The organism is Microbacterium sp. MYb54 (assembly GCF_002979515.1).
In the GTDB taxonomy this organism is placed as follows: domain Bacteria; phylum Actinomycetota; class Actinomycetes; order Actinomycetales; family Microbacteriaceae; genus Microbacterium.
Window position 1 is genome coordinate 57,062 of record NZ_PCPA01000004.1, and the last position, 57,011, is coordinate 114,072.

At 66.3% G+C, this 57,011-nt stretch carries 57 protein-coding genes (2 of these 57 running past the window's edge); 44 read left to right on the forward strand and 13 right to left on the reverse strand.

Annotation, left to right across the window (positions count from 1 at the left end; all coding sequences use genetic code 11):
• From CQ040_RS05835 to CQ040_RS05870, 8 genes are all read left to right on the forward strand, one after another.
• Positions 1-122, forward strand: partial view of a GNAT family N-acetyltransferase gene (locus CQ040_RS05835; RefSeq protein WP_105525724.1) — the end only. The gene continues 478 nt to the left of window position 1, outside the view; only the last 122 of its 600 coding nucleotides appear in the window; its start codon lies off the left edge, out of view; it ends in the stop codon at positions 120-122.
• A 100-nt stretch (positions 123-222) separates the two neighbouring features.
• The gene (locus CQ040_RS05840) at positions 223-828 is read left to right on the forward strand and encodes an RNA polymerase sigma factor (protein ID WP_105525725.1); all 606 of its coding nucleotides are present in this window, start codon (positions 223-225) and stop codon (positions 826-828) included.
• Positions 803-1,903 carry a hypothetical protein gene (locus tag CQ040_RS05845; RefSeq protein WP_105525726.1) on the forward strand — a complete coding sequence of 367 codons (1,101 nt, stop codon included), beginning with the start codon at positions 803-805 and terminating at the stop codon, positions 1,901-1,903. The genes CQ040_RS05840 and CQ040_RS05845 overlap by 26 nt, the downstream gene beginning before the upstream one ends.
• Positions 1,904-1,975: 72 nt before the next feature.
• Positions 1,976-5,494: a DNA polymerase III subunit alpha gene (dnaE, locus tag CQ040_RS05850; protein ID WP_028501528.1), complete on the forward strand. Its 3,519-nt coding sequence runs from the start codon at positions 1,976-1,978 to the stop codon at positions 5,492-5,494.
• Between the two features lie 71 nt (positions 5,495-5,565).
• Positions 5,566-6,780 carry a hypothetical protein gene (locus tag CQ040_RS05855; protein WP_105525727.1) on the forward strand — a complete coding sequence of 405 codons (1,215 nt, stop codon included), beginning with the start codon at positions 5,566-5,568 and terminating at the stop codon, positions 6,778-6,780.
• Position 6,781: 1 nt separating this feature from the next.
• A complete protein-coding gene (gene hisD, locus CQ040_RS05860; RefSeq protein WP_105525728.1) occupies positions 6,782-8,086 on the forward strand; it encodes a histidinol dehydrogenase in 1,305 nt (434 codons plus the stop codon).
• 10 nt (positions 8,087-8,096) lie between these two features.
• Positions 8,097-8,567, forward strand: a complete 471-nt coding sequence (gene nrdR / locus CQ040_RS05865) for a transcriptional regulator NrdR (protein WP_028501531.1) — start codon at positions 8,097-8,099, stop codon at positions 8,565-8,567.
• Between the two features lie 10 nt (positions 8,568-8,577).
• The gene (locus tag CQ040_RS05870) at positions 8,578-9,615 is read left to right on the forward strand and encodes a quinone-dependent dihydroorotate dehydrogenase (protein WP_105525729.1); all 1,038 of its coding nucleotides are present in this window, start codon (positions 8,578-8,580) and stop codon (positions 9,613-9,615) included.
• Here the strand turns inward: CQ040_RS05870 and CQ040_RS05875 are convergent.
• On the reverse strand, positions 9,590-10,162 hold the full coding sequence (locus CQ040_RS05875; protein WP_105525730.1) for a DUF3043 domain-containing protein: 573 nt from the start codon (positions 10,160-10,162) through the stop codon (positions 9,590-9,592). The two genes, CQ040_RS05870 and CQ040_RS05875, sit on opposite strands and share 26 nt — an antisense overlap.
• A 46-nt stretch (positions 10,163-10,208) precedes the next feature.
• Between CQ040_RS05875 and CQ040_RS05880 the strand changes: the two genes are divergently transcribed.
• The 5 genes from CQ040_RS05880 (at position 10,209) to CQ040_RS05900 (ending at position 15,264) form a co-directional block, all read left to right on the forward strand.
• Positions 10,209-11,612: a dipeptidase gene (locus CQ040_RS05880; RefSeq protein WP_105525731.1), complete on the forward strand. Its 1,404-nt coding sequence runs from the start codon at positions 10,209-10,211 to the stop codon at positions 11,610-11,612.
• Positions 11,613-11,682: 70 nt separating this feature from the next.
• Positions 11,683-12,045: an iron-sulfur cluster insertion protein ErpA gene (erpA, locus tag CQ040_RS05885; RefSeq protein WP_028501535.1), complete on the forward strand. Its 363-nt coding sequence runs from the start codon at positions 11,683-11,685 to the stop codon at positions 12,043-12,045.
• 141 nt (positions 12,046-12,186) lie between these two features.
• Positions 12,187-13,089 carry a cytochrome c oxidase subunit II gene (coxB, locus tag CQ040_RS05890; protein WP_105525732.1) on the forward strand — a complete coding sequence of 301 codons (903 nt, stop codon included), beginning with the start codon at positions 12,187-12,189 and terminating at the stop codon, positions 13,087-13,089.
• 3 nt (positions 13,090-13,092) lie between these two features.
• Positions 13,093-14,826 (forward strand): cytochrome c oxidase subunit I, encoded by a 1,734-nt coding sequence (ctaD, locus tag CQ040_RS05895; protein WP_181156717.1) that lies wholly within the window; start codon positions 13,093-13,095, stop codon positions 14,824-14,826.
• 3 nt (positions 14,827-14,829) lie between these two features.
• Positions 14,830-15,264: a cytochrome c oxidase subunit 4 gene (locus tag CQ040_RS05900; protein WP_028501538.1), complete on the forward strand. Its 435-nt coding sequence runs from the start codon at positions 14,830-14,832 to the stop codon at positions 15,262-15,264.
• A 69-nt stretch (positions 15,265-15,333) separates the two neighbouring features.
• Here the strand turns inward: CQ040_RS05900 and CQ040_RS05905 are convergent, their stop codons facing one another.
• From CQ040_RS05905 to CQ040_RS05935, 7 genes are all read right to left on the reverse strand, one after another.
• Positions 15,334-15,753, reverse strand: a complete 420-nt coding sequence (locus CQ040_RS05905; RefSeq protein WP_105525733.1) for a rhodanese-like domain-containing protein — start codon at positions 15,751-15,753, stop codon at positions 15,334-15,336.
• A 102-nt stretch (positions 15,754-15,855) separates the two neighbouring features.
• Complete coding sequence (locus CQ040_RS05910; protein ID WP_105525734.1) at positions 15,856-16,371, reverse strand: GNAT family N-acetyltransferase; 516 nt, start codon at positions 16,369-16,371, stop codon at positions 15,856-15,858.
• Positions 16,372-16,373: 2 nt separating this feature from the next.
• A complete protein-coding gene (locus tag CQ040_RS05915; protein WP_105525735.1) occupies positions 16,374-16,781 on the reverse strand; it encodes a RidA family protein in 408 nt (135 codons plus the stop codon).
• Between the two features lie 82 nt (positions 16,782-16,863).
• Positions 16,864-18,678, reverse strand: a complete 1,815-nt coding sequence (locus CQ040_RS05920; protein WP_028501542.1) for a cytochrome bc complex cytochrome b subunit — start codon at positions 18,676-18,678, stop codon at positions 16,864-16,866.
• The gene (locus tag CQ040_RS05925) at positions 18,675-19,751 is read right to left on the reverse strand and encodes a ubiquinol-cytochrome c reductase iron-sulfur subunit (RefSeq protein ID WP_105525736.1); all 1,077 of its coding nucleotides are present in this window, start codon (positions 19,749-19,751) and stop codon (positions 18,675-18,677) included. The genes CQ040_RS05920 and CQ040_RS05925 overlap by 4 nt, the downstream gene beginning before the upstream one ends.
• Before the next feature lie 36 nt (positions 19,752-19,787).
• Positions 19,788-20,588 carry a c-type cytochrome gene (locus CQ040_RS05930; RefSeq protein ID WP_028501544.1) on the reverse strand — a complete coding sequence of 267 codons (801 nt, stop codon included), beginning with the start codon at positions 20,586-20,588 and terminating at the stop codon, positions 19,788-19,790.
• A gap of 20 nt (positions 20,589-20,608) precedes the next feature.
• Positions 20,609-21,166 carry a heme-copper oxidase subunit III gene (locus CQ040_RS05935; protein ID WP_258131215.1) on the reverse strand — a complete coding sequence of 186 codons (558 nt, stop codon included), beginning with the start codon at positions 21,164-21,166 and terminating at the stop codon, positions 20,609-20,611.
• A 288-nt stretch (positions 21,167-21,454) separates the two neighbouring features.
• On the opposite strand from CQ040_RS05935, the gene trpD reads away from it, so the two are divergent.
• Complete coding sequence (gene trpD, locus CQ040_RS05940) at positions 21,455-22,525, forward strand: anthranilate phosphoribosyltransferase (RefSeq protein ID WP_105525737.1); 1,071 nt, start codon at positions 21,455-21,457, stop codon at positions 22,523-22,525.
• A gap of 2 nt (positions 22,526-22,527) precedes the next feature.
• Complete coding sequence (locus CQ040_RS05945) at positions 22,528-23,514, forward strand: PHP domain-containing protein (RefSeq protein ID WP_181156715.1); 987 nt, start codon at positions 22,528-22,530, stop codon at positions 23,512-23,514.
• 20 nt (positions 23,515-23,534) lie between these two features.
• Here the strand turns inward: CQ040_RS05945 and CQ040_RS05950 are convergent, their stop codons facing one another.
• A complete protein-coding gene (locus CQ040_RS05950) occupies positions 23,535-24,473 on the reverse strand; it encodes a 5'-3' exonuclease (RefSeq protein ID WP_105525917.1) in 939 nt (312 codons plus the stop codon).
• A gap of 86 nt (positions 24,474-24,559) precedes the next feature.
• Between CQ040_RS05950 and CQ040_RS05955 the strand changes: the two genes are divergently transcribed.
• Complete coding sequence (locus CQ040_RS05955; protein ID WP_146113843.1) at positions 24,560-25,285, forward strand: hypothetical protein; 726 nt, start codon at positions 24,560-24,562, stop codon at positions 25,283-25,285.
• Between the two features lie 17 nt (positions 25,286-25,302).
• Here CQ040_RS05955 and CQ040_RS05960 read toward each other — a convergent pair whose 3' ends face one another.
• Positions 25,303-25,782, reverse strand: a complete 480-nt coding sequence (locus tag CQ040_RS05960; protein WP_181156714.1) for a hypothetical protein — start codon at positions 25,780-25,782, stop codon at positions 25,303-25,305.
• Between the two features lie 335 nt (positions 25,783-26,117).
• Positions 26,118-26,690 carry a hypothetical protein gene (locus tag CQ040_RS20425; RefSeq protein ID WP_146113844.1) on the reverse strand — a complete coding sequence of 191 codons (573 nt, stop codon included), beginning with the start codon at positions 26,688-26,690 and terminating at the stop codon, positions 26,118-26,120.
• Positions 26,691-26,926: 236 nt separating this feature from the next.
• On the opposite strand from CQ040_RS20425, the gene rpsA reads away from it, so the two are divergent.
• From rpsA to CQ040_RS06025, 12 genes are all read left to right on the forward strand, one after another.
• Positions 26,927-28,384, forward strand: a complete 1,458-nt coding sequence (rpsA, locus tag CQ040_RS05970; RefSeq protein WP_028501551.1) for a 30S ribosomal protein S1 — start codon at positions 26,927-26,929, stop codon at positions 28,382-28,384.
• Positions 28,385-28,526: 142 nt separating this feature from the next.
• Positions 28,527-29,369 (forward strand): ABC transporter ATP-binding protein, encoded by an 843-nt coding sequence (locus CQ040_RS05975; protein WP_105525741.1) that lies wholly within the window; start codon positions 28,527-28,529, stop codon positions 29,367-29,369.
• Positions 29,366-30,406 carry an aliphatic sulfonate ABC transporter substrate-binding protein gene (locus tag CQ040_RS05980; protein WP_105525742.1) on the forward strand — a complete coding sequence of 347 codons (1,041 nt, stop codon included), beginning with the start codon at positions 29,366-29,368 and terminating at the stop codon, positions 30,404-30,406. The genes CQ040_RS05975 and CQ040_RS05980 overlap by 4 nt, the downstream gene beginning before the upstream one ends.
• The gene (locus tag CQ040_RS05985; protein ID WP_105525743.1) at positions 30,403-31,263 is read left to right on the forward strand and encodes an ABC transporter permease; all 861 of its coding nucleotides are present in this window, start codon (positions 30,403-30,405) and stop codon (positions 31,261-31,263) included. Before CQ040_RS05980 ends, CQ040_RS05985 begins: the two co-directional genes overlap by 4 nt.
• Positions 31,254-33,263, forward strand: coding sequence for an acetate--CoA ligase (acs, locus tag CQ040_RS05990; RefSeq protein WP_105525744.1), 2,010 nt, complete (start codon positions 31,254-31,256; stop codon positions 33,261-33,263). The genes CQ040_RS05985 and acs overlap by 10 nt, the downstream gene beginning before the upstream one ends.
• Positions 33,260-34,564 carry an O-acetylhomoserine aminocarboxypropyltransferase/cysteine synthase family protein gene (locus CQ040_RS05995; protein ID WP_105525745.1) on the forward strand — a complete coding sequence of 435 codons (1,305 nt, stop codon included), beginning with the start codon at positions 33,260-33,262 and terminating at the stop codon, positions 34,562-34,564. Before acs ends, CQ040_RS05995 begins: the two co-directional genes overlap by 4 nt.
• Positions 34,561-35,106 (forward strand): CoA-binding protein, encoded by a 546-nt coding sequence (locus CQ040_RS06000; RefSeq protein ID WP_105525746.1) that lies wholly within the window; start codon positions 34,561-34,563, stop codon positions 35,104-35,106. Before CQ040_RS05995 ends, CQ040_RS06000 begins: the two co-directional genes overlap by 4 nt.
• 32 nt (positions 35,107-35,138) lie before the next feature.
• Positions 35,139-35,738: a dephospho-CoA kinase gene (gene coaE, locus CQ040_RS06005; protein ID WP_105525747.1), complete on the forward strand. Its 600-nt coding sequence runs from the start codon at positions 35,139-35,141 to the stop codon at positions 35,736-35,738.
• Positions 35,735-36,952, forward strand: coding sequence for an MFS transporter (locus CQ040_RS06010; protein ID WP_105525748.1), 1,218 nt, complete (start codon positions 35,735-35,737; stop codon positions 36,950-36,952). Before coaE ends, CQ040_RS06010 begins: the two co-directional genes overlap by 4 nt.
• Positions 36,953-36,964: 12 nt before the next feature.
• Positions 36,965-37,756, forward strand: a complete 792-nt coding sequence (locus tag CQ040_RS06015; protein WP_105525749.1) for a GNAT family N-acetyltransferase — start codon at positions 36,965-36,967, stop codon at positions 37,754-37,756.
• Between the two features lie 55 nt (positions 37,757-37,811).
• Positions 37,812-39,884 carry an excinuclease ABC subunit UvrB gene (uvrB, locus tag CQ040_RS06020; protein WP_105525750.1) on the forward strand — a complete coding sequence of 691 codons (2,073 nt, stop codon included), beginning with the start codon at positions 37,812-37,814 and terminating at the stop codon, positions 39,882-39,884.
• A 15-nt stretch (positions 39,885-39,899) separates the two neighbouring features.
• Positions 39,900-40,250 carry a TfoX/Sxy family protein gene (locus CQ040_RS06025; RefSeq protein WP_036273909.1) on the forward strand — a complete coding sequence of 117 codons (351 nt, stop codon included), beginning with the start codon at positions 39,900-39,902 and terminating at the stop codon, positions 40,248-40,250.
• Between the two features lie 2 nt (positions 40,251-40,252).
• Here CQ040_RS06025 and CQ040_RS06030 read toward each other — a convergent pair whose 3' ends face one another.
• Positions 40,253-40,495 (reverse strand): hypothetical protein, encoded by a 243-nt coding sequence (locus tag CQ040_RS06030; protein WP_028501561.1) that lies wholly within the window; start codon positions 40,493-40,495, stop codon positions 40,253-40,255.
• A gap of 45 nt (positions 40,496-40,540) precedes the next feature.
• Here CQ040_RS06030 and CQ040_RS06035 point away from each other — a divergent pair, with 45 nt between their 5' ends.
• The 16 genes from CQ040_RS06035 (at position 40,541) to CQ040_RS06110 (ending at position 56,533) form a co-directional block, all read left to right on the forward strand.
• On the forward strand, positions 40,541-40,984 hold the full coding sequence (locus tag CQ040_RS06035) for a MarR family winged helix-turn-helix transcriptional regulator (RefSeq protein ID WP_105525751.1): 444 nt from the start codon (positions 40,541-40,543) through the stop codon (positions 40,982-40,984).
• Positions 40,985-41,055: 71 nt separating this feature from the next.
• On the forward strand, positions 41,056-41,814 hold the full coding sequence (locus CQ040_RS06040; protein WP_105525752.1) for a DUF4129 domain-containing protein: 759 nt from the start codon (positions 41,056-41,058) through the stop codon (positions 41,812-41,814).
• Positions 41,811-42,284 (forward strand): hypothetical protein, encoded by a 474-nt coding sequence (locus CQ040_RS06045; RefSeq protein ID WP_258131168.1) that lies wholly within the window; start codon positions 41,811-41,813, stop codon positions 42,282-42,284. The genes CQ040_RS06040 and CQ040_RS06045 overlap by 4 nt, the downstream gene beginning before the upstream one ends.
• Positions 42,281-43,252, forward strand: coding sequence for a MoxR family ATPase (locus CQ040_RS06050; RefSeq protein WP_105525754.1), 972 nt, complete (start codon positions 42,281-42,283; stop codon positions 43,250-43,252). Before CQ040_RS06045 ends, CQ040_RS06050 begins: the two co-directional genes overlap by 4 nt.
• A complete protein-coding gene (locus tag CQ040_RS06055) occupies positions 43,249-44,562 on the forward strand; it encodes a DUF58 domain-containing protein (protein WP_258131169.1) in 1,314 nt (437 codons plus the stop codon). Before CQ040_RS06050 ends, CQ040_RS06055 begins: the two co-directional genes overlap by 4 nt.
• Complete coding sequence (locus tag CQ040_RS06060) at positions 44,559-45,152, forward strand: hypothetical protein (RefSeq protein WP_105525756.1); 594 nt, start codon at positions 44,559-44,561, stop codon at positions 45,150-45,152. The genes CQ040_RS06055 and CQ040_RS06060 overlap by 4 nt, the downstream gene beginning before the upstream one ends.
• Positions 45,153-45,161: 9 nt before the next feature.
• Entirely contained in the window at positions 45,162-48,050 is a 2,889-nt protein-coding gene (gene uvrA, locus CQ040_RS06065; protein WP_105525757.1) for an excinuclease ABC subunit UvrA, read from the forward strand.
• On the forward strand, positions 48,050-49,954 hold the full coding sequence (gene uvrC / locus CQ040_RS06070; RefSeq protein ID WP_105525758.1) for an excinuclease ABC subunit UvrC: 1,905 nt from the start codon (positions 48,050-48,052) through the stop codon (positions 49,952-49,954). Before uvrA ends, uvrC begins: the two co-directional genes overlap by 1 nt.
• A 34-nt stretch (positions 49,955-49,988) precedes the next feature.
• Positions 49,989-50,861 carry an RNase adapter RapZ gene (gene rapZ / locus CQ040_RS06075; RefSeq protein ID WP_105525759.1) on the forward strand — a complete coding sequence of 291 codons (873 nt, stop codon included), beginning with the start codon at positions 49,989-49,991 and terminating at the stop codon, positions 50,859-50,861.
• Positions 50,862-50,928: 67 nt separating this feature from the next.
• Positions 50,929-51,906 (forward strand): DNA-binding protein WhiA, encoded by a 978-nt coding sequence (gene whiA / locus CQ040_RS06080; RefSeq protein WP_105525760.1) that lies wholly within the window; start codon positions 50,929-50,931, stop codon positions 51,904-51,906.
• A 184-nt stretch (positions 51,907-52,090) separates the two neighbouring features.
• Positions 52,091-52,717 carry a superoxide dismutase gene (locus tag CQ040_RS06085; protein WP_105525761.1) on the forward strand — a complete coding sequence of 209 codons (627 nt, stop codon included), beginning with the start codon at positions 52,091-52,093 and terminating at the stop codon, positions 52,715-52,717.
• Positions 52,718-52,832: 115 nt separating this feature from the next.
• Entirely contained in the window at positions 52,833-53,843 is a 1,011-nt protein-coding gene (gap, locus tag CQ040_RS06090; RefSeq protein WP_105525762.1) for a type I glyceraldehyde-3-phosphate dehydrogenase, read from the forward strand.
• Between the two features lie 10 nt (positions 53,844-53,853).
• Positions 53,854-55,068: a phosphoglycerate kinase gene (locus tag CQ040_RS06095; RefSeq protein WP_105525763.1), complete on the forward strand. Its 1,215-nt coding sequence runs from the start codon at positions 53,854-53,856 to the stop codon at positions 55,066-55,068.
• Complete coding sequence (gene tpiA, locus CQ040_RS06100; RefSeq protein WP_105525764.1) at positions 55,059-55,850, forward strand: triose-phosphate isomerase; 792 nt, start codon at positions 55,059-55,061, stop codon at positions 55,848-55,850. Before CQ040_RS06095 ends, tpiA begins: the two co-directional genes overlap by 10 nt.
• 81 nt (positions 55,851-55,931) lie before the next feature.
• Positions 55,932-56,180, forward strand: coding sequence for a preprotein translocase subunit SecG (gene secG, locus CQ040_RS06105; RefSeq protein WP_017202783.1), 249 nt, complete (start codon positions 55,932-55,934; stop codon positions 56,178-56,180).
• Positions 56,180-56,533, forward strand: coding sequence for an RNA polymerase-binding protein RbpA (locus CQ040_RS06110; protein ID WP_028501571.1), 354 nt, complete (start codon positions 56,180-56,182; stop codon positions 56,531-56,533). Before secG ends, CQ040_RS06110 begins: the two co-directional genes overlap by 1 nt.
• A 67-nt stretch (positions 56,534-56,600) precedes the next feature.
• Here CQ040_RS06110 and CQ040_RS06115 read toward each other — a convergent pair whose 3' ends face one another.
• Positions 56,601-57,011: the end of a hypothetical protein gene (locus CQ040_RS06115; protein WP_146113845.1), read on the reverse strand. Its footprint extends 825 nt past the window's final position; only the last 411 of its 1,236 coding nucleotides appear in the window; its start codon lies beyond the right edge, outside the window — the gene reads right to left on this strand; it ends in the stop codon at positions 56,601-56,603.

Genomic DNA, 57,011 nt, shown 5'->3' on the forward strand with positions numbered 1-57,011 from the left:
CGTTGTTCGAGAGCGCGGGCTTCGTGAAGGCGGCAGACACCGGGTCTGTCCTGGATGGGTTCCCTCGGGTGTTGATGCGGCTCGATCTGGGGGCATCGCAGAAGTCGACGAAGAAGGCGTGAACCGTTCGACGGCGCACGGCCAATACATAGCAATGAGTGTCGTAGATTCGCTGCCGTGACGAGTTTCGAACCGTCCTCGCGTTCTGGGGCAATACATAGTGTGAGCACAGACAGCGAGATCATTCAGCGCTCGCTCGGGCAACCCCGAGCCTTCGCCGAACTGTTCGATCGGCATGCCAGGACTCTGGGCGGCTACGCCGCCCGCCGTCTCGGTGCCGATGCGGGCGAGGACATCCTCAGTGAGACGTTCCTGGTCGCGTTCGCACGGCGGAAGTCGTTCGACACGGCCTGGGACTCGGCGCTTCCGTGGTTGTACGGGATCGCGTCCCGGTTGATCAAGAAACATCGGGCTCGAGAGGCCAAGCATCTGCGATCGAGCGCGGCGTCAGCCGCCAGAGAAGAGCACATCTCACATGGTGACCTCGACGTGACGGTCGCCCGACTCGATGCCGAGATCTCCACTCGGGAGCTGGCTCCGATGATCGCGTCGCTCTCTGCGAAGGATCGCGAGACCCTGCTGCTCTACGCCTGGGGAGATCTCACCTATGAGGAGATCGCCATTGCCCTCGGCGTCCCTGTGGGGACCGTCCGATCGCGCATCAACCGCGTGCGGACCCGGTTGAACCCGGGCCGTGCGAACAGCCGGAATCGAGTCTTGAACGAGAAGGAAGGAGAGGTCGATGGACGTTTTCGAGCGCGTGCGTGAGGTCAACCGGGGGGCTGGCCTGCCAGAGGAGCGGATCACCGCGGCGAGAGCGCGGCTTCTCACCGGGATCGACGAGGGGCGGAGTGCGGAGCGGAAGCGGATCGCCCGGCGTCCGATGTTCATGATCGCCGGGGCAGTGGCCGGAGTGGCCGCGGTGACGGCCGGTGTCGTGGTGATCAGTCAGCCGACGGCGCCGGCCCCGAGCGTCGAGGCGATCCCGCGGGAGAGCGTCCGACCGACGCCGCAGACGTCGCCGACACCGCAGCCCACTCCCACCTCGGGGACCACGGTCACAGAACCGTTCCCGGGCACGACCCCGCAGGCGGGGCAGTATCTCCGAATCGTGAACACGACGGAGTCTCTCACCTACCGGGACGACCGGTCTATCTACACGGCCTGGGGCGAGTCCGGGTTGAGCGGGGTGCAGCCGGTCTCGGCGCTAACGGTTCGCGAGGTGAGCGAGGTGTATGCGCCCGCTGATCGGACGACCGAGTGGTCCGGTCGGTACGGTTCCCAGGAACGCGTCGCCTACTTCCCGGAGAATCCGGGTCCGGATGGCGTGGCTGTATGGGATAGCCTCCTGCCGCCCACGTCGGGAGCGCACGAGTGGCGCAGCTTCGGAGGGATCGAAGTCGGCGTCTCTCCGCTGCTCGGCTCGGTGGAGTGGGCCGCCGCGTTCCCGCGGGACCCGCAGGCGCTTCTCGATTTCGCGCGCACGTACATGCGTGGCTACGAGCAGACCCCTGAGCAATCGAATGAGGCTGCAGTCGACACCCTCATCAACGTGCTGCGATCGAATCTCGCGCCCGCGGATCTCCGCCAGTCCGTACTGAAGGCACTCGACCTCGCCGGGGTCGGGACCTCGAAGGCCGACGGGGTGGTCACGTACCGGATGGTGTATGAGCACATGGACCACCGGACCGACACGATCTCCATCGACACCGCGACGGGGTGGGCCACCGAGTACTCGTTGCGTTCGGATCGCGTCGATGCGGGACCACGGGAGATGGTCCCTCAGACCGTGCCTGACATCCGGATGACGTTCTCCGTCTCCATCGTCGACTCCGCTCCGTAGCGCCATCACCTCCCGGCGACAGGGCCCCGACGCCGACCTCCGGTGTCGGGGCTCCGCCGTAGACTCGAAGGCATGGCATCCGACTCCTTCGTCCACCTGCATGTGCACAGCGAGTACTCGATGCTCGACGGTGCTGCGAAGATCAGCGCGATGACACAGGCGGCTGCCGACTACGGCATGCCTGCCATCGCTGTGACCGATCATGGCAACACTTTCGCTGCCTTCGAGTTCTACAAAGCCGCCAATGCTGCGGGCGTCAAGCCGATCATCGGCCTCGAGGCGTACATGACGCCCGGCACACACCGCAGCGACAAGACGCGTGTGCAGTGGGGTTCGCCCGATCAGAAGAGCGACGACGTCTCCGGTTCCGGTGCGTACACGCACATGACCATGTGGAGCCAGAGCACCGAAGGCATGCACAACCTCTTCCGGATCAGTTCCCGGTCGAGCCTTGAAGGCTACTACTTCAAGCCCCGAATGGACCGCGAGCTGCTCCAGACCTACGGCAAGGGGATCATCGCCACGACGGGGTGCCCGTCGGGCGAAGTGCAGACACGGCTCCGGCTGGGTCAGTACGACGCCGCGCGAGCGGCCGCAGCGGAGTTCCAGGACATCTTCGGCAAGGAGAACTACTTCGCCGAGATCATGGACCACGGTCTCTCGATCGAGCGACGGGTGATGACAGACCTCCTCCGCCTCGCGAAGGATCTGAACATCCCGCTCGTCGCCACCAACGACTCGCACTACACCCACCAGCACGAGGCCGATGCCCACGAGGCCCTGCTGTGCGTGCAGTCCGGGTCGACGATGGACGACCCCAACCGGTTCAAGTTCGACGGCGACGGCTACTACATCAAGACGGCCGCCGAGATGCGGCAGCTGTTCCGCGACCACCCCGAGGCATGTGACAACACGCTGCTGATCGCAGAGCGTTGCGAAGTCGAGTTCAACACTGCGGCGAACTACATGCCGCGGTTCCCCGTGCCCGACGGCGAGACCGAAGACAGCTGGCTCATCAAAGAGGTCGAGACGGGCCTCCACTACCGGTATCCCGGCGGCATCCCCGACAAGGTGCGCAAGCAGGCCGAGTACGAGACCGGGATCATCCTGCAGATGGGCTTCCCCGGCTACTTCCTCGTCGTCGCGGACTTCATCAACTGGGCCAAGGACAACGGCATCCGCGTCGGTCCTGGCCGTGGCTCCGGTGCCGGTTCCATGGTCGCGTATGCGATGAAGATCACCGATCTCGACCCGCTCGAGCACGGCCTGATCTTCGAGCGGTTCCTCAACCCCGATCGTGTCTCGATGCCCGACTTCGACGTCGACTTCGATGATCGTCGCCGCGGCGAGGTCATCGACTACGTCACGGAGAAGTACGGCTCGGAGCGCGTCGCCCAGATCGTCACCTACGGCACCATCAAGTCCAAGCAGGCGCTGAAGGACGCCGGCCGTGTGCTCGGGTTCCCGTTCAGCATGGGGGAGCGGCTCACCAAGGCGATGCCGCCGCCCGTGATGGGCAAGGACATGCCCCTCGACGGCATGTTCGACTCGGCCCATCCTCGCTACAAAGAGGCGAGCGAGTTCCGTGCCCTGATCGACACCGATCCCGAGGCGAAGACGGTCTTCGACCGCGCTCTCGGTCTCGAGGGACTGAAGCGCCAATGGGGTGTGCACGCCGCCGGTGTGATCATGTCTTCCGATCCGCTGCTCGACATCATCCCGATCATGAAGCGCGAGCAGGACGGCCAGATCGTCACGCAGTTCGACTACCCGTCGTGCGAGTCGCTCGGTCTGATCAAGATGGACTTCCTGGGGCTCCGAAACCTCACGATCATCTCCGACGCGCTCGACAACATCCGGATGAACCGGGGTGAAGAACTCGACCTCGAGCACCTCGAACTCGACGACCGCGGCGCCTACGATCTCCTCGGCCGTGGTGAGTCGCTCGGGGTGTTCCAGCTCGATGGCGGGCCGATGCGCTCCCTCATGCGCCTCATGAAGCCCGACAACTTCGGTGACATCTCGGCCCTCATCGCGCTGTACCGTCCTGGCCCCATGGGCGCGAACTCGCACACGAACTACGCGCTCCGAAAGAACGGCCTGCAGCCGATCACCCCGATCCACCCCGAGTTCACAGAGTCGCTCGCCGACATCCTCGAGGAGTCGTACGGTCTGATCATCTATCAGGAGCAGGTCATGGCCATCGCCCAGCGCGTTGCCGGGTTCTCGCTCGGACAAGCCGACATCCTTCGTCGAGCGATGGGTAAGAAGAAGAAGTCCGAGCTGGACAAGCAGTTCGCGGGTTTCCAGAGCGGCATGCACGCGAACGGATACTCCGACGGCGCTGTCAACGCGCTCTGGGAGATCCTGCTGCCGTTCTCCGACTATGCCTTCAACAAGGCGCACTCGGCCGCGTACGGGGTGGTCTCGTATTGGACGGCCTACCTCAAAGCGCATTACCCCGCCGAGTACATGGCGGCGCTGCTCACCAGCGTGGGCGACTCCAAAGACAAGATGGCGCTGTATCTGAACGAGTGCCGCCGCATGGGCATCAAGGTGCTGCCGCCCGACGTGTCCGAATCGATCAACTTCTTCGCCGCAGTCGGCGACGACATCCGCTTCGGTCTCGGGGCCGTGCGCAACGTCGGCAGCAACGTGGTCGAGGGGATCGTCCAGTCCCGCAAGGACGAGCGCTTCACCTCGTTCCATCACTTCCTCGACAAGGTGCCGCTGCACGTGTCGAACAAGCGCACCGTCGAGTCGCTGATCAAAGCCGGAGCTTTCGACTCGATGGGAGATTCGCGTCGGGCGCTCATGGAGGTGCATGAAGACGCGGTCGAGGCGGCCGTCGATCGCAAGCGCAACGAGGCCCAAGGCGCCATCGGGTTCGACTTCGACAGCCTCTACGAGGGCATGGAAGAAGCGGCACCCGCCAAGGTTCCCGCCCGTCCTGAGTGGATCAAGAAGGACAAGCTCGCGTTCGAGCGAGAGATGCTCGGCCTCTACGTGTCGGACCACCCGCTCGCGGGGCTCGAGGTCCCGCTCGCGAAGCATGCATCGATCTCGATCCATGACTTGAACAACTCCGAAGACATGCAAGATGGCGACCAGGTGACGGTGGCCGGTCTCGTGACCAGCGTGCAGCACCGCGTCGCCAAGGCCAGCGGCAATCCCTACGGCATGATCACTGTCGAGGACTTCAACGGTGAGGTCACCGTGATGTTCATGGGCAAGACCTATACCGAGTTCCAACACACCCTGCAGCAGGATGCGATCCTCGCAGTACGTGGCCGCGTGTCCCGACGTGATGACGGGCTCAACCTTCATGCCCAGTCGGCGTTCTCTCCCGACGTCGGATCCTTCGACGCCGCCGGTCCGCTGGCGCTGGTGCTCGCGGAGCAGCGTGCGACCGAGCGGGTGATGATGGAGCTCGCCGAGGTACTGCGCCGACACAACGGCGACACCGAGGTGCTGCTTCGCGTGCACCGCGGCGGAACAGCGAAGGTCTTCGAGGTGCCGATGCCGGTCAAGGTCTCCGCCGACTTGTTCGGTGACCTCAAGTCACTGCTCGGACCCACCTGTCTGGGGTGAGCGGGTAGGATCGTGAGCCGTCGGCAGAACGACGATCCCGCGTCGAGCACTGTGACGAAAGGACCTACCCCATGAGCACGGATCTTCCCGAAGCGGAGCCGGAAGACACGGTTTTCAGCGACGAGGACGGCGTCCTCTACGACGAAGAGGTAACCCCTGAGTTCGGCATCCTCGGATTCACGCTGCGTGAGCTGCTCATCGTCGGCGTCTGGGTGCTGTCGTTCGTCTTCTCCTTCTTCCCGCTGATCGGCGACCTCTCGCTGTGGGGCGTGGGCATCCAGTGGGTCCTTCCGGTGGCGTTGCCGACTGTCGCGGTGTTCCTCCTGATCCTGCGCCGTTTCTCGCCCGATGGCATCAGGAGAGTCGGCTCACTGGGCATCGACCAGTTCGCCTCGGTCGCGTTCTCCGTGTCCGCCGTCGTCTGGGCCGGGAGCCTGTGGCTCGCGATCTCAGCCTTGATCTCCACCGGACACTGGAGCCTCCCGTGGAACGGGGTCGCGATGGTCGTCACGTCGCTGGCCCTCGTCGCTCTCACGGTGTTCGCCCCGATCATTCCCGGGCTGAAGGATGACTTCCACGGTCGTCTCGTGACTCTCGCCCACCGCAACGCCAATCCCGTGCGCCCCGTCATCGCCCGGCCGCGTCCGGAGCCCGCGGTTGCACCCGTCGTCGAAGATCCCGCATCGAGCGTCGAAGAACCCGCATTGAGCGTCGAAGAACCGACGGACGTCACCGTGGACACTTCCGTGCTTCCTCCGGTCGCACACCTCGACATCGATGACTCGAACCGACAGGCGACCGACGAGATCGCACGTTTCGACCTGGCCGAGCAGGTGCCGCTCACAGCGCACGCCTCGGGCGGAGGGATCGGCACTGAGCAAGGCGTATCCGACGAGGAGTACGTGCCCACGTACTCCCGACGCTCCCGTGGACAGGAGCCGGAGATCGTCTCGGATACCGGAAGCATCGAGTCGCTGCTGGAGACCGCGGCGACCTATGAGACCGCCGGTGTCGCAGATGATGCCGACCCCCTCCTCGAGGAGCGACTCGCGGACGCTGACCTCGACGCGACGAACCCACGGGAGGCAGCTCCGGTTGCCCAGCCGTTCTGGATTCTCGCGCCGTCAGAGCGCGACGTCCATGACGAGCGCGGCGAACCGCTGTTCCGCATCGGCCCGAATGCCTGGGCGCTCGTGATCGAAGACCGAGGGGGTGCGTTCGTCGTCCGACATGATGACGGACGGATCGGTTACCTCCACGACATCTCCGACATCACGAAGGGCTGAAATGCGCACGATCGATCTGCGAGGGCGAGAGCTCTCGCCCGCAGACATGCTCGCTGCCGTGCCGCGGGCCACGCAGGCCCGCGCCGAGGCGCTCGACACCGCGGCACGTATCGTCGAGGACGTGCGAGAGCGCGGCGAAGCCGCCCTGCGCGAGCAGGCGGAACGCTTCGACGCGGTCTCGGACCACGCCGTGCGGATTCCCGCCGAGCACATCACCGAGGCGCTGACCGAACTCGCTCCTGAGGTTCGGAGCGCGCTCGAGGAGGCGATCCGCCGTGTGAGGCTCGCCTCTGCCGCACAGGTACCCGCCACGCAGGTGACCCGGATCGGCGACGGCGCCGTCATCACGCAGCGCTGGCAGCCGGTGCACCGTGTCGGGGTCTACATCCCCGGAGGCAAGGCGGTCTATCCGTCCAGCGTGATCATGAACGTCGTCCCTGCGCAGGTCGCCGGTGTGGAGCAGATCGCGCTGGCCTCACCCCCGCAAGCCGATCAGGGCGGACGGATCCACCCGACGATCCTCGCGGCGGCTGGACTGCTGGGCGTCACCGAGGTGTACGCGATGGGCGGAGCCGGAGCGATCGGCGCGTTCGCGCACGGTGTCCCGTCGCTCGGCCTCGACCCGGTCGATGTCGTGTCCGGTCCTGGAAACAACTACGTCGCCTCGGCCAAGCGTGCAGTGGCCGGAGTCGTCGGAACGGACTCAGAAGCGGGGGCGACGGAGATCCTGGTCGTGGCCGACGCCGCAGCTGATCCTCGTCTCATCGCGGCCGACCTCGTCAGCCAGGCCGAGCACGACGAACAGGCATCTGCAGTTCTGGTCACCGATGCGGTGCAGGTCGCCGAACTGGTCGCCGTCGAGGTGGAACGGCTCGCCGCCGTCACCAGGCACAGCGAGCGCGTGGCCGCCGCCTTGTCCGGACCGCAGTCGGCGATCGTGCTCGTCGATGACCGCATCATGGCGACCGCGTTCAGCAACGCCTACGCGCCGGAGCACCTCGAACTGCACCTCGTCGATGCCGAAGAAGCGGCATCGGCCTTCACGAGTGCCGGGGCCGTGTTCGTCGGCGATCAGACCCCGGTCAGCCTCGGCGACTACATGGCCGGCAGCAACCACGTGCTGCCCACCGGGGGACAGGCCCGCTACGCTCCCGGTCTCGGTTCGTACACATTCCTCCGCCCGCAGCAGGTGATCTCCTACGACAGGGCTGCGCTTGCAGCCGTGCGCGCCGGCGTGGTCGCCCTCGCGAACACCGAGGTGCTCCCTGCGCACGGCGAGGCGATCGAGGCCCGTTTCACCGCGTAGGATCGGTCAGATGCACTGCCCCTTCTGTCGTCACTCCGACTCTCGCGTCATCGATTCGCGCACCAGCGACGACGGGCTCTCGATCAGACGGCGCCGTCAGTGCCCGGAGTGTGGGGGTCGTTTCACGACCACCGAGACTGCCAGCCTCAACGTCATCAAACGTTCTGGTGTGATGGAGCCGTTCAGCCGGGAGAAAGTCATCACCGGTGTGCGGAAGGCCTGTCAGGGTCGCCCGGTGACCGAGGGTGACCTCGCCGTGCTCGCGCAGCGCGTCGAGGAGGCTGTTCGGCAGACCGGTGTCTCGCAGCTCGACACGAACGAGATCGGCCTTGCGATCCTCGGTCCGCTGCGAGAGCTCGATGAGGTCGCGTTCCTACGATTCGCCAGCGTCTACCAGGCGTTCGACTCGCTCGAGGATTTCGAGGCCGCGATCACCGATCTGCGGGCCGACCACACGAAGCGGGAGTCCGAGGACCGGTAATCTTGCAGTGATGTATCCGCTGCTCTTCCGCGCTGTCCTCTCGCGCTTCGACCCCGAGTTCGCCCACCATGCAGGTATGGCGGTGATCCGCGTGCTCGGCACGCCCCCGTTCTCCTGGGCGACGCGGGCGGTCACTCGCCCCGACCCTTCGCTCCGGGTGGAGACGCTCGGGCTCACGTTCCCCTCGCCGTTCGGCGTGGCCGCGGGTTTCGACAAGAACGCGGTCGGTGTGCGCGGTCTCGCCGCCCTCGGCTTCGGGCATGTGGAGGTCGGCACGGTGACGGCGGTCCCTCAGGAGGGAAACCCGAAGCCGCGTCTTTTCCGTCTGATCGCGGATCGTGCAGTCATCAACCGGATGGGCTTCAACAATGCCGGCGCAGATGCAGCGGCTCGTCGTCTCGCCCGGCTTCGTCGGGGCGCTCCTGACACGGTGATCGGTGTCAACATCGGGAAGAGCCGGGTGGTCGAGGTCGAGAACGCGACCGCAGACTATGTGGCCTCAGCGACCCGACTCGCCCCTCTTGCCGACTATCTGGCAGTGAACGTGTCATCCCCGAACACCCCGGGCCTGCGTGGCCTGCAGGCCGTGGAGACGCTAGCGCCGCTGCTTCGCGCCGTTCGCGAAGCCTCAGGGACCACCCCGCTGCTGGTCAAGATCGCGCCCGATCTTCCCGACGAGGAGATCTCGGCGATCGCGAAGATGGCTGTGGCCGAGGGGCTCGCGGGCATCATCGCGCACAACACCACGATCAGCCGAGACGGCCTGCTCACCGATGCTGCGACGGTCGAGGCAGCAGGAGCAGGCGGGCTTTCCGGCGCGCCGTTGAAGGAGCGCTCGCTCGAAGTCCTCCGAGTCGTGCGCGAAGCGGTGCCGGCAGACTTCTGCGTGATCGCGGTCGGCGGGGTCGAGACTCCGGCCGACGTTCAGGAACGCCTCGATGCCGGTGCGACCCTGGTTCAGGGCTACACCGCTTTCCTGTACCGCGGCCCGTTCTGGGGTCGCGAGATCAACAGGGGACTGGTCAGTCGGGGTACTGTCCGCGCTTGACCTGCGGCTTCGGAAGGCGCATGAAACGCATCTGCAGGGCGCGCATCGCGGCATACCAGCCGAGGCCGCGCTCGAGGCGATCCTTGCCGAACTTCGCCGCGACCTTGCGCTTGACCCGCATGCCGAGCAGGACCATGCCTCCGATGGCGATCACCAAGTACCCCATCATCACGATGTAGGCGTAGAACGAGATGACAGAGCTTGCCGGCACGAGCGAGGCGAGGATGACGAGCACCATGACGCCCATCACGAACTCGGCCGGGTGCCAGCCCGCGTCGACGTAGTCGCGCACCCAACGGCGCTGCGGACCCTTGTCGCGGACCGGGAGGTACTTCTCCTCGCCGGCAGCCATGCCGGCCTGTGCTTTGGCGCGGCGCTCGTTGAGGTCGGCTTTGGCGGCGGCCTTCGCTTCCTTCGTGTTGGCGACGAGGGGGCGGCGGCGGGCTGCTTCCTGCTCAGCACGAGTCGGCGTCGCGCGCCCCTTGCCGCTTGCCGACGTCTCGGAGGCGTCGTCGTTCGTCGATGGGGAGGCAGGGGTAATGGCCACGGAGTTCCTCGGTTCGCTGACGGGAGATCACCTTAAGATTACTCGCATGACCTCTCCTGTTCTTCCCAGTGACTCCGACGACGCCGTCCTCGAGGCCGTAGCCACCGGTATCCCGTCAGCGCTGTCCGATCTCGGCCACCTCGTGCGCATCCCCGGGATGGCCTGGCCGGCGTTCGATCAGACCCAACTGGAGCGCAGCGCCGAAGCCGTCGCGGAGTTGGCAGCGGGCACCGGAGTATTCGACGAGGTCCGAGTGCTTCGTTCCGGGATCCCCGGCACCGACGAGCAGGGACAGCCGGCCGTTCTCGCAACGCGCAAGGCCCGCAACGGCAAGCCGACGATCCTCCTCTACGCGCACCACGACGTGCAGCCTCCGGGGGAGGACGGGCTGTGGGAGACACCGCCGTTCGAACCGACGGTGCGAGATGGCCGCCTCTACGGGCGCGGCGCGGCGGATGACAAGGCCGGGATCATGGCGCACATCGCGTCGATCCGTGCGGTGAGCGAGGTTCTCGGCGACGACCTCGACCTCGGCATCGCGATGTTCATCGAAGGCGAGGAGGAGTACGGGTCCCGTTCGTTCGCCCAGTTCCTCTCCGACAACAAGGAAGCGCTGCGGGCCGATGCCATCGTCGTGGCGGACTCCGGCAACTGGGATTCCGCCACGCCGGGCCTCACCGTCTCCCTTCGAGGCAACGCGCGATTCACGATGCGCGTGCGCACGCTCGATCACGCCTCCCACTCCGGAATGTTCGGAGGCGCGGTGCCCGACGCGATGATGGCGACGGTCACGCTGCTGTCCACCCTGTGGAACGCCGACGGCTCGGTCGCCGTCGAGGGAATGACCGAGCGCGATGCCCCCACCCCCGACTACACCGAGGCGACGCTTCGCGACGAGGCGGGATTGCTGCCCGCCACCACACCGATCGGCGACGGGACGATTCTCAGCCGGATCTGGAACAAGCCGTCGGTGACCGTGATCGGTATCGATGCCACGAGCGTCGCCGCGGCCTCGAACACGCTGCTTCCTGAAGCCACGGTCGTGATCAGCGCTCGCGTCGCCCCGGGGCAGACCGGGAAGGATGCGTACGAGGCGCTCGAGAGCCACCTTCGCGCGCACGTGCCGTTCGGAGCAGAGCTCACCTTCTCGGACGTCGACCTCGGCGACGGCTTCCTGGTCGATACCAGCGGATGGGCGGTGGCGTTGACCCGCGACGCGATGCGCGACGGCTACGGAGTCCCGCCCATCGACCTGGGAGTGGGCGGTTCGATCCCGTTCATCGCCGATCTCGTGCGGGAGTTCCCGACCGCGCAGATCCTGGTCACCGGGGTGGAAGACCCTCATTCGCGGGCTCACAGTCCCAACGAGTCGCTCCACCTCGACACCTTCCGCCATGCGGTCGCGACCGAGGCGTTGCTGCTCACTCGAATGAATGCCACAGAACTCTGAGCCTCACAGGATCCGCGGCGGTAGAATCGTCCGAGAAGCCGTGCACCTGCGGCCCGTCACAAGGAGCGACATGAGCGACACCACACTCTCCCCGGAGACCACCCGCGCACACGGCGTCACCCTGACCGATGCTGCCGCCACGAAGGTGAAGAACCTTCTCGAGCAGGAGGGGCGCGAAGATCTTCGTCTGCGCGTCGCCGTGCAGCCCGGCGGGTGCTCTGGCCTGATCTACCAGCTGTACTTCGACGAGCGCTACCTCGAGGGCGACGAGACGGTCGACTTCGACGGCGTCGAGGTGATCATCGACAACATGAGTGTTCCGTACCTCGACGGCGCGGCGATCGACTTCAAGGACACGATCTCCGAGCAGGGGTTCACGATCGACAACCCCAATGCGGCGGGCAGCTGCGCCTGCGGCGACAGCTTCCACTGACCCTCGCTTCTGCGGTCACGGCCGCCGTCACCACTGGTGACGGCGGCCGTTCCGCTTCCAGAACCTGCGTGGTTGGCATGAATCAGGTGTGAGGTTGCCCTAGACTTGGGTGTGCTCTGTTCGCGATCTGAAAGGTGCATCGTGCCCTCGAAACGCAGCCTTCGTTGGGCCGCCCTCCCCGTGGGAGTTGCGGCAGCCTTGGCCCTGGCGGGATGTTCTCCCACCGAGCTGAACGGCTTTCTTCCGGGCTTCGTGGAGGGTGGCCCCGCAGCCACCAATCAGACCGAGCGCGTCTCGTCGCTCTGGGTGAACTCCTGGATCGTGCTGCTGGCCGTCGGCATCATCACCTGGGGCCTGATGGCCTGGGCCGCGATCGCCTACCGCCGTCGCAAGGGTCAGACCGGCCTGCCGGTGCAGATGCGCTACAACATGCCGATCGAGATCTTCTACACGATCGTGCCGCTCATCCTCGTGCTGGGGATGTTCTTCTTCACCGCTCGCGATCAGACGGAGATCGAGGCCAAGTGGGACGAGCCCGACGTCGAGATCACCGCGATCGCCAAGCAGTGGGCGTGGGACTTCCAGTACGACGGAGATCAGAAGGACAACTCCGACGCCGTCTGGACGATGGGTATCCAGGCTCAGCCCGACAAGGACGGCAACATCGACCAGGCTGCGCTGCCCACGCTGGTGCTCCCGGTCGATCAGAAGGTCACGATCAACCTGAAGTCGCGTGACGTCATCCACTCCTTCTGGATCATCGACTTCCTTTACAAGAAGGACATGTTCATCGGGAAGGATAACTCCTGGTCGTTCATCCCGACGCGTGAGGGAGAGTACGCCGGCAAGTGCGCCGAGCTCTGCGGTGAGTATCACTCGATGATGCTGTTCAACGTGAAGGTCGTCTCGCAGGCTGAGTACGACGCCTACCTCGCCTCGCTCGAGGAGAAGGGCAACACCGGCGACATCACCGGAGCCTACGACCGTCTCTCGAACTTCCCTGGGACAACCCCGAAGACCGACACCGAGGAAGGAGGGGAGTAAGTCATGTCGACCACAGAAGCTCCCCGTACCGACGAGACCCCCGGGTCGCGCCCCAACGCTCTGCCCGCCCGCCAGGCCGCTCTCATGAGCTCCTCGCGTGTCGAGCAGAAGGGGAACATCGTCGTCAAGTGGATCACCTCCACTGACCACAAGACCATCGGGTACATGTATCTGATCGCGTCGGTGATGTTCTTCCTGCTCGGCGGTGTGATGGCACTCGTCATCCGCGCCGAGCTGTTCGCGCCGGGAATGCAGATCATCCCGACGAAGGAGCAGTACAACCAGCTGTTCACGATGCACGGCACGATCATGCTGCTGATGTTCGCGACACCGCTGTTCGCGGGCTTCGCCAATGCGATCCTGCCGTTGCAGATCGGTGCTCCTGACGTCGCCTTCCCGCGTCTGAACGCCTTCGCCTTCTGGCTCTTCCTCTTCGGCTCCACGATCGCGGTCGCCGGCTTCCTCACCCCGCAGGGTGCGGCTTCCTTCGGTTGGTTCGCCTATCAACCTCTGGCAGGAGCATCGTTCTCCCCGGGAGCGGGTGGCAACCTCTGGATGGTCGGCCTCGGCATCTCGGGTTTCGGAACGATCCTCGGTGCCGTCAACTTCATCACCACGATCATCACCATGCGAGCTCCCGGCATGACGATGTGGCGCATGCCGATCTTCACGTGGAACACGCTCATCACGAGCCTCCTCATCCTGATGGCGTTCCCGGTGCTGGCAGCGGCCATCTTCGCGGCTGCTGCAGACCGCATCCTGGGTGCTCACATCTACGACCCGGCCAACGGCGGCGTCCTGCTCTGGCAGCACCTCTTCTGGTTCTTCGGGCACCCTGAGGTGTACATCATCGCGCTGCCGTTCTTCGGCATCGTCTCGGAGATCTTCCCGGTCTTCAGCCGCAAGCCGATCTTCGGTTATAAGACCTTGGTCTATGCGACGATCGCCATCGCGGCGCTCTCCGTCGCGGTGTGGGCTCACCACATGTACGTCACCGGTTCGGTGCTGTTGCCGTTCTTCGCGCTCATGACGATGCTCATCGCTGTGCCGACAGGCGTGAAGATCTTCAACTGGATCGGCACGCTCTGGCGAGGGTCAGTGACGTTCGAGACACCGATGGTCTTCGCTCTCGGCTTCCTCGTGTCGTTCGTGTTCGGTGGTCTGACCGGTGTGATCCTCGCGGCCCCGCCGCTGGACTTCGCGCTCTCCGACTCGTACTTCGTGGTCGCCCACTTCCACTACGTGGTGTTCGGCACCGTGGTGTTCGCCATGTTCGCCGGCTTCTACTTCTGGTGGCCGAAGTGGACAGGGCGCATGCTGAACGAGCGTCTCGGCTACGTGCACTTCTGGTTGCTGTTCATCGGTTTCCACATGACGTTCCTCATTCAGCACTGGCTGGGTGTCGACGGCATGGTGCGTCGCTACGCGGACTACTCGGAAGCTGACGGCTGGACCTGGCAGAACCAGGTCTCCACGATCGGTGCGATCATCCTCGGTGCCTCGATGCTGCCGTTCTTCCTGAACGTGTGGATCACGGCCCGCAAGGCTCCGAAGGTCACGGTCAACGACCCGTGGGGCTATGGTGCATCGCTCGAGTGGGCCACATCGTGCCCGCCGCCGCGACACAACTTCACGTCGATCCCGCGCATCCGCAGCGAGCGTCCCGCGTTCGATCTGAATCATCCCGAGGCTGCCGAGTTCGCGACCACGGCTCCCGGCGAGCGAGAGGCCCACTAAGTCATGCGCGACAACGTCATTCTCTGGTGGGTCCTGACGGCCTTCTTCGCCCTCGTCGGCGTCGTCTACACGGGCTGGCACATCCTTGCCACGCCGTCGGACAACTTCGCAATGCGGATCGAGTGGGTCGGCACGGTCGCGCTGTTCTTCGCAGCCTTCATGGCAGCGATGATCGCGTTCTACCTCGATCGCACGCACAAGGCGCAGCAGGGTGAGCTGCCCGAAGACATCCTGACCGCCGACATCGATGACGGTGACCCGGAGCTCGGCGAGTTCAGCCCGTGGTCCTGGTGGCCCATGGTCCTCGCTGCCTCGGCCGGAGTCTTCGTGGTCGGACTCGCGGTGGGGCACTTCCTCCTCCCGATCGGTATCGCGATCTTCGTCGTCGCGATCGTCGGCTGGGTGTACGAGTACTACCGCGGCAACTTCGCCCGCTGACGCAGCTGTATTGAAGAAGGCCCTCGGATTCGTCCGAGGGCCTTCTTCGTATGCAGGGGAGGGCCGTGGTCAGGCGCGAGTGCGGATACGGGCGATCCCGGTCAGCGGATCCACGGGACGGTGGTGGGTGCCGTCGGCGTCTTCGACCGCATAACCCTCGCGGACCCAGTACTCGAACCCGCCGATCATCTCTCGCACCTTGTATCCCAGACGCGCGAACTCGAGCGCACCCTTCGCGCCCGCGTTGCATCCAGGACTCCAGCAGTAGACGACGACTTCCGCGTCCGCTGGCACTTCGATCGGCGCGCGTGAGGCGATCTCGCTGTAGTGCATGTGCACGGCTCCGGCGACCCTTCCTTGAGCCCACGCCTCATCCGACCGGACGTCGATGACGAAGATGTTCTCGCCGGCCTTCTGCGCGGCATGAACATCGCTGGGGTCGGTCTCATAGGTCAGCTTGGCCGTGTAGAAGTCGGTGCGATCGATCATGGCTTCAGCCTAAACAGCAGGCGTTCGTCCTACCCAGCGGATTTCCGTCGCTCTGCATGCGAATGCCGTCATTGCGTCGCGCCGACTGTCAGCGCTTGAGCGTCACAGCTCGGCGGTCATCTGTACTCGTGGACCGAACTCGAAGAGCCCGAGAGCCTCTTCTACCCGCACGAGGCCGATGAGCAATGGCGTCTGAGGCTCGGTCGTGATGAAGCCGCAGGTCTCGTAGAACGGAGCATTCCAAGGTACGTCGACGTAGGTGCGGAGCGTGATCTCGGAGTGACCGCGGCGGCGGGCTTCCGCAAGTGCGCCCTCGACGAGCTGACGCCCGATGCCGCGTCGACCGAACGCGGGGAGTACCGAAAGCTGTTCGAGGTGCGCGTGTCCGTCGAGATCGAGGACATGTACGAACCCGACGATCATAGGGGCGGCTGTTGCGTCTCCTGAGTGCTCGGCTACGAGGACGAACCCGGGAGAGGACGCGCGGTCGTCGGCTGGAGTCGGGGGAGGCCAGTCGACGGCGCCGAAGCGATCGACGAGAAGGGCATCTGCCGCGGTTTCGATCTGTTCGGTCGCTGCGGCATCGTCCGCTCGAGCTGGTCGCAGATGGATCTCCATGATCAGTCTGCGGCGACGGCGGCGATCGCTTCGATCTCCACGAGCTGGTGGTCGTAGCCGAGGACGGTGACGCCCAGGAGCGTGCTGGGGACGTCGTGCGCGCCGAAAGCGGCATGAATCACATCCCAGGCCGTGACGAGGTCAGCCTGTGCGGAGGAGGCCACCAGCACGCGTGTGCTGATGACATCCGTGAGGGTCGCACCGGCGACGTCGAGTGCCGCCTTGAGCGTCTCCACACATCTTGCCGCCTGAGCCGCGTAGTCGCCCGGCGCCGCAGTCGTCCCGTCGTCATTGAGCGGGCACGCTCCGGCGAGGAAGATCAGCCGGGAACCGGTCGGCGCTGTCGCGGCATAGGCGTAAGGAGCATCGGCGAGGGCGGAGGCGCGGATCAGCTGGACGACGGATGACATGGTGGTTCGATCCTTTCATGCAGGGATAACGATGAAGGCCCCGTCCGTGTGGACGAGGCCTTCATCAGCAGGGGAGTGGCGGCTACTCGCCGTCTTCCGACTTCTTGTTGCGAGGCTTCTTCACCGGCTCGGTGGCGATCACCGTGCTCGGCGTGTTCGGCGTCTCGTCGACGTGCGTCTCATCGACCGTGAGCGGGGCGTCGGGGAATCCTGCACGCTCGTGAGCGCCCTGGATCTCTGCGGCCTCGGTCTCATCGTTGTGAGCCGTGACGTGGTTCTGGTGCGCGTCTGCGGCTTCGACCTCGGCCTGCGTGAGCGGTGCGAGGCGGTCCTCGAAGAACCAGCGGGAGATCGAGGAACGGAGGTTCTCCGTCCACGGGATGCGTCCCTTGGCATTCGGGCGGACCACGAGGGGCTCGTAGCCGTCGACGTCGATGAGCTTCCAGCGGTCGTACTTGTCGACCGGCTGGTGCACCTCGATGAACTCGCCGCCGGGGAGGCGGACGATGCGCCCGGACTCGAAGCCGTGCAGCACGATCTCGCGGTCCTTCTTCTGCAGCGCGATGCAGATGCGCTTGGTGACGAAGTAGCCGAGGATCGGGCCCAGGAACAGCAGCGCCTGCAGGGTGTGGATGACCCCCTCCATCGTGAGCATGAAGTGCGTCGCGATGAGGTCGGAGGATGCGGCAGCCCACAGGACGGCGTAGAAGATGACGCCGGCAACACCGATCGCCGTGCGCGTCGCCGCGTTGCGGGGGCGCTGTGCGAGGTGGTGCTCACGCTTGTCGCCGGTGAGCCACGCCTCGAGGAAGGGGTAGATCGCGACGGCGACGATGAAGAGACCGAGTACCAGGACCGGTGCGATGATTCCGAACGACCAGGTGTGGTCGAGGAACACGATGTCCCAGTTCGACGGTGCCAGACGCAACGCGCCGTCGGCGAAGCCGATGTACCAGTCCGGCTGCGTACCGGCGGAGACAGGGGAGGGGTCGTACGGGCCGTAGTTCCAGATCGGGTTGATCTGGAAGAACGTCGCTATCAGCACGATGGTGCCGAACACGATGAACAGGTAGCCGCCCATCTTGGACATGTAGACCGGCATCATCGGGTAGCCCACGACGTTGTCGTTCGTGCGGCCGGGGCCGGCGAACTGCGTGTGCTTGTTGATGATCATGAGCATCAGGTGCACGACGATGAGCGCGATCACGAGCATCGGCAACAGCAGGATGTGCAGTGTGTAGAGGCGTCCGACGATGTCGGTACCCGGGAACTCTCCACCGAACAGCAGGAACGAGGTCCACGTGCCGATGAGGGGGAGGCCCTTGATCATGCCGTCGATGATGCGCAGACCGTTGCCCGAGAGCAGGTCGTCGGGGAGCGAGTAGCCGGTGAAGCCCTCAGCCATCGCCAGGACGAACAGCACGAAGCCGATCACCCAGTTCAGCTCGCGGGGCTTGCGGAAGGCACCGGTGAAGTACACGCGGAGCATGTGCACGCCGATGCCGGCGATGAACACGAGCGCTGCCCAGTGGTGGATCTGACGGACCAGGAGGCCGCCTCGCAGGTCGAACGAGATGTGCAGCGACGACTCGAGCGCCGCGGACATCTCGATACCACGCATCGGTGCGTACGCGCCGGTGTAGTGGGTCTCGACCATGGACGCCTGGAAGAAGAACGTCAGGAAGGTGCCGGAGATGAACACGACGACGAAGCTCCACAGAGCGATCTCGCCGAGCATGAACGACCAGTGATCGGGGAAGATCTTGCGTCCGAGCTCCTTGACGAAGCCGGAGAGGCTGGTGCGCTCATCGATGTAGTTCGACGCGGCGCCGACGAAGCGACCGCCGAGCGGCGCTTTGGTGTCTTTGTCCTCTTTGGACAGCGTTGCGGTGCTCAATGGCGCTCCCAGAAGCTCGGGCCGACGGGTTCCTTGAAGTCGCTGCGTGCGACCAGGTAGCCCTCGTCATCGACGGTGATGGGCAGCTGCGGCAGCGGACGTGCCGCCGGGCCGAAGATGACCTTTGCGTGGTCCGTGACGTCGAACTGCGACTGGTGGCACGGGCACAGCAGGTGGTGGGTCTGCTGCTCGTACAGAGCCACAGGGCATCCGACGTGCGTGCAGACCTTGGAGTAGGCGACGATGCCGTCGTAGGACCAGTCCTTGCGGTCCTCGGCCTCGATCAGCTGCTCGGGGCGCAGACGCATCATCAGGACGATGGCCTTGGCCTTCTCCTCGAGGTAGCCGTCGCTGTGGCTGAGCGTCGCGAGCTCTTCCGGGATCACGTGGAATGCGGAACCAAGGGTCACGTCCGCTGCGCGGATCGGGGTGCCGTCGGGGTCGCGCACCAGGCGGGCGCCCTTGTCCCACATCGTGTGCTTGAGCAGCACGACCGGGTCACCCGCGGTGGGGTCTTCCGGCGTCGAGTGCGGTGCGAGGCCACGGAACAGCGTGACACCGGGAATGATCGAGGCGACGAGCGCGGCGAACAGCGAGTTGCGGATCACCGCACGGCGCCCGAAGCCGGACTCCTCGTTCGCGTCGGCGAACGCCTGGATGGCGGCCTCGCGCGTCGAGTCCTTGCCACGGGTGGGGTGACGGTGCTCGATGAACTCCTTGTCGGACATCAGCGCCTTGGACCAGTGGATGGCACCGATGCCGAGGGCCAGCAGCGCGAGAGCGATGCCGAGACCGATGAAGAGGTTGTTCTGCCGGATGTCGATGAGCGCGCCGCTCTCGATCGGGAACAGCATGTAGGCGGCGACCGCCCAAATGCTGCCGGCGAGGGAGAGGTAGAACAGCGTGTAGACAGTGCGGACAGCGGCCTTCTCAGCGCGCGGGTCCTTGTCGGTCATCCGCTCGCGATGCGGCGGAAGCCCGGGGTTCTGCACGGGATCGCTGACTGCGACACCCAGCCCCGGAGAGGGCTGGTAGGCCCTGTCAAGAGCCTGCGAGTCGTCGTCGTGTGCCATGGTGCTCCTCGTACGTTCCTCTTCGATGATTAAGCGTCAGTTGGACTTCGCCGTGATCCACACGGTGACGGCGACGAGCGCGCCGATACCGAAGATCCAGACGAACAGGCCCTCGGAGACCGGCCCGAGCGAACCGAGCGAGAATCCGCCGATCTGCACGGACTGCTGCTGGAAGAGCAGCGCCGAGATGATGTCGCGCTTGTCTTCGTCGGACAGGTTCATGTCGCCGAAGACCGGCATGTTCTGCGGGCCGGTGACCATGGCCGCGTACATGTGCAGCGCGCTGGTCTCGCTGAGCCCCGGGGCGTACTTGCCCTCGGTGAGCGCTCCACCGGCAGCGGCCACGTTGTGGCACATCGCGCAGTTGACGCGGAACAGCTCTGCGCCGTTCGCGACATCGCCCTTGCCGTCGAGGATGCCCTCATGCGGGAAGGTCGGTCCGGGGGCCTCGGACTGCACGAAGGACGAGATCGCGAGGATCTGGTCTTCGGTGAACTGCGGTGCCTTCTGCGGAGCCTGCGGTCCCTGCATCTGCAGAGGCATGCGACCGGTCGACAGCTGGAACTCGGTCGCCAGCTCGCCCACGCCGTAGAGGCTCGGACCGTTGGCGGTTCCCTGCAGGTCGAGACCGTGACAGGTGGCGCAGTTGGCCGTGAACAGCTTCTCGCCGTCTTCGACCGTCAGCTGGGTCGTCGCGGACTGCGTGTCGGACGCAGCGAACGCAGCGGACGCACCTGCGTACACGGCGCCCGTGATCATGAGGCCTGCTCCGATGAGCGCGGCCGCCGCCAAAGGGCTGCGACGACCGCTGGAACGGCGCTTCTTCTCTCGTGCCATCTCGGGGATCAGCTCCGCTCTTATTTCAGGAAGTAGATAACGAGGAACAGCACGATCCAGACGACGTCGACGAAGTGCCAGTAGTAGGACACCACGATCGAGGAGGTCGCCTCCTTGTGCCGGAAGTTCTTGACGGCGTATGCACGGCCGATGACGAGCAGGAACGCGACGAGGCCACCCGTGACGTGCAGGGCGTGGAAGCCCGTGGTCAGGTAGAACGCGGAGGCGTACGAGTCGGCGTTGATCGGCATGCCTTCAGCGACGAGCTGTGCGTACTCCCACACCTGGCCGGAGACGAAGATCGCTCCGAGAGCGAAGGTGAGGAAGAACCACTCGACCATTCCCCAGCCGAAGAGGCGACGGCGTCCGGCGCCGTTCTTCTGACCCTTGCCGATCTTGTAGGGCTGCAGGTCTTCTGCCGCGAACACGCCCATCTGGCACGTGAACGAGGAGAGGACGAGGATCAAGGTGTTCACTGCGGCGAACGGGACGTTCAGCAGCTCGGTCCGGTCTGCCCACAGCTCAGGTGAGGTGCTGCGGAGGGTGAAGTAGATCGCGAAGAGTCCCGCGAAGAACATCACCTCACTGCCGAGCCACACAATGGTGCCGACAGCTACCGGGTTGGGCCGCTTGATCGTTCTCGCCGCCGGGGCATACGTCGCTGAGGTCGTCACCCCTCCATTATGGCCGATCCGCGGGCGTGATTCTTGCACCGACGACCCTCGAATTGCCGGTCGGTGACTTAGGGGACCCTAAGAAAACACTGCGAATACCCGGTGAATCCGCGGGAAACAAGGGGTGGGCGCGAAGTGCACATGCGTTCGGAAGCATCTGCATGTTTTCTCCGCGCCGATAGGATCGCACACATGGCTGATTCGCTGACCTGGTCCGACGTGCTCACCTCGCTTCTGGAGCGTCGTGACCTCAGCGTCTGGGAGTCCACATGGGCGATGCGTCAGATCATGCAGGGCAATGTGACCGAGGCTCAGCTGGCGGGCTTCCTCGTCGCGCTCCGCGCGAAGGGCGAGACGATCGACGAGATCGTCGGGTTCCGTGACGCGATCCTCGAGGCGGCCGTCCCGCTTCCCGTCTCACCGAACGTGCTCGACATCGTCGGAACCGGTGGCGATCGTGTCGGCACGGTGAACGTCTCCACCACGGCGGCGATCATCATCGGCGCCACCGGGGTGCCGGTGGTGAAGCACGGGAACCGGGCCGCGAGCTCCGCATCGGGCTCCTCTGACGTCCTCGGCGCGCTCGGTCTCGAGTTGTCTCTCGATCCGGCAGCCGTGGCCTCCATCCTCGACCGCACCGGCATCACGTTCGCCTGGGCGGGCGCATTCCACCCCGGATTCAAGCACGCGGGCCCCGTCCGAGCAGAGCTCGGCATTCCCACCGTGTTCAACATGCTCGGCCCGCTCTGCAACCCCGCTCGCGCGGAAGCCAACGCCGTGGGCGTCGCGCAGATCGAGCGCGTTCCGTTGATCACCGGTGTGTTCCGGACCCGTGGCGCCACGGCACTCGTCTTCCGCGGTGATGACGGGCTCGACGAACTCACGACGACGGGGCACAGCCGCATCTGGGAGGTCACTCGCGGAGACATCCACGAACACGACCTCGACCCTCGCGACCTCGGAATCCCGGTCGCCGATCTCGCAGACCTCATCGGCGGATCACCGCAGCACAATGCGGACATCCTCCGCCGCACGCTTGCGGGTGAGACCGGTGCCGTGCGGGACATCGTGCTGCTCAACGCGGCCGCGGGCATCGTCGCGTTCGAACTCTCTCAGGATGCCACTCAGGTGCAGCGGCCCATCCTCGAGCGGCTGCGTGCCGGGTACGACAAGGCGTCGGCGGCCGTGGACGACGGCCGCGCGCTGGCGAAGCTCGATCAGTGGATCGCAGTGAGCCGTGAGCTGGCGGCTCCCCAGGCCTGACCATGGACCCCGTCGACGCGCTGCTGGAGATCGCTTCTCTATTGGAGCGCGAGCGGGCATCGCGATATCGCGCGAAGGCCTTCCGCCAGGCGGCCGCGACGCTGCAGGATCTGCCCGACGACGTCAGGAGCGATCCCACGAGGCTGCGGGCGGCGAAGGGGATCGGCGAATCAACGTTCGCGGTGATTCGCCAGGCGCAGGCCGGACACGTGCCGGAGTACCTGATCGAGCTGCGCGGTGACGTCGAACCCGAGCGGGTCTCGGCACTTCGGGCCAAGCTCCGTGGCGACCTGCACGCGCACACCGACTGGTCGGATGGCACCACCCCGATCTCGGTGATGGCCGCGGCCGCGCGGGCCCAGGGGCATGAGTATCAGGCGATCACCGATCATTCGCCCAGGCTGCGGGTGGCGCGGGGGCTTTCCGCCGAACGGCTTCGCGAGCAGATGCCGTTGGTGCGGGCCGAGTCCGGCGACGGCTTCACCCTGCTCGCCGGGATCGAGGTCGACATCCTCGAAGACGGAGCTCTCGACCAGGAGGACTCGCTGCTGGGTGAGCTCGACATCGTCGTGGCATCGGTGCATTCGAAGTTGCGCATGGACGCGCGCCCGATGACGGCACGGATGATCGCGGCCGTGTCGCACCCACGAGTCAATGTCCTCGGGCACTGCACGGGGCGCCTCGTGCAGGGCGACCGCGGGACGCGTCCGCAGTCGGAGTTCGATGCGGCGGCGGTCTTCGCCGCATGTGCGGAGAACGGCGTGGCCGTCGAGATCAATTCGAGGCCGGAGCGACAGGACCCGCCGGACGAGTTGATCTCGATCGCGTTGGACGCGGGATGCCTGTTCTCGATCGATTCGGACGCTCACGCGCCCGGTCAGCTCTCGCTGCTCGATCACGGCGCGGAGCGGGCGGAGCGCGTGGGGATTCCGGCATCGCGGATCGTGACGACCTGGGGCCTCTCCCGTCTGATGGCCTGGGCGGAGTAGGCCGCTAGAGGCTTCCGCTGTCAGCGCGCCGCCAGGGCCGCGTTCGACACGGCAGTGATCGCGCGAGTCATGGAGCCGCCGAGGTTCCACTTCTCGGCGAGAGCAGCTGCCGCATCTGCTTCGGCAGGGTCGAGCACCCGCAGTGGAACACCGGGGTCGCTGATCGGGAGCGACGTCGCGACCGCGACCACGGTCGGTGCGACATCGAGGTACGCCGAGGCTGCGAGGATCTTCGCGCGCACGCCGGCGCTCATGCCCTCGCCCGCTTCTGCAGCCGCGCGAATGCCCTCGAGGTCGCTGTGGGTCTGCAGCAGAGTCGCCGCCGTCTTCTCGCCGACGCCTGCGACACCGGGGAGACCATCTGAGGCATCACCGCGCAACGTGGCGAAATCGGCGTACTGCGAGGGGAGCACCCCGTACTTGGCGACCACGGTCGCGTCGGTCACGATCTCGAGATTGCTCATGCCCCGAGCGGTGTAGATGACGCGGACGTCGCGGGCGTCGTCGACGAGCTGGAACAGATCGCGGTCGCCGGTCACGATGTCGACCGGCATCGTGGCGTCGGTCGCGAGGGTGCCGATGACATCATCGGCTTCGTGCTCGGCGATCCCGATGATGGGGATGCCGATGGCGGCGAGCGTCTGGCGGATGAGCGGGATCTGCGCCTCGAGAGGGTCGGGGACCTCTTCGACGTCAGGTCCGCTGACGACGACCTCGACGACGCGGTGTGACTTGTAGCTGGGGATGAGGTCGACGCGCCATTGCGGACGCCAGTCGTCGTCCCAACAGGCGATCACATGAGTGGGCTGGTAGAGCGTGACGAGCTTGGCGATGATGTCGAGCAGACCGCGCGCGGCGTTGATGGGCGAGCCGTCTGGCGCGGTCACCTTGTCTGGAACGCCGTAGAAGGCGCGGAAGTAGAGGCTGGCGGTGTCGAGCAGCATGAGGCGATCGGTCACGAACGACAGTCTGGCACGGGGCTGCGACGCCGGCAGGGCGCCATCCGGTGTCTGAGACGATCCGGGCGGTCGCGACACTCGCAGGTATGACAGCTCCTCTTCGCGCATTCTCATCACTTGTCGCCGGTGGGTTGGCGCTCGCTCTCGTGCTGGCCGGATGCGCTTCTGCCGCCGGGGGTTCTCCTGTGCCGGAATCGACAGCCGACCAGAACGCTTCCGATTCCTCGTTTGCGCCGCGGGCGGCCTGGCTCGATTCGACGTCGTTCGTGTTGAAGGTCTGGGGCGATGCCTGTGCGCCGCAGATCGGGGATCTCATCGCGGGGGAGCAGTCGCTCGAGATCGTGCTCGTCGATGGCGAAGATGAAGTGTGTGCGGCGGTGCAGACGCCTCACGGCATCTACCTCGGCCTGCCGGCTTCGTTCGACTCATCGCGCGCGGTCGAGTTGATCGTGACCGATCCAGGAGGGCAGACGTCGGAGCTCACGCTGCCAGGGCTCGCGGCAGGGGAGATCATCCCGGCTGACCGGATGCCTGCGCAGACGCCTGCGGCGACGTGGATCGACGACGAGGAGCTCGCGATCCTGACCTGGGGCTCGTCGACATGCATGCCGGGTTCCGGCACGTTCGAGGCTGTCGGTGAGACGGAGGGAACCGTCCGGCTGGAATCGACAACGGACGGGATCTGCACGATGGATCTGGTGCCGCAGATCACCTTCGTACCCGCGGAGGGCGTCACGGCAGAAGCAGCGCTGACGCTCGAGGGCCATGTCGGTGCCGATGGCGCGCCCGTCGTGCTGACGGTTGTGAAGTAGGCCCCTCTCCGCGCTGCTCAACAGCCGGGTGCGGATGGTCGCTGTTCACAGGTGAACGCGACGAGCGCGGTGTTCGCCTCGAAGACGCGGATCTCCTGAGAAGGCCCCTCGATCGTGAGCTGGCCGGCCACCGGGAACCACCCGCCCCCGAGGTCGACCTCTGCCGTGTAGTGGACAGTGACGTGGGCCCGGTAGGTGCCGCGCTGTCGATAGGTGTGGCTCGTCGCGGTCGGAGTGAATGCGGCCTGGCCGAGCGCCGACCAGGTCTGTCCGCCGCTGCTTGTGGTCGCGGCCGTGCCGTCTCCGTGGGTGAATTCGTAGCCGACGGGGGTGAAGCGCACGGTGAGCGGTGCGCCGAAGAGGGCTCCCGATCGGGTCTGCGCGGATGCCGCAGCGACGAAGTTCGTCGGCATGCCGATCACACCGACGTTGTCCGGCTCGCCGGTGGCGGTCACCGGGTCGGGAGAGAACTGTGCGAGATCAGTGATCGTGATCACCGGGGCCGAGGGGGTCTCAACACCTGGCGGTGGCGGTGACTCCTCCTTCTCCTCCGCGCCGCGGAAACAGCCTCGAGCACTGTTCCAGTCGTCGAGGCAGGAGTTGAAGTTGAACTCGTGCACCGGGAACGCGGGGGCGGAGGGGGAACTGGAACTGTCGTGCGGAGTGGAGTTGCTATCCGTGGACGGCTGCGTCTGCGTACCGGAGATGACGACCTCCGTGTTGCCAGTGGAAATCGCCGCGCTTCCAATCGGTGGGTCCGAGCTGTCGTCGCCGACGGATGTTTGATGGGAGGTTCCGAGCATGAAGAGGGGGAGTGCGAACATTGCTAGCACTAAGGCGTTGCGCACTTTGCCTCTTTGTTCACTGAGACCGAGTCGATCGTCAATGATGATTGATCGGCCACGAAAACGACGTCGAGCGAGTAGACGTTTGGGCGGTTCGCGTCGATCTGCGAGATCCCGGCAGAGTCGGTAACAGTCACCGCACTCACGTCGAGACACACCTTGGCTGAGACCTTGTCGAACGGCGAAGCGGCCTCAACTCCCTGGAACGACAGAACCTTGGTGTCACCTTCGACGATGAAGCCTTCGGCATGCATGGCGGAGTACGACTTACGGTCAGCTGCTTCAAACTCCCCACTGGACAATTCAAAAAGTGGCTCGAAAGTAGCCGGATCGGCGATGTCTAGCTGGTTGAGACGTGCCGTGAACGCCCGGTACGTCTCCTCCGCAGCGGCGAAGGCCTCTTCTTCCGAAGCGAACGCCGCGGTCGGAGTCGGCGTCGGCGATGGCGCGGGGGAGCAGCCAGCGAGTAACACGGAGACGGCAATCAGCGCGAGGGCTCCGAGACGATGCGAATGGCGGAACTTGATCGGGCTGCGGCGAGGAGGAGTCGGCGAGATCACCTGGTCACGCTAACCCGGAGCAGAGGAGGCCCGCTCGAGTTATCCACAGTTACGTCCCGCCGGAATCCGGCTCCCCGGACATCCGAACTTCTGATAGCCTTAACCGTCACTCGTGGCGTGCACACGCGTGCCCTCGTGACAAGAAAACCAAAATCCACCGCTGTGAAGCATGCAGTCGGCCGTGCGCGGTCGTTGCCTCTCAGCCTGAGTCTCCATTCACAAGGACAACCCACTACATGACTACCGCAACGACCGCCCCGGCCACCAAGCAGGTCGCCATCAACGACATCGGATCTGCTGAGGACTTCCTGGCCGCGGTCGAGAAGACCCTGAAGTTCTTCAACGACGGCGACATCATCGAAGGCACGATCGTCAAGATCGACCGCGATGAGGTCCTCCTCGATGTCGGCTACAAGACCGAGGGTGTCATCCCCTCGCGCGAGCTCTCGATCAAGCACGACGTCGACCCGAACGAGGTCGTCGCTGTCGGCGATCTGGTCGAGGCCCTCGTCCTCCAGAAGGAGGACAAGGAAGGCCGTCTGATCCTCTCCAAGAAGCGTGCTCAGTACGAGCGTGCGTGGGGGGACGTCGAGAAGATCAAGGAGAACGACGGAGTCGTCACCGGTACGGTCATCGAGGTCGTCAAGGGTGGACTCATCGTCGACATCGGCCTCCGTGGCTTCCTGCCGGCCTCGCTCATCGAGCTGCGCCGCGTCCGCGACCTCACGCCGTACCTCGGCCAGGAGATCGAGGCCAAGATCCTCGAGCTCGACAAGAACCGCAACAACGTCGTTCTGAGCCGCCGCGCGCTGCTCGAGCAGACGCAGTCGGAGTCGCGCACCACGTTCCTGAACAACCTGCACAAGGGTCAGGTCCGCAAGGGTGTCGTGTCGTCGATCGTCAACTTCGGTGCGTTCGTCGACCTGGGTGGCGTTGACGGCCTCGTGCACGTCTCCGAGCTGTCCTGGAAGCACATCGAGCACGCCTCCGAGGTCGTCGAGGTTGGCCAGGAGGTCACCGTCGAGATCCTCGAGGTCGACCTCGACCGTGAGCGCGTCTCGCTGTCGCTGAAGGCTACGCAGGAAGACCCGTGGCAGGTCTTCGCCCGTACCCACGCGATCGGTCAGGTCACGCCGGGTAAGGTCACCAAGCTCGTTCCGTTCGGTGCGTTCGTTCGCGTCGCAGACGGCATCGAGGGCCTCGTCCACATCTCCGAGCTCTCCAGCAAGCACGTCGAGCTGGCCGAGCAGGTCGTGTCGGTCGGCGAAGAGGTCTTCGTCAAGGTCATCGACATCGACCTCGAGCGTCGTCGTATCTCGCTGTCGCTGAAGCAGGCCAACGAGGCTGTCGACCCCAACGGCACCGAGTTCGACCCGGCTCTGTACGGCATGCTCGCCGAGTACGACGAGAACGGCGAGTACAAGTACCCGGAGGGCTTCGACGCCGAGACCGGTGCCTGGAAGGAAGGCTTCGACACTCAGCGCGAGGCATGGGAGCAGGAGTACGCTGCAGCCCAGGCTCGCTGGGAGGCGCACAAGGCTCAGGTCGTCAAGGCGGCCGAGGCCGAGGCAGCGGCCGGAGACGACTTCGGCGGCGGCCAGTCCTTCACGAGCGAGGTCGCAGGCGCGGGCACGCTCGCGGACGACGAGGCACTCGCGGCTCTGCGCGAGAAGCTCTCGGGCGGCAACGCTTAAGCAGCATTCTGAAACGGGTCGTCACCTCGCCTTCGGGCGGGCGTGGCGGCCCGTTTCGCATGTCCGGCCAGCGGATTCACCTGCGTGACGCAACATTACGACCGCATTCGTAACAGTCCGACTGCTCGGCCAACATGGGCGTATGACCACCCTGCTGCCTGCGTCGCGCACGGTCGACGCCTCGACGACAGCGGGAACCGCACAGGCCGTGCGGCTCGACGATGTCGAGCGCTCGTTTCCGCTGCCGCACAGTCGCCGTGACGTGCTGCGCGGTATCGACGTCAACATCGCCGCCGGTGAGATCGTCGCGGTGGTCGGCCCCTCCGGATGCGGTAAGTCGACGCTGCTCCGTCTCGTGGGCGGCTTGGACGTCCCGACGCACGGCAGCATCCGCCTCGATGACACACCGGTCGCAGATGTCGACGAGCGCACGGCGGTCGCTTTCCAGGAGCCTCGTCTGCTCCCATGGCGAACCATCTCCCAGAACGTCGAACTCGGAGTGCCGCGCGGTACCGCCCGCCGGGCCGGCCGTGAGCGGGTTCGTGAACTGCTGCACCTGGTCGGGCTCGAGCACGCCGCCGATCAGCGTCCGCGCGAAGTGTCGGGCGGTATGGCTCAGCGTGCTTCGCTGGCCAGAGCCCTCGCTCGCAATCCCGGGGTGTTGCTGCTCGACGAACCTTTCGGTGCGCTCGATGCGCTGACCCGGTTGCGGATGCACGATCTGCTCCTGAAGATCCACGCGGCCGAGCCCACGACGATCCTGCTCGTCACCCACGACGTCGAGGAGGCCTTGTACCTCGCAGATCGTGTGCTGTTGCTGCGCACGCTCTCGGATGACGACGAGCCCTCGATCGCCCGCACGATCACCGTGCCGGGAATTCGCCCGCGAGACCGCGCCGATCGCGGCCTTGCCGACCTGCGCGCCGACCTCCTCGAAGGTCTCGGCGTCGACACCCACCACCGCACCGCCGAGGAGAACCGATGAGCATCACCACCCGCCGAATCATCCCCGCGATCGCTATCGCCGGGACGATGATGCTCGTCGCCACCGGCTGCGTCGCCGGGGAGAACGCCACGGCCAGCGGCGCGAAGCCCACGTCGGGAACGACCGAATGGTCGTCCGACACGCTTTCGATCGACTTCGCGACGTACAACCCGCTGAGCCTCGTGATCCGCGATCAGGGCATCCTCGAAGACATCCTCGGCGACGACGTCGCCGTCGAGTGGGTGCAGTCCGCCGGCTCCAACAAGGCCAATGAGTTGCTGCGCTCCGGTTCGGTCGATGTCGGGTCGACAGCCGGATCCGCTGCGCTGCTGGCGCGAGCGAACGGTTCGCCCATCCAGGTCATCGATATCTTCTCGCAGCCGGAGTGGGCGGCCATCGTCGTCGGGCCGAACAGCGACATCACCTCGATCGAGGACCTCAAGGGAGCGTCGGTCGCGGCCACCAAGGGCACCGACCCGTACTTCTTCCTGCTCCAGTCGCTGGAAGAGGGCGGTCTCTCCCTCTCCGACGTCGAGGTGCAGAACCTCCAGCATGCCGATGGCCGGGCAGCTCTCGACGGCGGATCCGTGGACGCCTGGGCCGGTCTCGACCCGATCATGGCGGCGGCTGAGGCGGAATCGGGCGACAAGCTCATCTATCGGAACGTCGACTTCAACACGTACGGTTTCCTCAACGCGACCGAGGACTTCATCGCGAACCACCCCGACCTCGCTCAGGCCGTCGTCGACGCCTACGAGCAGGCGCGTGAGTGGGCACTCGAGAACCCCGACGAGACCGCCGCGCTTCTCGCCGAAGTCGCCGGAATCGACATCGGCGTTGCCACCACCGTGATTCAGGAGCGATCGAACCTCGACGTGAGTGGCGTGCCCGGTGACGACCAGATCGCAGTGCTCGAGAAGATCGCTCCGGTGCTCGTCGAGTCCGGCGACGTGCAGGGCGGCAAAGAGTCCGTCGACAAGGCGCTCTCATCGATCGTGAACGCGAAGTTCGCCGAGAAGGCAGTCGACGGCGAGTGACTGATATCGACCAGCGAGTGATCGTCCCCGCGGACTCGCGGGACGCGCTCGACGCAGCCCGCGGACAGTCTCGGCGCCCGGAGCGCGGAACCCGTCGGGTGTGGGATCGACCCATCGTGCGAATTCTTGGTGGCCTGCTGCTGCCGGCGTTGATCTTGCTCGCCTGGCAGTTCGTCACGACCTCGGGTCTCGTCGAGCCCTACCGTCTTCCCACACCCGCATCGGTCTACCAGGCCGGTGTCGAGCTCGCGGAGAACGGTCAACTCTGGACTCACATCGCGATCTCGGTTCAGCGGGTTCTGCTCGGCTTCGCCATCGGTTCGGTGATCGGCCTCGCGGCGGCAGGAGTGGTGGGACTCTCGCGCTGGGGCGATGTGCTTCTCAGCCCGACCCTCGCGGCCGTCCGTGCCGTGCCGTCGCTCGCGTGGGTGCCGCTGCTCATCCTCTGGATGCAGATCGGCGAGGAGTCGAAGGTCACGCTCATCGCGATCGGTGCGTTCTTCCCGGTCTACACGACGGTCGCCTCGGCGCTCCGCCATGTCGACCCACAGCTGGTCGAGGCCGGTCGCTCGTTCAGCCTGCGGGGCTGGTCGCTGTTCCGCACAGTGCAGCTGCCGGCGGTCGTCCCCTCCGTGGTGGCGGGACTCCGACTCGCCCTCGCGCAGGCGTGGTTGTTCCTGGTCGCCGCCGAGCTGATCGCCTCTTCGATGGGTCTCGGATTCCTGCTTACCGACTCGCAGAGCACCGGCCGTGTCGATCGCATCCTGCTCTCCATCGTGCTGCTCGCCCTGCTCGGCACGATCACCAACGGCGTTCTCGTGCTGCTGGAGAAGTACCTGCTGCGCCGATGGACGTGACGGTGACGGAGGCTCGGCTGCACGAGACGCGTGTCTACGAACCCTCGGACGAGTTCTCGAACGCGAACGTGACAGCCGAGGCGTACGCGCGTGCCGCGGCAGACCCTGTCGCCTTCTGGGAAGACGCCGCGCGCCGTCTCGACTGGGTCGATCCCTGGCACACGGCGCACGAGTGGGAGCCACCGACGAACGGTGCGATCCCCGCAGCTCGCTGGTTCGTGGGAGGCCGGCTCAACGTGGCCGTCAACTGTGTCGACCGACACGTCGAGGCCGGTGGCGGCGACCGAGTCGCTCTGCACTTCGAAGGTGAGCCGGGCGACCGCGCTTCCGTCACCTATGCAGAGCTGCAACAGCGGGTCTCCCGTGCCGCCAACGCCCTCGTCGCGCTCGGGATCGGACCGGGCGACCGTGTGGTGATCTACCTCCCGGTGCTCGTGGAGACGATCGTCATCACTCTGGCCTGCGCACGAGTGGGCGCCGTGCACTCACTCGTGTTCGGTGGATTCTCGGCCGAGGCCGTGCGGTTCCGTCTGGAAGACACCGGTGCGAAGCTGTTGGTGACCAGCGACGGCCAGTACCGTCGCGGCACCGCCACCGAGGTGAAGTCGACGGCCGACCTCGCGGCCGCCGATCTGCCCGATCTCGAACATGTGCTCGTCCTTCGCCGCACCGGCCAGGACGTGCCGTGGACAGACGGCCGCGATGTCTGGTGGCACGACGTCGTCGACACCGCATCGTCGACCCACGAGGCAGAGGCGTTCGATGCCGAGCATCCGCTCTTCATCATCTACACCTCCGGCACCACGGGGAAGCCGAAGGGACTCGTGCACACCTCGGGCGGCTACCTCGCACAGGCGAGCTGGGCGCACTGGGCCCACTTCGACGCCAAGCCCGACGACGTGCACTGGTGCACCGCCGACCTCGCCTGGGTGACCGCGCACACCTACGAGATCTACGGGCCGCTCTCGAACGGCCTCACACAGGTCATCTACGAGGGGACTCCCGACACCCCGCACCGAGAGCGCCACCTCGAGATCATCGAGCGCTACGGGGTGACCGTGTACTACACGGCGCCCACCCTGATCCGAACGTTCATGACCTGGTTCGGAGCCGACCTCCCGACCGGCCACGATCTGTCGAGCCTGCGACTGCTCGGAACCGTCGGCGAGGCGATCAACCCGGAGGCCTGGGTGTGGTTCCGCCGCAACTTCGGTCGTGACGAGCTGCCGGTCATCGACACCTGGTGGCAATCCGAGACGGGTGCCGCGATGATCGCCCCGCTGCCCGGCGTCACGAGCCTCAAGCCCGGTTCGGCATCGGTGCCGCTCCCAGGCCTCGATGTCGCGGTGGTCGACGAACTGGGGCAGGAAGTCGAGCCGGGACGCTCGGGCACATTGGTCATCCGTCGACCGTGGCCGGGGATGGCACGCACCATCTGGGGAAACCCGAACCGGTACCGTGACGCGTACTGGTCCGCATACGCAGGCCACGGTGAGTTCGGCGGCTTCTACGTCGCCGGCGACGGCGCGACCAGGGACGCCGACGGGTACATCTGGATCCTCGGTCGACTGGACGACGTCGTGAACGTCTCCGGACACCGTCTCTCCACGATCGAGATCGAGTCTGCTCTCGTCGCGCACGACACCGTGGGCGAGGCCGGCTCGGCCGGAGTCTCAGATCCGGTCACCGGCCAGGCAGTCGTCGCGTTCGTCACGCCTTCCGGTCGTGCGGAGGTGACACCGTCAGCCCTTCGCGCTCAGGTCGCGCAGGCGATCGGGCCCGTCGCCAAGCCGAAGCACATCGTGATCGTTCCCGACCTGCCGAAGACACGATCCGGCAAGATCATGCGCCGGCTCCTGGCACAGTTGTGGGAGGCCGAGCAGGATCGCAGAGCCGGCCGCGAACCCCAGCAGCTCGGAGACACGACGTCGCTGCAGAACCCCTGGGCCGTCGGTGAAATCGCCGACGTGCTCGCCGCCGCTGAATCGAGGACATCATGACGGAAGAACATCGCTTCGGGTTCCGCACCAGGGCCCTGCATGCCGGTGGCACCCCCGACGCATCCACCGGAGCCAGGGCGGTGCCGATCTACCAGACCACGTCCTTCGTCTTCGACGATGCTGCGGACGCCGGGAACCTCTTCGCGCTGCAGAAGTACGGCAACATCTACTCGCGCATCGGCAACCCCACGGTCGCGGCTCTCGAGGAGCGCCTGGCCTCGCTCGAAGGTGGCATCGGTGCGGTGGCGACAGCCTCGGGCATGAGCGCGGAGTTCATCACTTTCGCAGCTCTCGTCGGCGCAGGAGATCATGTCGTCGCCGCCGCGCAGCTGTACGGCGGCACGGTGACGCAGCTCGATGTGACGCTGCGTCGCTTCGGCGTGGAGACCACGTTCGTCGCCTCGACCGACCCCGCAGACTTCGCCGCAGCGATCCGTCCCGAGACGAAGGTCGTCTATGTCGAGATGATCGGAAATCCTTCGGGGGAGATCGCGGACATCGAGGGCCTCGCCGCGGTCGCTCATGAGGCCGGTGTGCCGCTCGTGGTCGATGCGACGCTGGCGACCCCGTATCTCGCACGTCCGCTCGAGCACGGCGCCGACATCGTGATCCACTCGGTGACGAAGTTCCTCGGCGGACACGGGACGACGCTCGGCGGGGTCGTGATCGAGAAGGGCACCTTCGACTGGGGCAACGGCAAGTTCCCGCAGATGACCGAGCCCGTCGACTCGTACGGCGGCATCAAGTGGTGGGACAACTTCGGCGAGTACGGATTCCTCACCAAGCTCCGCTCCGAGCAGTTGCGTGACATCGGTCCTGCGCTCAGCCCGCAGTCGGCGTTCAATCTGCTGCAGGGGGTCGAGACGCTGCCGCAGCGCATCGACGCGCACCTCGCGAACGCCCGCGTCGTCGCCGACTGGCTCGATTCCGACCCGCGCGTCGCGTACGTCACCTGGGCAGGACTCGAGGGGCACCCGCACCACGAGCGCGCCGCCAAGTATCTCCCACTCGGACCGGGGTCGGTGTTCGCATTCGGCGTTGCCGCGGAAGACGGTCGCGCAGCGGGGGAGAGTGTGATCGAGAACCTGCAGCTCGCCTCGCACCTCGCGAACATCGGCGACGCGCGCACGCTCGTGATCCACCCGGCCTCGACGACCCATCGCCAGCTCACCGAGGAGCAGCTCGTAGCCGCCGGTGTGCGGCCAGACCTGATCCGCATCTCGGTGGGGCTCGAAGATGCCGACGACATCATCTGGGACCTCGACCAGGCCCTCACGACCGCGACAGGAGCGAACCGATGAGCGCCACCACCTCCGGCGATGCGTGCGCCCTGCCTGGTGCAGTGCCGAGCGTGCCAGGACGGACCTGGATCGGACCGACGCAGCAGGAGCGTTTCGGCCTCTTACGTCGAGCGAAGTCGATCGCGATCGTCGGTGCGTCGAACAACCCCGCGCGCGCGTCGTACTTCGTGGCGACGTACCTGCTCTCCAGCACGGCGTACGACGTCTACCTGGTGAACCCGCGCGAGACCGAGATCCTCGGGCAGCCGGTCTATGCGACGCTGAGCGATCTGCCCGTGGTGCCCGACATTGTGGATGTCTTCCGTCGTCACGACGACCTTCCCGGCGTCGCGCAGGAGGCGATCGAGGCGGGAGCGCAGACCCTGTGGCTGCAGCTCGGGTCCTGGAACGAGGATGCGGCGGCGATCGCGGAGGGCGCGGGGCTCTCGGTGGTCATGGATCGCTGCATCAAGATCGAGCACGCCCGATTCCACGGAGGACTGCATCTGGCGGGCTTCGACACGGGTGTGATCAGCTCACGACGCCAGCTGCTCGCGAGATGAGCCGTGCCCACGGCGAAGCCTAGACTGGCGGCATGCCCCTCATCGCACTCACCGGCGGCATCGCCTCCGGGAAGTCGACCATCGCCCGGCGTCTGGCCGAGCACGGTGCCATCATCGTCGATGCCGATCAGATCGTGCGCGACGTGCAGTCTCCCGGATCACCGGTCCTCGAGCGGATCGCCGAAGCGTTCGGCGCCGACGTCGTCGCACCGGACGGCGCCCTCGACAGGGCGGCGCTGGGGGCGCAGGTGTTCGGTGACGCCGACCTCCTTGCGAGCCTGAACGCGATCGTCCACCCGGCTGTGCGCGAGGAATCGCAGCGACGATTCGATGATGCTCTCCGAGACGATGCGGAAGCCGTCGTCGTCTACGACGTGCCTCTTCTGGTCGAGGCGCGGGTGGATGACCCTTGGGACCTCATCGTGGTCGCGAACGCGCCGGCCGAACTGCGCAGGCAGCGGCTCGTCGAGTTGCGCGGCATGGCGGAGCGCGCGGCGCAGGAACGGATCGATGCCCAGGTCTCCGATGACCGTCGTCTCGCGATCGCCGACGTCGTGATCGACACCTCCGGCACCCTGGAGCGCACGATCGAGCAGACGGATGCCCTCTGGGAGCGGATCAGCGCACAGTGACCTTCTCCGGTCATGCGCCGGGGTCGCGCGAGTACCGGCGCCTCATCGTCGGACTGTTCTTCGCGGGAATCGCGACGTTCGCGCAGCTCTATTCGGCGCAGGCCGTGCTGCCGCAGATCTCGTCCGACCTCTCGGTCACCCCGGCGACCGCGGCGCTGAGCGTGTCGGCTGCGACGCTCGGGCTGGCGCTGGCCGTCATCCCGTGGTCGATCGTGGCGGACCGGATCGGGCGGGTGCCGGCGATGGCCACGGGAGTGCTCACCGCCACGGTGTTCGGCCTGACCGCCCCGTTGAGCGGGGAGATCATGACGCTGCTCATCCTCCGTTTCGCGGAGGGCGTGGCGCTGGGGGCCGTGCCGGCTGTGGCCCTCGCGTACCTCAGTGAGGAGGTCGAGGCGCGCCATGCCGCCGCCGCTGCGGGGAGCTACATCGCGGGCACCACGGTCGGTGGGCTGCTCGGACGCATCGGCTCAGGGATCGTCGGAGAGGTGGGCGGGTGGCGCGCCGGCATCCTGTCCGTCGCCGTGATGTGCGCGGTGGCCGCTGTGCTCTTCCTCTGGTTGACTCCGCGCTCGAGAGGCTTCGTCCCCGGGCGGCTGCGCGCCGACCGCGGGCCCGGCATCCTGGAGAAGCTCCGGGCGCCGTTGCGCTCACGGCTGCAATGGGCGCTGTACGCGCAGGGATTCCTGCTGATGGGAGCCTTCGTCGCGGTGTACAACTACCTCGGTTTCCATCTTTCGGCAGAGCCGTTCGCGCTGCCGGTATGGCTGGTCACCCTGCTGTTCCTGGCCTATCTCGCCGGCACGGTGTCCTCCCCATGGGCCGGGGCTCTGGCCTCCAGAGTCGGACGCTTCCCGGTACTCCTCGCCTCGATCGGCGTGATGGTCGCGGGAGCCCTGTTGCTCCTGGTCCCGATGGTGGCCATCGTGCTGGTGGGGCTCGTGCTCTTCACCGCAGGCTTCTTCGGCGCACATGCCGTGGCCTCGGGGTGGACTCCGGTCGCTGCCGGTCCCGGGAGCAGGGCCCAGGCTTCATCTCTGTACTACTTCGCCTACTACGCGGGGTCGAGCCTGTTCGGATGGATGCTCGGTCTCGTGTTCGGCGCGGCGAGCTGGGGCTGGTTCGTGGCCGTCGTCGTGGCGATGTGCGCAGCAGCCGCCTTCGCCGCGGTGTCGGCACTGCGCGAGGCGCCGACCGGTCAGCCGCCTTCCTGAGAGGATCTCGTCATGCAACAGCAGTATCTCCAGGCCTATGACGGCCAACTCCGTACCACCCCGGAGGTATCCGGTGCTTCGAGCGTGTCCGCGCACGGACCGCTCCTTCTCGCGACGTTCGCCGGAGGACGCGGTTTCGTCACCTACGCGGAGCTCGGCGATGTGGATGCGGACGACGTCTCTCGCCTGGTCGATGCCGCGATCGAGCACTTCGTCGGTCTACCCGAGGTGATGTCGGTCGAGTGGAAGACCCGCGGACATGATCGTGCGCCCGGACTCCACGACTCTCTCATCACCCGCGGTTTCGTGGCGGAGGATCCGGAGTCGATCATGATCGGGGAGGCGCGTCTCCTCGCGCAGCACATCGAGATCCCGGAGCAGGTGACCATCAGGCGGACCCGTACCGACGACGAGGTACTCGCGGCGGGCGAGATGCAGGGACTGGTGTTCGACGACGCGGACTGGCGCTCGAGGGCGGAGGATCTCATCGTGCGCCTGCACGAGGATCCCTCCACCGAGTTGTGGATCGCCGTCGTCGACGATGTGATCGTCAGCGCCGGGCGCCTCGAGCCGGTCGCGGGAACGGAATTCGCTGGGCTCTGGGGAGGCTCGACCCTGGCGGAGTGGAGGGGGCGTGGAATCTATCGTGCGCTCACCGCGGAGCGGGCCAGGTCTGCGCTCGCCCGCGGCATCCGGTATCTGCAGTCGGATTCGACCGAGTTCTCGCGTCCGATCCTGGAACGGTCGGGGTTCGTGAAGGTGTCGACGACGACGCCGTACGTCTGGACGCGCCCCGCGCGGTGACCGGAGGCGCTCCTGTGACGGCCTCGATGTCGGAGGGGCGGCATACGCTGGAGGTATGCAACCCACGCGCAGTGTCCGCCCCTTCGAGGTCATCAGCGAGTACGAGCCCGCCGGCGACCAGCCGAAGGCCATCGCCGACCTTGCGGCGCGCATCAACGCGGGGGAGACCGACGTGGTGCTGCTCGGTGCGACCGGTACCGGAAAGTCCGCGACGACGGCTTGGCTGGTCGAGCAGGTGCAGCGCCCGACGCTGGTTCTCGCGCACAACAAGACGCTGGCCGCGCAGCTCGCGAACGAGTTCCGCGAACTCATGCCGAACAACGCGGTCGAGTACTTCGTCTCGTACTACGACTACTACCAGCCAGAGGCCTACGTGCCCCAGACCGACACCTTCATCGAGAAGGACTCCTCGATCAACTCCGAGGTCGAGCGGCTGCGGCACTCCACGACGAACTCGCTCCTCAGCCGTCGCGATGTCATCGTCGTCTCGACCGTGTCCTGCATCTACGGTCTCGGCGCACCGGAGGAGTACCTCCGCGCCATGGTCGCGCTGCAGGTGGGGGAGCGGTACGACCGTGACGCCCTGATCCGTCAGTTCATCGCGATGCAGTACAACCGCAACGACGTCGACTTCTCCCGTGGCAACTTCCGGGTGCGCGGTGACACGATCGAGATCATCCCCGTCTACGAAGAGCACGCCATCCGCATCGAACTGTTCGGCGATGAGATCGAAGCGCTGTACTCGCTTCACCCGCTCACCGGTGAGGTCATCGAGAAGCTGGCCTCCGTTCCGATCTTCCCGGCTTCGCACTATGTGGCCGGTACCGATGTCATCCAGCGCTCGATCGGCACGATCGAGGCCGAATTGGAAGATCGCCTGACCGAGTTCGAGCGGCAGGGAAAGCTGCTCGAGGCACAGCGCCTGCGCATGCGCACGACTTTCGACCTCGAGATGCTCCAGCAGCTGGGCTTCTGCTCCGGCATCGAGAACTACTCGCGGCACATGGATGGGCGCGAACCCGGCGAGCCGCCGCACACGCTGCTCGACTTCTTCCCCGACGACTTCCTGCTCGTGATCGACGAGTCGCATGTGACGGTGCCTCAGATCGGTGCGATGTACGAGGGCGATGCGTCTCGCAAGCGCACGCTCGTGGATCACGGATTCCGACTGCCGAGCGCGATGGACAACCGTCCGCTGCGGTGGGACGAGTTCAAGAACCGCATCGGGCAGACCGTCTACCTGTCCGCCACCCCGGGAAAGTACGAGATGGGGATCGCCGACGGCATCGTCGAGCAGATCATCCGTCCGACCGGACTGGTCGATCCGCACATCGTCGTGAAGCCATCGAAGGGGCAGATCGACGATCTGCTGGAAGAGATCCGTCTTCGTGTCGAGCGCAACGAGCGCGTGCTCGTCACGACCCTCACCAAGAAGATGTCGGAGGAGCTCACCGACTTCCTCGGCGAGCACGGTGTGCGCGTGCGCTATCTGCATTCCGATGTCGATACCCTGCGCCGTGTCGAACTGCTCAGCGAACTGCGTGCCGGCGTCTACGACGTGCTCGTGGGCATCAACCTGCTGCGTGAAGGCCTCGACCTGCCAGAGGTCTCGCTCGTCGCGATCCTCGACGCCGACAAGGAGGGGTTCCTCCGATCGGGCACCTCTCTCATCCAGACCATCGGTCGTGCGGCGCGTAACGTCTCGGGCGAGGTGCACATGTACGCCGACAAGATGACCGACTCCATGACGAAGGCGATCGAGGAGACCGACCGCCGCCGCGAGAAGCAGGTCGCGTACAACAAGGAGCACGGGATCGACCCGCAGCCGCTGCGCAAGCGCATCGCCGACATCACCGAGGTGCTGGCCCGGGAGGGTGCCGACACGGCGGAGATGATGTCGGGTCGCGGGCGGGCGACGGGCAAGGGCAAATCGCCGACGCCCAACCTGCGCCGAACGGGGATCGCTGCCGAGGGTGCGCAGCAGCTCGAAGCCACGATCCAGGATCTGTCGGACCAGATGCTCGCGGCTGCTGCCGAGCTGAAGTTCGAGCTCGCCGGGCGGCTGCGCGACGAGGTGCAAGACATGAAGAAAGAGCTCCGTGCCATGGAGCGCGCCGGGCACGCGTAGACAGGAACCTGACCGATGGATGCTGCTGGGAACGAGCTCGCCGACCGCGTCCGGGCGCTTCTGAGTGCGGACGCCGAGATCGAGGAACGTCGCATGTTCGGCACCAGAGCGTTCTTGGATGACGGTCACATCCTGGTGGGTGCGCGCCCTGGCGGCGTTCTACTCGTCCGTGTCGATGACGAGAACGGCGCAGCACTTTTGACGCACCCGGGGGCGGCTCGCGCCGTGATGGGCTCACGCACCATGAGTTCCGGCTGGCTCGATGTGGTGCCAGGCGCCATCGAGGACGACACCGCTCTGATGTTCTGGCTCGACGTGGCACGAGAGTCGACGGGCTCAGCGGTCGAGGCGCCAGAGCAGGATTGACGCTACGGGCAGTGCACCAGGGTTTTCGGGCCGGTGCGGTCGATCTCGTGCTGCGTCATCGGGGCGCCGCACAGGGGACAGGCGCGTTCGGCGCGTTCGGAGGCGCTGGGTGGTGGAGTCTTCTCATAGGGCCCCACCGAGGCGGGCCCGGCGAACCGGATGAGGTTCGTGTTGACCCAGGAGTAGAACCCGCCGGCGTCGCGGATGCGGGTGCGGAGGGGTGGGCGGTCGGAGTCCTGTGCCATGTTGCTTAGTGTACTAACTATTAGTGCAGATGTATAGTCTCCCTTGTGACAGCAACCGACGATCTGCTCCGGCTCGAGAATCAGCTCTGCTTCGCTCTGGTGACCGCGGCGCGCAATGTCGTCGCCCTGTACCGCCCGATTCTGGAGCCCCTCGGTCTCACGCACCCCCAGTACCTCGTCATGCTGGCGCTCTGGGAGCGCGCGCCGAGGACGCTGAACGACCTCGCGATCGACCTCGCACTGGAGCCTGCCACCGCGTCGCCGCTGGTGAAGCGGCTGGAAGCGGAGGGGCTGATCGTCCGTCAGCGCAGCAGTGCAGACGAACGACGTCTGGAGATCACACTGACGCAGGCCGGGGCAGCGCTCCGTGATCGGGCAGTGAACGTTCCCCATCAGGTGATGGCCGCCGTGGGCATGGACATGGATGCGATCGCAGCTCTCCGTGACGGGCTCGGTCCTTTCGCGGGGCGACGGCCGGATCTCGGCTGACGCGTCCTCCGCTTCACGGTTTCACCGCTGTGATGACCTCTTGGCTGAGGAGCGGCCCCTAGGGTGGAGGCATGTCGCGCTCCGAGCCCTCGGTCCCGGAGCAGGAGCGTGCCGGGGCGGATCGGCCGCGGGCGAGGCTACTGCTCCCGCTGATCGCGGTAGCCGGCTTCTTCGCCACGATCATGTTCGCGGCGGCCGCTCAGGGGCTTCCGCAGTTCGGTGGATGGTTCAACGACACCGAGGAACGGGCGGGGGACGATGTCCTGCCGACTGCATCGACGGAGACCGCGCCTCCACCGACTGAGCCCCCCGAGGACTCGCCGCTTCTCGCGATCATCGGTTACATCCTCGCCGCGATCGTCATCGTCGCCGTTCTCGTGATGGCGTACTTCGGCGTGCGGCTCCTGATCCGCTACCTCGTGGAGTTGTGGCGTGACCGTCCGCTCGCGCGCCGAGAGGCGACGAAGGTCGACGTCCAGGTCGTGACCGCGCCGGTGACGGATATCGAGCCGGACGAGGCGACGATCCGGCGGGGGATCGCCGAGGCGCTGCGGACGATCGACGACCGACCAGTGCCCGGTGACAGCATCGTGGCGGCGTGGGTGGGGCTGGAGGAGTCGGCGGCGGATGCCGGTGCCGGTCGCGGCGTCAACGAGACCCCTTCGGAGTTCACCGTGCGTATCATCGGCCGACGCGCCGGAATCGCCGCCGACGTCGTCACCTTGCTCGCCCTCTACGAACAGGTCCGCTTCGGCGGTCACGACGCCGACGAGAACGACCGGATCCGGGCCTCTGAGTGCCTCCTCGGCATCCAGGAGGGGTGGCGATGAAGAGGCGGATGCTGGTTCTGGGCATCGGCGGCGTTCTCGCCCTGGCCGTGCTCCTCCTGCTCGGGCAGCTGGGCTTCCCCGAAGCGTTCGTGCTCGCATGGATGATCCTCGTCGCCGCAGTGGTCCTCGCCTGCCGCCAGGAGCTCATCGAGGTCGGGCCGGTCTGGCCTCCCGAGAAGCGGAGCCGCAACCCGCGCGGCTCCGACGTGTCACGCATGGCCTGGGCGATCAACACACGCACGGGTGTAGCCGGCCACGTCGTGGTGCGCAGAGTGCAGAGCGTGCTGAGGAGACGCCTCGCCCTGCGCGGACTCGACCTCGACGATCCTGCACAGCACGCCCGCATCGACGCCCTTCTCGGTGAGGGGGTGCGGGATGCCCTGCACCGTCGCGAAGTACAGCGCACCGACATCGAGATCGTGCTCGACGCGATCGACCGAATCCCGAATGACACGGAGGAGACCGGATGAGCAGCCAGGAGACCACGCAGATCGCCGATACCGGGCGTCGAATCCTCGAGAGCGTCCGCGGTGCCGTCGTCGGGATGGACGAACCGCTCACGATCGCCCTCGCCACGATCCTCGCGGGCGGCCATGTGCTCTTCGAGGACGTCCCGGGATTGGGGAAGACACTCGCGGCGCGGAGTCTGGCGTCCGCGCTCGGCCTCGATTTCCGACGCCTGCAGTGCACTCCTGACATGCTGCCCGGCGATGTCACCGGTTCGTATGTCTATGCGCCGGCCACCGGTGACTTCGCGTTCCGACCAGGGCCGATCTTCACCGGTCTGCTCCTCGCCGATGAGGTCAACCGCACCACGCCCAAGACCCAATCCGCGATGCTGGAGGCCATGGCGGAGCATCAGGTCACCGTCGAGGGCAACAGCTTCCCGCTGCCGCTGCCGTTCCACGTGATCGCGACTTCGAATCCGATCGAGTACGAGGGCACGTACGCGCTTCCCGAGGCGCAGCTCGACCGCTTCATGGTGCGCCTCGCGGTCGGCTACCCCGAGGCGGAGGATGAGACGCGCATCATCCTCGACCGTGTGCGCCGGCAGAGCCCCGACGTGTCCGTCGATCCGGTCGTCGACGGAGCGGGTCTCCTCGCGATCCAGGCGGCCGTCGAGAGGATCCATGTCGACGCCGATGTCGCCAGATATTGCGTGGAGCTGACGAAGGCCACGCGGAATGCGACGCATGTCGCCGTCGGAGCCTCGCCGCGCGGATCGCAGTCCCTCGTACTGCTCGGCCGCGCGCTCGCGGCCCTGGACGGTCGGGACTATGTGCGACCGGACGATGTCAAGCGCATCGCGGAACCCGTGCTCGCGCACCGGCTCACCCTGACACCTCAGGCCTGGGCTCAGGGCGTGGATCCCCGATCGGTCGTGGCGGCGGTGGTCGAGGCCACACCCGTGCCGCCGACCGTGGCCGCAGTGCGGTGACTGCGCAGGTCCGCGTCACGGCGCGCTCTGCTGTGCATTGGAGTCGGACGCCCGTGATCGCGATCGGCGTCGCCGGCTCGGCGATCCTCGCAGCGGTGGGTCTCGTCTTCTCGCGACCCGATGTGATCGGCATCGGCCTTCCGCTCGCGCTGACGACGGCATGGATGCTGCTGCGTCGGCCCCGTGATTCGGTGATGTCGATCGAGTTGCATGCCCACCCGAAGGGTTCGGAGAGCTCGTCCGAGGTCGTGGCGGTGGCGGACGCGATTCTCGACGGTGACTGGCTTCAGGTCGCGATCGACCAGGAGGAGCAGCGATCGGGGCTCGCGGACGTGAAGCCAGGACGATCCGTCCTCACGGCGCGCAGCCGCCTACAGCACTCCGGTCCGGTGGAGTTGCTCGCAGTGACCGTCCGGGGGGTCGCCCTCGACGGCGCATGGGTCTCGGACGCGGGGCCCCAGGTCGTGCTGGGGTGGAACACGCCGCCGAGGCAGTTCCGGATCGGACGACTCCCGGTCGCTCCGCGGCTGACGGGTCTGCACGGTTCCCACGAGGGGGCGCGACCCGGCCAGGGCGGCGATTTCCGCGACATCCATCCGTTCGCGCCCGGTGATGAGTTGCGTCGGGTCGACTGGCGCGCAACGGCCCGCGCCGCCCGCCGGCCAGGGGAACTCCTCGTGCGGCGCACCACCACGCTCAGCGATTCCTCGGTGGTGATCGCGGTCGACACCGCGGAGGATCTCGGAACCGTGGTCGCCTCCTGGGGTGCGGACGATGCCGACCGATCGGGAATCACCTCCCTGGATCTCGCGCGTGAGGCCGCGCTGTCGATCGCCACGGCGGCGGTCGGCATTGGCGATCGGGTCGCCTATCACGCACTTTCGCCCAGCGGGCGCAGCATCCCGTCCGGCGGAGGCCGGCGCCATCTCGCGCGCGTGCGTGACGTGATCGCGGCGACCGGTCAGAGCGACGACGATTCCAGGTACAGACGGTCGCCGGTCGTGCCGTCAGGATCCATCGTCTTCGTGCTCTCCACCTTCTTCGACGGAGTCGCGGCGCAATTGGCCACCGGGTGGCGGGCGGCGGGCCATGCCGTGGTCGCGGTCGACGTGCTCCCCACGCCGGACGAGGGCCGACTCACCCGTGAGCAGCGCATCGCGCTGCGGACTCTGCTCGCGGAACGCTCCGACATCCTCGTCGAGCTCCGTCATGCCGGGGTCGAGGTCGTCGCGTGGACGGATCCCGATGTCGACGTCGCGATGCGGCTCGCGGCCCTTCGCCAGCAACGGATGCGGACGGTGCGGCGATGAAGCGCGGTCTCCGTTCCTTCCGCGTGCGGGCCGCTGTTCCGGGGATCACCTTCCGACTCCTGGTCCTCGCGATCGTGTGGGGTGGTGCGGTGGTGCTCGTTCCCTTCCCGTTGTGGCAGGGCGTGGCGGTGGTCGCCGCGCTTCTCGCAGTCGTGATCCCACGATCCCTGGCAGCGTGGTTCGGCGCGGCCTGCCTCGTGTTCGGGGTCCTCCTGACCGACCCGGATCCGGCACGTACGGCCCTCGCCGTGCTGCTCGTGCCCGCGATCCACGTCCTCGCAGCGCTCAGCCTGGTGATCCCGATCTCCTCGCGCGTCGCCCTCGCGGTGCTCGGCCCGAGCTTCGCGCGCTTCCTCGTCATCCAGCTGCTGGCGCAACCCGTGGTCTTCGGGGTGTGGCTGCTGGCACCATCGAACATCGATCACGGGATCGTGTGGCTCGCCCCGCTCGCCGCGGCGGCGCTCGTGCTCGGGGTGCTGCTGGCGCTGCGGGCGATCCTGCGGTCGGACGCTCCTCGGACGGTGTCGTCGACGGGCGCCGATCCGACTGTTGAGCATCCTCGCGGAGCCAATGTCCGTGGCCCCTCGTAGACTTGTTCGGTGCCCATCGTCCCCGTTGCCTCCGCCGGAAAACTCAGTGTTCGCGGTGCCCGCGTTCACAACCTCAAGAACGTCGACATCGACATTCCGCGCGACTCTCTCGTCGTGTTCACCGGCTTGTCCGGGTCGGGAAAGTCCAGCCTCGCGTTCGACACGATCTTCGCCGAAGGGCAGCGTCGCTACGTCGAATCGCTGAGCGCGTATGCGCGCCAGTTCCTCGGTCAGGTCGATCGGCCAGACGTCGACTTCATCGAGGGGTTGAGCCCCGCCGTCTCGATCGACCAGAAGTCGACGAACCGCAACCCGCGGTCGACCGTCGGCACGATCACCGAGATCTACGACTACATGCGTCTGCTCTGGGCGCGCATCGGCATCCCGCACTGCCCCGAGTGTGGCGAGCGGATCCAGCGTCAGACGGTGCAGCAGATCGCCGACCAGCTCATGGAGCTCCCCGAGCGCACGCGCTATCAGGTGGTCGCGCCGATCGTCTCGCAGAAGAAGGGCGAGTTCGTCGACCTGTTCCGTGAGCTCGGCGCGAAGGGCTATTCGCGGGCGATCGTCGACGGTGACCTCATCCAGCTCGCCGAGCCGCCCACGTTGAAGAAGAGCTACAAGCACGACATCGCCGTGGTGGTAGACCGGCTGGTGGCGTCCGACGACATCCTCGGACGCGTCACCGACTCGGTCGAGACCGCTCTCGGACTCGCGGGGGGAGTGGTGCAGATCAACTACGTCGACGGCGAGGGCGACGACGCGTGGCAGACGTTCTCCGAGAAGCTGGCCTGCCCGAACGGCCATGCCCTCACTCTCACCGAGATCGAACCGCGTACGTTCTCGTTCAACGCGCCGTTCGGAGCGTGCCCGGCATGCTCCGGGCTCGGCACGCGCATGTCCGTCGACGTCGATCTGATGCTCGGCGATGAAGACCTCTCGATCCGCGAGGGCGTCATCATCCCGTGGACCACGCAGGGCAAGGGACTTTTCCAGTACTACGAGCGACTGCTCGAAGGACTCTCGAACGACCTCGACTTCTCGCTGGACACGCCGTGGCGCAAACTCCACTCCGACGTGCAGAATGCGGTGCTGCGCGGCGAGAACTACAAGGTCTCCGTCAAGTGGAAGAACCGCTACGGCCGCGAGATGCGGTACACATCCGGGTTCGAAGGCGTCGTGCCGTACATCGAGCGACAGTACCTGCAGGCCGAGTCCGACACCCAGCGCGGCCGGTGGGGCGAGTACCTCCGCGAGGTGCCGTGCCCCGTGTGCGATGGCAACAGGCTCAAGCCCGAGGTCCTCGCCGTGCAGGTGCACGGCCACTCGATCGCCGAGGTCTCACACCTCAGCCTCGCCGACGCTCGCGCCTTCATGGAGACCCTCACGCTGACCGACCGTGAAGCGAAGATCGCCGCGCAGGTGCTCCGTGAGATTCGTCTCCGTCTCGACTTCCTGCTGCAGGTGGGTCTCTCGTACCTCAACCTCAGCCGTTCGGCCGGTTCGCTTTCGGGCGGTGAGGCGCAGCGCATCCGTCTGGCGACGCAGATCGGCTCCGGTCTGACCGGGGTGCTCTACGTGCTCGACGAGCCGTCGATCGGTCTGCATCAGCGCGACAACCGCCGCCTCATCGACACGCTGCTGAAACTGCGCGACCTCGGCAACACGCTGATCGTGGTCGAGCACGACGAAGAGACGATCGAAGCGGCCGACTGGGTCGTCGACATCGGCCCCGGCGCCGGTGTGAACGGCGGCGAGGTCGTGCACTCCGGTCCGTACTCGGCACTGCTCAACGACAGCGCCTCGATGACGGGGGAGTACCTCTCCGGTCGCCGTGAGATCCCGATGCCGAAGAAGCGCCGCAAGATCGACAAGAAGCGGATGGTGAGCGTCGTGGGCGCGCGCGCCAACAACCTCCGAAACGTCACCGCCGACTTCCCGCTCGGCGTGCTCACCGCGGTCACCGGGGTCAGCGGCTCAGGTAAGTCCTCGCTCGTGAACGACATCCTCTACCAGGTGCTGGCTTCGCGATTGAACGGCGCCCGTACGGTTCCGGGCAAGCACACGCGGGTGACCGGGCTCGACAACCTCGACAAGGTCGTGCACGTCGACCAGGCGCCGATCGGCCGCACCCCGCGGTCGAACCCGGCGACCTATACCGGAGTGTTCGATCGCATCCGCACGCTCTTCAGCGAGACGCCGGAAGCGAAGGTCCGTGGCTACCAGCCCGGCCGGTTCAGCTTCAATGTCAAGGGCGGCCGCTGCGAGGCGTGCTCCGGTGACGGCACGATCAAGATCGAGATGAACTTCCTGCCCGACGTGTACGTCGACTGCGAGGTCTGTCACGGCAAGCGCTACAACCGCGACACGCTGGCTGTGCACTACAAGGGCAAGAACATCGCCGAGGTGCTCGAGATGCCGATCGAGGAGGCGGCCGACTTCTTCGAACCGATCCAGGCGATTCATCGCTACATGAAGACGCTCGTCGACGTGGGCCTCGGCTACGTGCGGCTCGGTCAGTCGTCGACGACGCTGTCCGGTGGCGAGGCGCAGCGCGTCAAGCTGGCTACCGAACTCCAGCGCCGCAGCAACGGTCGCAGCATCTACGTTCTCGACGAGCCGACCACGGGTCTGCACTTCGAAGACGTCCGAAAGCTCCTCGAGGTGCTCAATGGTCTCGTCGAAAAGGGCAATACGGTCATCGTCATCGAGCACAACCTCGATGTGATCAAGTCGGCCGACTGGGTGATCGATCTCGGGCCCGAGGGCGGTTCCGGCGGCGGACAGATCCTCGCCACGGGCACACCGGAGCAGATCGCACGCGTCGAAGAGAGCCACACCGGGCTGTTCCTCGCCGAGATCCTGGGTGAGGGGCGCTCCGCGCGGAAGGCCAGCTGATGGCCGACGTACTGGCGTACAAGCCTCGGCCGGGGGAGATTCCCACCGACCCCGGCGTGTACCGCTTTCGTGACGCCTCGGGCCGGGTGCTCTACGTCGGCAAGGCGAAGAACCTGCGTCAGCGTCTCTCGAACTACTTCGCGCCGTTGCGCACGCTCCACGAGCGCACGCGACGGATGGTCACCACGGCAGCTTCGGTCGAGTGGACCGTCGTGCCGACCGATGTCGACTCGCTGCAACTCGAGTACATGTGGATCAAGGAGTTCGATCCGCCCTTCAACGTTCGATACAAGGACGACAAGTCCTACCCGTTCATGGCGGTGACTCTCGGCGATGAGGCTCCCCGTGTGCTGGTGACCCGAAACAGGAAGATTCCCGGCGCACGCTACTTCGGCCCTTACCCGAAGGTGTGGGCGGTGCACGAGACGATCGACCTGATGGTCATGGCCTTCCCGATCAGGACCTGCAGCGACGCCAGCTACAAGCGCGCCATGCAGACGGGACGCCCGTGCTTCCCCGGCCAGATCGGCAAGTGCGGCGGCCCGTGCTCGATGACGGTGACGATCGAAGAGCACCGGGCGATGGTCGACGATTTCGTCGCTTTCATGGCGGGTGGCGACGAGCGATTCACGCGGGAACTCACCAAGCGGATGCTGGCTGCGTCCGCGGCGATGGACTATGAAGCCGCAGCGAAGTACCGCGACAAGCTCTCCGCGATCGAGGCCGTTCTCGGCAAGAGCGCACTGGTGCTCGCCAGCGACGAGGACGCCGACCTGTTCGGCATCGCCGAGGACGAGCTCGCTGCGGCGGTGCAGCACTTCGTGATCCGCGGCGGTCGCGTGCGCGGTGTGCGGGCACTGACGATCGAGAAGGAGATCGACATCACGAGCGCCGAACTCGTCGATCAGGTGCTGCAGCAGGCGTACGGTGACGCGCAGGACGTGCCCCGTCGCATCCTCGTCCCCACGCTCCCCGACGACGCCGCAGAACTCGAACTGTGGCTGCGGGAACGTCGGGGCAAGAAGGTCGAGATCGCCGTCGCCCAGCGCGGCCAGCGCGCCGATCTGATGCGCACGGCGAGCCTCAACGCCCAGCAGGCGCTGATCAGGCATAAGACGCGGCGTACGACCGACTACGTCGCCCGTACTCAGGCACTCACCGATCTGCAGGATGCATTGGGGATGACCGAGGCGCCGTTGCGTATCGAGTGCTTCGACATCTCGCACCTCGGCGGCACGAACGTCGTCGCGTCGATGGTCGTCTTCGAAGACGGGCTGGCGCGCAAAGACCAGTACCGATCCTTCAACATCGCCGAGACGACCGACGACACCGACTCGATGTACCAGGTGCTTCGGCGACGGCTCGCCTATCTCGACCGGCCCGAAGAGCTGGAGATCATCGATCCGACGACGGAGGACGTCGTCGCCGAAGACCTCGGCGAGGCCACGGCGCGTCGTAAGCCCCGCTTCGCCTACCCGCCTCAACTGCTCCTCGTCGACGGCGGCAAGCCGCAGGTCGAGGCGGCAGCCAGAGCACTCCGTGATGCCGGACACACCGAGATCGCCGTGTGCGGCATCGCCAAGCGGCTCGAAGAGGTGTGGCTCCCCGGCGACGACTTCCCGGTGATCCTGCCGCGCACGAGCGAGGCGCTGTACCTGCTGCAGCGACTGCGCGACGAAGCGCATCGATTCGCGATCACGCACCAGCGCAGGAAGCGGCGCAACGACATCTCCTCTGTGCTCGCCGAAGTGCCAGGGCTCGGTGCCGCGCGCATCAAGGTGCTGTTGAAGCACTTCGGGTCCGTCACCGCTCTTCGTGCCGCCGAGCCGGGACAGATCGAAGAAGTCCAAGGGATCGGCCCGGTACTCGCTCAGAACATCCACACGCACCTGTCCACTCGCTAGGCTGGAGACCGAGGGGGAGAGGGAGTACTGAGCAATGGTTGACGGCGAGAAGGGCGAGTTCCTCATCGTCACTGGGATGTCCGGCGCGGGCCGGACGACCGTGGCGAACGCACTCGAGGATCTCGGCTGGTATGTCGTCGACAACCTGCCCCCGCAGATCCTGCGGCCCCTGCTGGATCTCACCGACATGGGCGGCACCGCTCTGCCCAAGGTCGCAGCGGTGGTCGATGTTCGCGGACGCAATCTCTTCGACGATTTTCCCGGGGTTGCGCGTGCACTGCGCTCACGCGGTTCCGTCAGGGTGCTCTTCCTTGATGCGTCCGACGACGTGCTCGTGCGTCGGTTCGAGTCGGTGCGTCGACCGCATCCGCTGCAGGGCGAAGGCACCCTGCTCGACGGCATCCGCATCGAGCGCGCCAGGCTCGCACCGATCCGCGAAGCTGCCGATCTCGTGATCGATACGTCGACTCTCAACATCCACCAGCTGGCCACGCAGGTCTCGGACATCTTCTCGGCCGAGGGCGAGGCGCGGCACCGCGTCACCCTGCTCAGCTTCGGGTTCAAGTACGGGCTGCCGACCGACGTCGACATCGTCGCAGACATGCGGTTCCTGCCGAACCCGTTCTGGAACGAAGAGCTCCGCGGCCTGACCGGCCAGGACGAGACGGTCCGAGAGTACGTCCTCTCACGTCAGGGTGCGAAGGAGTTCCTCGACGCCTATTCGGCGGCCCTGGTGCCGGTGCTCGAGGGGTATCAGCGCGAGAACAAGAGTCACTCGACGATCGCGATCGGCTGCACGGGCGGGAAACACCGCTCGGTGGCGATGTCGGAGGAGCTGGCGCGCAGGCTCGCCTCCATCCCCGGGGTCGCCGTGAACGTCCGTCACCGCGACCTGGGCCGAGAATAGCGAGCCGCCCGGCCGAGTAAGCTGGACGTTTGCGTCGCGATCCGGCGCGTGAACGTGAAGGAGTGTCGTGGCACTAACCACCGACGTCAAGGCCGAGCTGGTCAGCATCCGCACCGCACCCCCCACGGTGCGGGTGGCGGAAGTGACCGCGATCCTCCGGTTCGCCGGCGGTCTGCATTCGATCGCCGGTCGCGTGGCCGTGGAGGCCGAGGTGGACGCGGAGACGCTCGCGCGTCGAGTCGCGCGCGACCTCGCTGAGATCTACGGCGTGCGACCCGAGATCGCACAAGTCCAATCGAGTACCGCGAACGACGGTGCGCGCTGGGCGGTTCGCGTCATCGCCCAGGGCGAGACGCTCGCCCGTCAGACCGGGCTGCTCGATCAGCGCCGCCGCCCCGTTCGGGGACTGCCCAACCGCCTCACCACCGGCTCTCGAGCCGAGGTCGCAGGCCTGTGGCGTGGTGCGTTCCTGGCCGCCGGCACCCTGAGCGAGCCCGGCCGTTCCGCCATGCTCGAGGTCGTCTGTCCCTCCTCGGAAGCGGCGATGGCTCTCGTCGGTGCCGCTCACCGTCTCGGCGTGGCTGCAAAGGCCCGAGAGGTGCGCGGGATGCCGCGCGTCGTCGTGCGCGAGGGCGAGTCGATCCGCACGATCCTGAACGAGATGGGCGCGCACAAGACCGCCATCGCCTGGGAAGAGCTCCGTCAGCGCCGTGAGGTGCGGGCCGGGGTCAACCGCCTGGTGAACTTCGACGACGCCAACCTGCGTCGCTCCGCGCAGGCCGCGGTCGCCGCATGTGCGCGTGTAGAGCGTGCGCTCGAGATCCTGGCCGAGGAGGTGCCCGATCATCTGAAGGTCGCTGGAGAACTGCGTCTCGCGCATCGGGATGCCAGCCTCGACGAGCTCGGCCACCATGCCGATCCGCCGTTGACGAAGGACGCCGTGGCGGGCCGTATCCGCCGCCTCCTGGCGATGGCCGACAAGCGAGCTCAGCAGGAGGGCATCCCGGGTACCGAGGACGCTGTCCCGGTCGGACTCGACGTCTGACCCACTCTCTCGACGAAGGCCCGTCCCCGATGCATCGGGGACGGGTCTTCGTCATATGGCGGAAGGATCGGGCGCACGGCCGCGTTGTCGTCAGTAGGATGAAAGACGTCCGCTCTACGCCGCACATCGGCGGCGCGGAGGATCGGCAAGCGCCGCGGCGCGGCGCGGATTGGATGAAAGCGACATGGCGACCTACACGCTCCCTGACCTTCCCTACGACTTCGCAGCCCTCGAGCCGCACATCAGCGGCAAGATCATGGAGCTGCACCATGACAAGCACCACGCGGCTTACGTCGCCGGTGCGAACACCGCCCTCGACCAGCTCGCAGAGGCGCGCGACAGCGGCAACCTCGCGAACGTCAACAAGCTCGAGAAGGACCTCGCCTTCAACCTCGGCGGTCACGTCAACCACTCGATCTTCTGGACCAACCTGTCGCCGAACGGCGGAGGCCAGCCCGAGGGTGAGCTGAAGGCCGCCATCGACGAGTACTTCGGCTCGTTCGAGAAGTTCCAGGCACACTTCACCGCCGCGGCGACCGGGATCCAGGGCTCCGGCTGGGCGGTTCTCAGCTGGGACTCGATCGGCTCGCGCCTGATCATCCAGCAGCTGTTCGACCAGCAGTCCAACACCGCCCAGGGCACCATCCCGCTCTTCCAGCTCGACATGTGGGAGCACGCCTTCTACCTCGACTACCTCAACGTCAAGGCCGACTACGTCAAGGCTGCGTGGAACATCGCGAACTGGGAGAACGTCGCCCAGCGCCTCGAGGTCGCCCGTAAGCAGACGAACGGCCTGCTGGTACTGTCGTAATCGGGTCGCGTCCCGACGGGCCACGGCTCGTCGGGACGCCCTCTCAGCCAAAAAACCCCGCGCCACATGCATGCTGGAAAGCTGCGTGCGGCGCACGAGAAACAGGGAGACCTGAGTGTCTGTCAAGATCGGTATCAACGGCTTCGGCCGCATCGGACGCAACTACTTCCGCGCGGCTCTCGCGCAGGGAGCGGACCTTGAGATCGTCGCCGTCAACGACCTCACCGACAACAAGACCCTGGCGCACCTGCTGAAGTACGACTCGGTCGGCGGCGTCCTCGACGCCGAGATCAGCTACGACGACGACAGCATCACCGTCAACGGCAAGGTCATCAAGGCCTTCGCCGAGCGCGACCCCGCAGGTCTCCGGTGGGGCGAGCTGGGTGTCGACATCGTCATCGAGTCCACCGGCTTCTTCACCAAGGCCGAGCTCGCCAAGAAGCACATCGAGGCCGGCGCGAAGAAGGTCCTCATCTCGGCTCCGGGCACCGGCGTCGACGGAACGTTCGTCATGGGCGTGAACGAGGACACGTACAACCCGGAGACGGATCACATCATCTCCAACGCGTCCTGCACCACCAACTGCCTCGCACCGCTCGCACAGGTCTTCAACGACGCGTTCGGCATCGACCGCGGCTTCATGATGACGGCGCACGCCTACACCGCAGACCAGAACCTGCAGGACGGCCCGCACAGCGACCTCCGTCGTGCACGCGCCGCTGCGATCAACATCACTCCGGCATCGACCGGTGCGGCCAAGGCCATCGGTGAGGTTCTGCCGGAGCTTCAGGGCAAGCTGAGCGGCTCGTCGTACCGTGTTCCGGTTCCCACCGGTTCGATCGTCGACCTCACCCTCATCACCGACCGCGAGAACCTGACGGTCGACGAGGTCAACGAGGCCTACAAGAAGGCTGCGGCCGACGGCCGTCTCGCGGGATACCTCCAGTACAACGAGGACCCGATCGTCTCGAGCGACATCGTGCACAACCCGCACTCGTCGATCTTCGACTCGACGCTGACCAACGTCAGCGGCAACCTGATCAAGGTCTCCAGCTGGTACGACAACGAGTGGGGTTACTCCAACCGTCTCGTCGACCTGACCGAGTACGTGGCCGAGCGCCTCTAAGCTCAGAAACATGACTCTGCGCACCCTGGACACTCTGGGGTCGCTCGAGGGCAAGCGCGTCATCGTCCGTTGTGATCTCAATGTCCCCCTCCGGGACGGGATCATCACGGACGATGGCCGTGTCCGCGCCTCGCTGCCGACCCTCAACGCACTCATCAACGCGGGCGCCCGCGTCGTCGTGTGCTCTCACCTCGGGCGGCCGGAAGGCGCGCCCGACCCGCAGTACAGCCTCGAGCCGGTGGCTCAGCGTCTTTCCGAGCTGCTCGGCGCTCCGGTCGCGTTCGCGCGCGACACGGTCGGCGAGTCGGCGAAGGACGCCGTGGCCTCCCTCGAGGACGGCGGAGTCGTCGTCATCGAGAACCTGCGGTTCAACCCGGGGGAGACCTCGAAAGACGAAGCAACGCGTGCGGCCTTCGCGGCCGAACTCGCAGAACTCGGCGACGTGCTCGTCTCCGACGGATTCGGCGTCGTGCACCGCAAGCAGGCGAGCGTGTACGAGCTCGCCGAACTGCTCCCGTCCGCAGCCGGTCTGCTTATCGCGGCCGAGCTCGACGTGCTCGACCGCCTGACCGAGAACCCGGAGCGTCCCTACGCGGTCGTCCTCGGCGGCTCGAAGGTCAGCGACAAGCTCGGAGTCATCTCGCACCTGCTTCCGCGGGTGGACAAGATTCTCGTCGGTGGCGGCATGCTGTTCACCTTCCTCAAGGCGCAGGGCCACGCGGTGGCATCGAGCCTGCTGGAAGAGGATCAGCTGGAGACCGTCCGCGGCTACATCGCGGAGGCGGCAGAGCGCGGCGTGGAGCTCGTGCTCCCCACCGATGTCGTCGTCGCGGCTTCCTTCGGTGCGGATGCGGCGCATGAGATCGCCGCATCCGATGCGATCGAGTCCACGCCGTTCGGCGCGTCGGGCATCGGCCTCGACATCGGCCCCGAGACGGCGGCGAACTTCGCCGAGGTCATCCGCGGGTCGAAGACCGTGTTCTGGAACGGCCCGATGGGCGTGTTCGAGTTCCCGGCGTTCGCGGCCGGTACCAAGACCGTCGCACAGGCGCTCACCGAGGTCGACGGCCTCAGCGTCGTCGGCGGCGGTGACTCCGCGGCGGCCGTGCGTCAGCTCGGATTCACCGACGACCAGTTCGGTCACATCTCGACCGGCGGCGGTGCAAGCCTCGAATTCCTCGAGGGCAAGAAACTACCTGGCCTGGAGGTGCTCGGATGGGCGTGAACACTCGTACCCCGCTGATCGCGGGAAACTGGAAGATGAACCTCGACCACCTGCAGGCGGTCGCGTTCGTGCAGAAGCTGCACTGGACGTTGAAGGACGCGAAGCACGAAGACGGTTCGGTCGAGGTGGCGGTCTTCCCGCCGTTCACCGACATCCGCAGCGTCCAGACCCTCATCGACGCGGACAAGATCCCCTTCGCGCTCGGTGCGCAGGACGTGTCGGCGCACGACTCCGGTGCGTACACCGGTGAGGTGTCCGGGGCGTTCCTGGCGAAGCTGGACGCGAAGTACGTCATCATCGGCCACTCGGAGCGTCGTGAGTACCACGCCGAAGGCGACGATGTCGTGGCGGCCAAGGTGCAGGCGTCACTCAAGCACGGCCTCGTCCCGGTGATCTGCGTCGGAGAGACCGCGTCCGACCTGGAGAAGTTCGGTGCCAGCGCCGTTCCTGCCGGTCAGCTCGAGGCGGCGCTCCAGGGCGTCTCGCCGAAGGCGGATATCGTCGTCGCATACGAGCCCGTGTGGGCGATCGGCTCCGGCCAGGCGGCGACGCCGCAGCAGGCGCAGGATGTCTGCGCCGCTCTGCGTGCCGTCGTCGCGAAGGTTCTCGGCGACGAGGCTGCCGCACGGACTCGCATCCTCTACGGCGGCTCGGTGAAGGCGGCGAACATCGCCAGCTTCATGCGCGAGCCCGATGTGGACGGCGCTCTGGTCGGCGGGGCGAGCCTCGTCGTGGACGAGTTCGCCGCGATCATCCGCTTCGAGAAGCACGTCGGCGTGTGAGTGCAGCGGGGCTACGGCCCCGCTGCACCGTATACTTGACCGTTACGGGGGCGTTCCGGCCCCAGCGAAAGGCTCTTTCTCGTGGCAATTCTCGAGTTCGTCCTGCAGGTCGTGCTGGGCATCACCAGCGTTCTGCTGACCCTCCTCATCCTCTTGCACAAAGGTCGCGGCGGTGGCCTCTCCGACATGTTCGGTGGAGGCATGACCTCTGCGGTCGGCTCTTCCGGGCTCGCGGAGCGGAACCTGAACCGCTTCACCGTCGTCCTGGCTCTGACATGGTTCGTCTCCATCGTCGCGCTGGGCCTCATCACGAAATTCGAGGTCATCTGATGGCAACCGGTGGAAACGCGATCCGTGGAACCCGTGTGGGTTCCGGCCCGATGGGGGAGCAGGACCACGGCTATCACGCCGATCGCATCAAGGTCTCGTACTGGGATGGACTCGGCAACGAGACCGTCCGGTACTTCGCCGCCGGTCTCCCCGAAGAGGAGATCCCGGAGACGATCGATCACCCGCAGTCCGGCCTGCCGGCCGGTCGTGACAAGGAGAACCCTCCTGCGCTCGCGAAGGCGGAGCCGTACAAGACTCACCTCGCCTACGTGAAGGAGCGTCGCACCGACGAAGAAGCCGTTCAGCTTCTCGACGACGCGCTCACGCAGCTGCGCGAGCGTCGGGGCCAGTAACCTCGACCTGACATCGAAGAAGCCGCCGCGAGTGATCGCGGCGGCTTCTTCCGTCTCCGGCGTGGACTCAGCGGCAGCCTGTCGCCGCATCGATGTAGCTCTGTGGCGGGTATCCGTACGCCCAGACGCCGTTGGCATCGTCGGTGAAGCCCATGCTGATCGCCCACGCGGTTGCCCACTTCTCGATGCTGTCCTGCGTGGAGGAGTCGTACATGCCCTGGCACTTCACGCTGATCGCGTGCCCCACCTCATGCGCGACGAGCGCCCTGCTCCGATCGTCGGGCCATTGCTCTGCGACCGAGTTCGAGAGTTCGATGGTCGAGCGGCCGGGGTCGTCCCACCACCATGTCGTGTAGCCGCCCATGCTGCCGTTGTAGCCGGCGCCGCTGACGACCGGTGCCCAGTCGAAGTCCAACAGCACTCCGGGGGCCAATGAGCGGGCGAAGGCTTCGACCTCGAGCCGCGCGTTCAGGAGCGG

Excerpts from the sequence above, each read along its gene's own strand:
- CQ040_RS05845 (WP_105525726.1), top strand. The coding sequence starts at position 803 with ATGGACGTTTTCGAGCGCGTGCGTGAGGTCAACCGGGGGGCTGGCCTG.
- dnaE (WP_028501528.1), top strand. The coding sequence starts at position 1,976 with ATGGCATCCGACTCCTTCGTCCACCTGCATGTGCACAGCGAGTACTCG.
- CQ040_RS05855 (WP_105525727.1), top strand. The coding sequence starts at position 5,566 with ATGAGCACGGATCTTCCCGAAGCGGAGCCGGAAGACACGGTTTTCAGC.
- hisD (WP_105525728.1), top strand. The coding sequence starts at position 6,782 with ATGCGCACGATCGATCTGCGAGGGCGAGAGCTCTCGCCCGCAGACATG.
- nrdR (WP_028501531.1), top strand. The coding sequence starts at position 8,097 with ATGCACTGCCCCTTCTGTCGTCACTCCGACTCTCGCGTCATCGATTCG.
- CQ040_RS05870 (WP_105525729.1), top strand. The coding sequence starts at position 8,578 with ATGTATCCGCTGCTCTTCCGCGCTGTCCTCTCGCGCTTCGACCCCGAG.
- CQ040_RS05880 (WP_105525731.1), top strand. The coding sequence starts at position 10,209 with ATGACCTCTCCTGTTCTTCCCAGTGACTCCGACGACGCCGTCCTCGAG.
- erpA (WP_028501535.1), top strand. The coding sequence starts at position 11,683 with ATGAGCGACACCACACTCTCCCCGGAGACCACCCGCGCACACGGCGTC.
- ctaD (WP_181156717.1), top strand. The coding sequence starts at position 13,093 with ATGTCGACCACAGAAGCTCCCCGTACCGACGAGACCCCCGGGTCGCGC.
- CQ040_RS05900 (WP_028501538.1), top strand. The coding sequence starts at position 14,830 with ATGCGCGACAACGTCATTCTCTGGTGGGTCCTGACGGCCTTCTTCGCC.
- CQ040_RS05905 (WP_105525733.1), bottom strand. The coding sequence starts at position 15,753 with ATGATCGATCGCACCGACTTCTACACGGCCAAGCTGACCTATGAGACC.
- CQ040_RS05910 (WP_105525734.1), bottom strand. The coding sequence starts at position 16,371 with ATGGAGATCCATCTGCGACCAGCTCGAGCGGACGATGCCGCAGCGACC.
- CQ040_RS05915 (WP_105525735.1), bottom strand. The coding sequence starts at position 16,781 with ATGTCATCCGTCGTCCAGCTGATCCGCGCCTCCGCCCTCGCCGATGCT.
- CQ040_RS05925 (WP_105525736.1), bottom strand. The coding sequence starts at position 19,751 with ATGGCACACGACGACGACTCGCAGGCTCTTGACAGGGCCTACCAGCCC.
- CQ040_RS05930 (WP_028501544.1), bottom strand. The coding sequence starts at position 20,588 with ATGGCACGAGAGAAGAAGCGCCGTTCCAGCGGTCGTCGCAGCCCTTTG.
- CQ040_RS05935 (WP_258131215.1), bottom strand. The coding sequence starts at position 21,166 with ATGTTCTTCGCGGGACTCTTCGCGATCTACTTCACCCTCCGCAGCACC.
- trpD (WP_105525737.1), top strand. The coding sequence starts at position 21,455 with ATGGCTGATTCGCTGACCTGGTCCGACGTGCTCACCTCGCTTCTGGAG.
- CQ040_RS05945 (WP_181156715.1), top strand. The coding sequence starts at position 22,528 with ATGGACCCCGTCGACGCGCTGCTGGAGATCGCTTCTCTATTGGAGCGC.
- CQ040_RS05955 (WP_146113843.1), top strand. The coding sequence starts at position 24,560 with ATGACAGCTCCTCTTCGCGCATTCTCATCACTTGTCGCCGGTGGGTTG.
- rpsA (WP_028501551.1), top strand. The coding sequence starts at position 26,927 with ATGACTACCGCAACGACCGCCCCGGCCACCAAGCAGGTCGCCATCAAC.
- CQ040_RS05975 (WP_105525741.1), top strand. The coding sequence starts at position 28,527 with ATGACCACCCTGCTGCCTGCGTCGCGCACGGTCGACGCCTCGACGACA.
- CQ040_RS05980 (WP_105525742.1), top strand. The coding sequence starts at position 29,366 with ATGAGCATCACCACCCGCCGAATCATCCCCGCGATCGCTATCGCCGGG.
- acs (WP_105525744.1), top strand. The coding sequence starts at position 31,254 with ATGGACGTGACGGTGACGGAGGCTCGGCTGCACGAGACGCGTGTCTAC.
- CQ040_RS05995 (WP_105525745.1), top strand. The coding sequence starts at position 33,260 with ATGACGGAAGAACATCGCTTCGGGTTCCGCACCAGGGCCCTGCATGCC.
- CQ040_RS06000 (WP_105525746.1), top strand. The coding sequence starts at position 34,561 with ATGAGCGCCACCACCTCCGGCGATGCGTGCGCCCTGCCTGGTGCAGTG.
- coaE (WP_105525747.1), top strand. The coding sequence starts at position 35,139 with ATGCCCCTCATCGCACTCACCGGCGGCATCGCCTCCGGGAAGTCGACC.
- CQ040_RS06015 (WP_105525749.1), top strand. The coding sequence starts at position 36,965 with ATGCAACAGCAGTATCTCCAGGCCTATGACGGCCAACTCCGTACCACC.
- uvrB (WP_105525750.1), top strand. The coding sequence starts at position 37,812 with ATGCAACCCACGCGCAGTGTCCGCCCCTTCGAGGTCATCAGCGAGTAC.
- CQ040_RS06025 (WP_036273909.1), top strand. The coding sequence starts at position 39,900 with ATGGATGCTGCTGGGAACGAGCTCGCCGACCGCGTCCGGGCGCTTCTG.
- CQ040_RS06030 (WP_028501561.1), bottom strand. The coding sequence starts at position 40,495 with ATGGCACAGGACTCCGACCGCCCACCCCTCCGCACCCGCATCCGCGAC.
- CQ040_RS06040 (WP_105525752.1), top strand. The coding sequence starts at position 41,056 with ATGTCGCGCTCCGAGCCCTCGGTCCCGGAGCAGGAGCGTGCCGGGGCG.
- CQ040_RS06045 (WP_258131168.1), top strand. The coding sequence starts at position 41,811 with ATGAAGAGGCGGATGCTGGTTCTGGGCATCGGCGGCGTTCTCGCCCTG.
- CQ040_RS06050 (WP_105525754.1), top strand. The coding sequence starts at position 42,281 with ATGAGCAGCCAGGAGACCACGCAGATCGCCGATACCGGGCGTCGAATC.
- CQ040_RS06060 (WP_105525756.1), top strand. The coding sequence starts at position 44,559 with ATGAAGCGCGGTCTCCGTTCCTTCCGCGTGCGGGCCGCTGTTCCGGGG.
- uvrC (WP_105525758.1), top strand. The coding sequence starts at position 48,050 with ATGGCCGACGTACTGGCGTACAAGCCTCGGCCGGGGGAGATTCCCACC.
- rapZ (WP_105525759.1), top strand. The coding sequence starts at position 49,989 with ATGGTTGACGGCGAGAAGGGCGAGTTCCTCATCGTCACTGGGATGTCC.
- CQ040_RS06085 (WP_105525761.1), top strand. The coding sequence starts at position 52,091 with ATGGCGACCTACACGCTCCCTGACCTTCCCTACGACTTCGCAGCCCTC.
- CQ040_RS06095 (WP_105525763.1), top strand. The coding sequence starts at position 53,854 with ATGACTCTGCGCACCCTGGACACTCTGGGGTCGCTCGAGGGCAAGCGC.
- tpiA (WP_105525764.1), top strand. The coding sequence starts at position 55,059 with ATGGGCGTGAACACTCGTACCCCGCTGATCGCGGGAAACTGGAAGATG.
- CQ040_RS06110 (WP_028501571.1), top strand. The coding sequence starts at position 56,180 with ATGGCAACCGGTGGAAACGCGATCCGTGGAACCCGTGTGGGTTCCGGC.